Origin of the sequence: Mesorhizobium sanjuanii, from assembly GCF_002529485.1 — a bacterium.
Lineage (GTDB): Bacteria > Pseudomonadota > Alphaproteobacteria > Rhizobiales > Rhizobiaceae > Mesorhizobium > Mesorhizobium sanjuanii.
In genome coordinates this window covers 1-46,612 of sequence record NZ_NWQG01000120.1, presented here as the reverse complement: position 1 = coordinate 46,612, position 46,612 = coordinate 1, and the positions used below count along the sequence as shown (strand labels likewise).

45 protein-coding genes, 1 tRNA gene and 1 pseudogene are annotated in these 46,612 nt (G+C 63.7%); 28 read left to right on the top strand and 19 right to left on the bottom strand.

What is annotated here, in order from left to right; all coding sequences use genetic code 11:
- Both CN311_RS19065 and CN311_RS19060 read left to right on the top strand, forming a co-directional pair.
- Positions 1-293, top strand: a pseudogene (locus tag CN311_RS19065) (16S rRNA (cytidine(1402)-2'-O)-methyltransferase); the annotation flags it as partial.
- A complete protein-coding gene (locus CN311_RS19060) occupies positions 286-663 on the top strand; it encodes a YraN family protein (RefSeq protein ID WP_097575279.1) in 378 nt (125 codons plus the stop codon). The pseudogene CN311_RS19065 and the gene CN311_RS19060, both read left to right, overlap by 8 nt.
- Before the next feature lie 33 nt (positions 664-696).
- Here the strand turns inward: CN311_RS19060 and CN311_RS19055 are convergent, their stop codons facing one another.
- The gene (locus tag CN311_RS19055) at positions 697-1,503 is read right to left on the bottom strand and encodes an undecaprenyl-diphosphate phosphatase (RefSeq protein ID WP_097575278.1); all 807 of its coding nucleotides are present in this window, start codon (positions 1,501-1,503) and stop codon (positions 697-699) included.
- A gap of 174 nt (positions 1,504-1,677) precedes the next feature.
- Between CN311_RS19055 and CN311_RS19050 the strand changes: the two genes are divergently transcribed.
- The 10 genes from CN311_RS19050 to CN311_RS19005 all read left to right on the top strand — a co-directional run bounded on the left by CN311_RS19050 (position 1,678) and on the right by CN311_RS19005 (position 11,373).
- Positions 1,678-2,370: a glutathione S-transferase family protein gene (locus CN311_RS19050; RefSeq protein ID WP_097575277.1), complete on the top strand. Its 693-nt coding sequence runs from the start codon at positions 1,678-1,680 to the stop codon at positions 2,368-2,370.
- Complete coding sequence (gene queG / locus CN311_RS19045) at positions 2,351-3,505, top strand: tRNA epoxyqueuosine(34) reductase QueG (protein ID WP_097575276.1); 1,155 nt, start codon at positions 2,351-2,353, stop codon at positions 3,503-3,505. The genes CN311_RS19050 and queG overlap by 20 nt, the downstream gene beginning before the upstream one ends.
- A complete protein-coding gene (locus CN311_RS19040) occupies positions 3,502-4,398 on the top strand; it encodes an SDR family oxidoreductase (protein ID WP_097575275.1) in 897 nt (298 codons plus the stop codon). The genes queG and CN311_RS19040 overlap by 4 nt, the downstream gene beginning before the upstream one ends.
- Before the next feature lie 54 nt (positions 4,399-4,452).
- Positions 4,453-5,532, top strand: a complete 1,080-nt coding sequence (gene mepA, locus CN311_RS19035; RefSeq protein WP_245440877.1) for a penicillin-insensitive murein endopeptidase — start codon at positions 4,453-4,455, stop codon at positions 5,530-5,532.
- 85 nt (positions 5,533-5,617) lie between these two features.
- Positions 5,618-6,637: a glucokinase gene (locus CN311_RS19030; RefSeq protein WP_097575273.1), complete on the top strand. Its 1,020-nt coding sequence runs from the start codon at positions 5,618-5,620 to the stop codon at positions 6,635-6,637.
- Positions 6,638-6,805: 168 nt separating this feature from the next.
- A complete protein-coding gene (locus tag CN311_RS19025; RefSeq protein ID WP_097575287.1) occupies positions 6,806-8,692 on the top strand; it encodes an ABC transporter ATP-binding protein in 1,887 nt (628 codons plus the stop codon).
- Entirely contained in the window at positions 8,689-9,525 is an 837-nt protein-coding gene (gene dapB / locus CN311_RS19020; protein WP_097575272.1) for a 4-hydroxy-tetrahydrodipicolinate reductase, read from the top strand. The genes CN311_RS19025 and dapB overlap by 4 nt, the downstream gene beginning before the upstream one ends.
- Positions 9,526-9,615: 90 nt before the next feature.
- Positions 9,616-10,236 carry a 2,3-bisphosphoglycerate-dependent phosphoglycerate mutase gene (locus CN311_RS19015; RefSeq protein WP_097575286.1) on the top strand — a complete coding sequence of 207 codons (621 nt, stop codon included), beginning with the start codon at positions 9,616-9,618 and terminating at the stop codon, positions 10,234-10,236.
- A 129-nt stretch (positions 10,237-10,365) separates the two neighbouring features.
- A tRNA-Leu gene (locus CN311_RS19010) sits at positions 10,366-10,450 on the top strand.
- A gap of 629 nt (positions 10,451-11,079) precedes the next feature.
- Positions 11,080-11,373 carry a hypothetical protein gene (locus tag CN311_RS19005; RefSeq protein ID WP_245440876.1) on the top strand — a complete coding sequence of 98 codons (294 nt, stop codon included), beginning with the start codon at positions 11,080-11,082 and terminating at the stop codon, positions 11,371-11,373.
- A gap of 77 nt (positions 11,374-11,450) precedes the next feature.
- On the opposite strand, the gene CN311_RS19000 is transcribed toward CN311_RS19005, so the two are convergent.
- The gene (locus CN311_RS19000; RefSeq protein ID WP_097575271.1) at positions 11,451-11,702 is read right to left on the bottom strand and encodes a DUF6074 family protein; all 252 of its coding nucleotides are present in this window, start codon (positions 11,700-11,702) and stop codon (positions 11,451-11,453) included.
- Positions 11,703-12,759: 1,057 nt separating this feature from the next.
- Here CN311_RS19000 and CN311_RS18995 point away from each other — a divergent pair.
- The 4 genes from CN311_RS18995 (at position 12,760) to CN311_RS18980 (ending at position 15,562) form a co-directional block, all read left to right on the top strand.
- Positions 12,760-13,059: a DUF1236 domain-containing protein gene (locus tag CN311_RS18995; RefSeq protein ID WP_097575270.1), complete on the top strand. Its 300-nt coding sequence runs from the start codon at positions 12,760-12,762 to the stop codon at positions 13,057-13,059.
- A gap of 74 nt (positions 13,060-13,133) precedes the next feature.
- Positions 13,134-13,406 (top strand): hypothetical protein, encoded by a 273-nt coding sequence (locus tag CN311_RS18990; protein ID WP_133117218.1) that lies wholly within the window; start codon positions 13,134-13,136, stop codon positions 13,404-13,406.
- A 192-nt stretch (positions 13,407-13,598) separates the two neighbouring features.
- A complete protein-coding gene (locus CN311_RS18985; protein WP_245440878.1) occupies positions 13,599-14,894 on the top strand; it encodes a sensor histidine kinase in 1,296 nt (431 codons plus the stop codon).
- On the top strand, positions 14,891-15,562 hold the full coding sequence (locus CN311_RS18980; RefSeq protein WP_097575268.1) for a response regulator: 672 nt from the start codon (positions 14,891-14,893) through the stop codon (positions 15,560-15,562). Before CN311_RS18985 ends, CN311_RS18980 begins: the two co-directional genes overlap by 4 nt.
- A gap of 40 nt (positions 15,563-15,602) precedes the next feature.
- On the opposite strand, the gene CN311_RS18975 is transcribed toward CN311_RS18980, so the two are convergent.
- Entirely contained in the window at positions 15,603-16,094 is a 492-nt protein-coding gene (locus tag CN311_RS18975) for a hypothetical protein (RefSeq protein WP_097575267.1), read from the bottom strand.
- Between the two features lie 336 nt (positions 16,095-16,430).
- On the opposite strand from CN311_RS18975, the gene CN311_RS18970 reads away from it, so the two are divergent.
- Complete coding sequence (locus CN311_RS18970; RefSeq protein ID WP_245440875.1) at positions 16,431-16,643, top strand: hypothetical protein; 213 nt, start codon at positions 16,431-16,433, stop codon at positions 16,641-16,643.
- Between the two features lie 98 nt (positions 16,644-16,741).
- The gene (locus CN311_RS18965) at positions 16,742-17,200 is read left to right on the top strand and encodes a hypothetical protein (protein ID WP_208866533.1); all 459 of its coding nucleotides are present in this window, start codon (positions 16,742-16,744) and stop codon (positions 17,198-17,200) included.
- A 406-nt stretch (positions 17,201-17,606) separates the two neighbouring features.
- Here CN311_RS18965 and CN311_RS18960 read toward each other — a convergent pair whose 3' ends face one another.
- Positions 17,607-19,622, bottom strand: coding sequence for a transcriptional regulator (locus CN311_RS18960; RefSeq protein WP_165779761.1), 2,016 nt, complete (start codon positions 19,620-19,622; stop codon positions 17,607-17,609).
- Positions 19,623-19,845: 223 nt separating this feature from the next.
- Between CN311_RS18960 and CN311_RS18955 the strand changes: the two genes are divergently transcribed.
- Positions 19,846-20,931, top strand: a complete 1,086-nt coding sequence (locus tag CN311_RS18955; protein ID WP_097575282.1) for a PLP-dependent cysteine synthase family protein — start codon at positions 19,846-19,848, stop codon at positions 20,929-20,931.
- A 25-nt stretch (positions 20,932-20,956) separates the two neighbouring features.
- Entirely contained in the window at positions 20,957-22,450 is a 1,494-nt protein-coding gene (locus tag CN311_RS18950) for a pyridoxal phosphate-dependent decarboxylase family protein (RefSeq protein ID WP_097575265.1), read from the top strand.
- A 36-nt stretch (positions 22,451-22,486) separates the two neighbouring features.
- Here CN311_RS18950 and CN311_RS18945 read toward each other — a convergent pair whose 3' ends face one another.
- The gene (locus CN311_RS18945; RefSeq protein ID WP_097575281.1) at positions 22,487-23,386 is read right to left on the bottom strand and encodes a hypothetical protein; all 900 of its coding nucleotides are present in this window, start codon (positions 23,384-23,386) and stop codon (positions 22,487-22,489) included.
- Between the two features lie 159 nt (positions 23,387-23,545).
- Between CN311_RS18945 and CN311_RS18940 the strand changes: the two genes are divergently transcribed.
- Together CN311_RS18940 and CN311_RS18935 are read left to right on the top strand one after the other, a co-directional pair.
- A complete protein-coding gene (locus tag CN311_RS18940) occupies positions 23,546-24,538 on the top strand; it encodes a Bug family tripartite tricarboxylate transporter substrate binding protein (protein ID WP_097575264.1) in 993 nt (330 codons plus the stop codon).
- Positions 24,539-24,559: 21 nt separating this feature from the next.
- Positions 24,560-26,530, top strand: a complete 1,971-nt coding sequence (locus CN311_RS18935) for a tripartite tricarboxylate transporter permease (protein WP_097575263.1) — start codon at positions 24,560-24,562, stop codon at positions 26,528-26,530.
- Here CN311_RS18935 and CN311_RS18930 read toward each other — a convergent pair whose 3' ends face one another.
- The 10 genes from CN311_RS18930 to CN311_RS32635 form a co-directional block, all read right to left on the bottom strand.
- Complete coding sequence (locus CN311_RS18930; RefSeq protein WP_097575262.1) at positions 26,531-28,006, bottom strand: class I adenylate-forming enzyme family protein; 1,476 nt, start codon at positions 28,004-28,006, stop codon at positions 26,531-26,533.
- A complete protein-coding gene (locus CN311_RS18925) occupies positions 28,006-29,055 on the bottom strand; it encodes a thioesterase domain-containing protein (RefSeq protein ID WP_097575261.1) in 1,050 nt (349 codons plus the stop codon). The genes CN311_RS18930 and CN311_RS18925 overlap by 1 nt, the downstream gene beginning before the upstream one ends.
- Before the next feature lie 174 nt (positions 29,056-29,229).
- On the bottom strand, positions 29,230-30,870 hold the full coding sequence (locus CN311_RS18920; RefSeq protein ID WP_097575260.1) for an ABC transporter substrate-binding protein: 1,641 nt from the start codon (positions 30,868-30,870) through the stop codon (positions 29,230-29,232).
- 266 nt (positions 30,871-31,136) lie between these two features.
- Positions 31,137-32,114, bottom strand: coding sequence for an alpha/beta hydrolase (locus CN311_RS18915; RefSeq protein WP_097575259.1), 978 nt, complete (start codon positions 32,112-32,114; stop codon positions 31,137-31,139).
- A 17-nt stretch (positions 32,115-32,131) separates the two neighbouring features.
- Positions 32,132-32,812 (bottom strand): isochorismatase family protein, encoded by a 681-nt coding sequence (locus tag CN311_RS18910; protein ID WP_097575258.1) that lies wholly within the window; start codon positions 32,810-32,812, stop codon positions 32,132-32,134.
- A gap of 313 nt (positions 32,813-33,125) precedes the next feature.
- Positions 33,126-34,430 carry a M24 family metallopeptidase gene (locus CN311_RS18905; protein ID WP_097575257.1) on the bottom strand — a complete coding sequence of 435 codons (1,305 nt, stop codon included), beginning with the start codon at positions 34,428-34,430 and terminating at the stop codon, positions 33,126-33,128.
- Positions 34,431-34,560: 130 nt separating this feature from the next.
- On the bottom strand, positions 34,561-35,538 hold the full coding sequence (locus CN311_RS18900; RefSeq protein ID WP_097575256.1) for a GlxA family transcriptional regulator: 978 nt from the start codon (positions 35,536-35,538) through the stop codon (positions 34,561-34,563).
- Between the two features lie 346 nt (positions 35,539-35,884).
- Positions 35,885-37,066, bottom strand: coding sequence for a trans-sulfuration enzyme family protein (locus CN311_RS18895; RefSeq protein WP_097575255.1), 1,182 nt, complete (start codon positions 37,064-37,066; stop codon positions 35,885-35,887).
- Complete coding sequence (locus CN311_RS18890; protein WP_097575254.1) at positions 37,063-38,487, bottom strand: pyridoxal-phosphate dependent enzyme; 1,425 nt, start codon at positions 38,485-38,487, stop codon at positions 37,063-37,065. The genes CN311_RS18895 and CN311_RS18890 overlap by 4 nt, the downstream gene beginning before the upstream one ends.
- Positions 38,488-38,677: 190 nt before the next feature.
- Entirely contained in the window at positions 38,678-38,857 is a 180-nt protein-coding gene (locus CN311_RS32635) for a hypothetical protein (RefSeq protein WP_097575253.1), read from the bottom strand.
- Positions 38,858-39,166: 309 nt separating this feature from the next.
- Here CN311_RS32635 and CN311_RS18880 point away from each other — a divergent pair, with 309 nt between their 5' ends.
- From CN311_RS18880 to CN311_RS18865, 4 genes are all read left to right on the top strand, one after another.
- On the top strand, positions 39,167-39,526 hold the full coding sequence (locus tag CN311_RS18880; protein ID WP_097575252.1) for a septal ring lytic transglycosylase RlpA family protein: 360 nt from the start codon (positions 39,167-39,169) through the stop codon (positions 39,524-39,526).
- A 246-nt stretch (positions 39,527-39,772) separates the two neighbouring features.
- A complete protein-coding gene (locus tag CN311_RS18875; protein WP_097575251.1) occupies positions 39,773-41,050 on the top strand; it encodes a polyhydroxyalkanoate depolymerase in 1,278 nt (425 codons plus the stop codon).
- Between the two features lie 144 nt (positions 41,051-41,194).
- Positions 41,195-41,812, top strand: a complete 618-nt coding sequence (locus CN311_RS18870; RefSeq protein WP_097575250.1) for a transglutaminase-like cysteine peptidase — start codon at positions 41,195-41,197, stop codon at positions 41,810-41,812.
- Between the two features lie 151 nt (positions 41,813-41,963).
- Positions 41,964-42,191 (top strand): hypothetical protein, encoded by a 228-nt coding sequence (locus tag CN311_RS18865; protein ID WP_097575249.1) that lies wholly within the window; start codon positions 41,964-41,966, stop codon positions 42,189-42,191.
- A gap of 190 nt (positions 42,192-42,381) precedes the next feature.
- Here CN311_RS18865 and CN311_RS18860 read toward each other — a convergent pair whose 3' ends face one another.
- From CN311_RS18860 to CN311_RS18845, 4 genes are all read right to left on the bottom strand, one after another.
- Positions 42,382-42,750, bottom strand: coding sequence for a helix-turn-helix domain-containing protein (locus CN311_RS18860; protein ID WP_097575248.1), 369 nt, complete (start codon positions 42,748-42,750; stop codon positions 42,382-42,384).
- A complete protein-coding gene (locus tag CN311_RS18855; RefSeq protein ID WP_097575247.1) occupies positions 42,750-43,277 on the bottom strand; it encodes a Smr/MutS family protein in 528 nt (175 codons plus the stop codon). The genes CN311_RS18860 and CN311_RS18855 overlap by 1 nt, the downstream gene beginning before the upstream one ends.
- Positions 43,274-44,440, bottom strand: a complete 1,167-nt coding sequence (mltA, locus tag CN311_RS18850) for a murein transglycosylase A (RefSeq protein WP_425351085.1) — start codon at positions 44,438-44,440, stop codon at positions 43,274-43,276. The genes CN311_RS18855 and mltA overlap by 4 nt, the downstream gene beginning before the upstream one ends.
- Positions 44,441-44,575: 135 nt before the next feature.
- Positions 44,576-45,283, bottom strand: a complete 708-nt coding sequence (locus tag CN311_RS18845; protein WP_097575245.1) for a Tim44/TimA family putative adaptor protein — start codon at positions 45,281-45,283, stop codon at positions 44,576-44,578.
- A gap of 198 nt (positions 45,284-45,481) precedes the next feature.
- On the opposite strand from CN311_RS18845, the gene CN311_RS18840 reads away from it, so the two are divergent.
- Together CN311_RS18840 and secB are read left to right on the top strand one after the other, a co-directional pair.
- A complete protein-coding gene (locus CN311_RS18840) occupies positions 45,482-45,982 on the top strand; it encodes an FxsA family protein (protein WP_097575280.1) in 501 nt (166 codons plus the stop codon).
- Positions 45,983-46,076: 94 nt separating this feature from the next.
- A complete protein-coding gene (secB, locus tag CN311_RS18835) occupies positions 46,077-46,577 on the top strand; it encodes a protein-export chaperone SecB (protein WP_097575244.1) in 501 nt (166 codons plus the stop codon).
- Positions 46,578-46,612 lie beyond the last annotated feature (35 nt).

The window sequence follows — 46,612 nt, the reverse complement described above, 5'->3', positions numbered from 1 at the left end:
TCGAGGAAATGCGGACAGGGACGTTGCAGTCGCTCGCCGAGCACTACGCGGCGGCCGACACGCCGAAGGGTGAAATCGTCATCTGCGTCGGCCCCACTGAGGCCAAGGCCGACGAACCGGCCGATATCGACCGGCTGCTGCTTTCGCTCGCCGCCGAGATGCCGGCTTCCAAGGCAGCTGCCGAGGCGGCAAAGATGACCGGCGGCCAGAAGCAGGCGCTTTACCGCCGGCTGCTCGAACTGAAGGACAGCAAAAAGGAAGGGGACGCCCCCGGGAAGGACGGCGATGGCTGAACGCCCGCTCGCCAGCCGCCGACAAGCCTATCGGCGCGGCCATCGCGGCGAGTGGCTGGCGTCAGCGGCGCTGATGCTGAAAGGCTACCGGATCCTGGCGCGCCGCCACCGCACGCGGTTCGGCGAGATCGACCTGATCGCGCGGCGTGGCGACCTTGTGCTGTTCGTCGAGGTCAAGGCGCGCCGCACGCTGATGGAGGCAATGGAGGCTCTTCGCTACGATTCGGAGCGCCGCATCGAAAGTGCGGCCGACCTCTGGCTGTCGCGCCAGCCCGACTATGGCAGGCTGTCGATGCGCTTCGACATGGTGGCGGTGCTGCCGTGGCGCTGGCCGGTGCATGTCGAGAACGCGTTTTATGGAAGGAATTGAGCGCTCCACCTTCCCCTTGTGGGGAGGGTAAGCTCACCCCCAGATCATTAGGGCCACCAGCCCGACGCCGCCGACGACCAGCCGCCACCAGCCGAACAGCGAATAGCCGTGGCGCGAGACGTATTCGAGCAGGAAGCGCACGACGAGCAGCGCGGTGACGAAGGCGGCGATGAAGCCGACGGCGATGATCGGCAGGTCGGCGCTGCTCAGCACGTTGCGGTTCTTGTAAAGGTCGAAGGCGAAGGCGCCGACCATGGTCGGCATGGCGAGGAAGAAGGAGAATTCCGCCGCCGCCCGCTTGTCGACGCCCAGAAGCAGCGCGCCGACGATCGTCGAGCCGGAGCGCGACGTGCCGGGGATCATCGACAGGCACTGGAACAGCCCGATCTGCAGATAAAGCCTGGTCGGAAACCGTTCGACGTCGCGATAGACCGGCTTCAGCTTCATGCGGTCCACCAGGAGCAGGACCACGCCGCCGATGATCAGCATGACGCAGATCAGCCGCGGCGATTCGAACAGCACGGTCTTGATGAAATCATGCGCCAGCGCGCCGATGATGGCCGCCGGCAGGAAGGCGATGAGGATGCCAAGGACGAAATGGCGCGTCAGCCGGTCATGTGGCAAATCGAGCAGCATCTTCCACAGGCGGCGGAAATAGACGCTGAGGATCGCCAGTATGGCGCCGAGCTGGATCAGGATCTCGAAGGCCTTGCCGGTCGAGTGAAAGCCAAGAAAATGGCCGGCAAGCAGGATATGGCCGGTGGAGGAGACAGGTATGAACTCGGTCAGCCCCTCCAGCAGGCCGAGCAGCAGCGCTTCGACGATGGTCTGGCTTTCCATGGCAACCTCGGCGTTGGTGAGAGAGCTTGAAGGAACGGCTTGCGAAAGGGCTTGCTTGTCACGGCGCGGAACTCCCCCTATAGGTCGCAGCACCCTGACAGCCCGCTGAATCGGGCGGTCAAGACTTACCGGCGCAGCCGGCGATTTGCCAGTGCGCTCTATTATCGCGGGACCATGCTGACGCTTTTTCACCACCCGATGTTCGCCGCCTGCCGGTTCGTGCGCCTCGCTTTCGGCGAGTATGGCGAGGAGCTGGCGCTGATCGAGGAAAAGCCGTGGACGCGGCGCAAGGAGTTTTTGGCGCTGAATCCGGCCGGAACCTTGCCGATCCTGCTGGCCGAAGGCGACGTGCCGATCGTCGGCGCCATGGTCATCGCCGAATATCTCGACGAGACGCGCGGCGTCTTGAAGCGCGACAAGCGGCTGTTCGCCGAGGACCCGATGGAGCGCGCCGAAATCCGCCGGCTGACCGACTGGTACCTCAGCAAGGCCGAGAGCGAGGTGACGAGGCATCTGGTGCGCGAACGCGTGCTGAAGCCGGTCATGCCTGAGACGGCGGGCGGCGGCTCGCCCGATTCGGGAGCGATCCGCGCCGCGCGCGCCAATATCCGCCAGCACATGAAATACACCAACTGGCTGGCCGGCACCCGCCCCTGGCTGGCCGGTAACAAGGTGACCTATGCCGACCTCGCGGCAGCGGCGGCCCTTTCGGTGCTCGACTATCTCGGCGAGATCGACTGGCGCGAACACAGCGCCGCGCGCGAATGGTACACGCGGGTGAAATCGCGGCCATCGTTCCGGCCGCTTCTGTCCGACAGGGTGCGCGGCCTGTCGCCGGTGTCGCATTATGCGGACCTCGATTTCTAAGAATGAACCCCTGCGCGCGCTAATCGATCGCGAGGCGAAGCGCGCCGGTTTCGACGCCATTGCCGTGACCACGCCCGATGCCATCCCGCTCGCTCCGGCCCGGTTGGCCGCATTCGTCGCCGACGGTTTTCACGGCTCGATGGGCTGGATCGCCGAGACGCTCAAGCGCCGGGGCGAGCCGGCGGCGCTGTGGCCAGAGGTCCGCTCGATCGTCGTGCTGGCGATGAATTACGGCCCCGACGGCGATCCGCGCGCGGTGCTCAACAAGCGCGGCCGCGGCGCGATCTCGGTCTATGCGCAAAACCGCGACTATCACGAGGTGATGAAGGGCCGGCTGAAGGAGATCGCCGGCAAGATCGTGGCGCGTGCCGGCGGTGACGTCAAAGTGTTCGTCGATACGGCCCCGGTGATGGAAAAGCCGCTGGCCGAAGCCGCTGGCCTCGGCTGGCAAGGCAAGCATACCAATCTGGTCAGCCGCGAACACGGTTCCTGGCTGTTCCTCGGCACCATCTTCACCACGGCGGCGCTTGCCCCGGATACAGCGGAGGAAGACCATTGCGGCTCCTGCCGCGCCTGTCTCGACGCCTGTCCGACCGACGCCTTTCCGGCGCCCTACCGGCTCGATGCGCGGCGCTGCATCTCCTATCTCACCATCGAGAACAAGGGACCGATTCCGCATGAATTCCGCGAAAGGATCGGCAACCGCATCTATGGCTGCGACGACTGCCTGGCCGCCTGCCCGTGGAACAAGTTCGCCCGCGCCGCCTCGGAAGCGAAGCTCGTCGCCCGCGCGGATTTGCGCGAGCCGCCGCTCGCCGAGCTGCTCAGCCTTGACGATGCCGCCTTCCGCGCCTTCTTCAGCGGCTCGCCGATCAAGCGCATCGGCCGCGACCGCTTTGTCCGCAATGTGCTGATCGCGGCAGGCAATTCCGGCGATTCCTCGCTCGGCAACGCCGTGCGCGCCTTGCTTGACGCCCCCTCGCCGCTGGTGCGCGGTGCTGCGGTATGGGCGCTGTCACGGCTTGTGCCGGATCGTGAATTGGCAAAATGCGCGGCCGCCGGCTTGAAGACGGAAGCCGACGAAACGGTGCGGAACGAATGGCGACTGGCGCTGGCAATCGAGGCACATGCATGAGCGGCAAGCAATTCTTCATTTTCGGCGCTGGTTATTCAGGCAAGGCATTTGCCCGCGCCAGCAAGGATGCCGGCACGATCTTCGGCACGACCCGTTCGGCGGAAAAATTCGCGGCACTGCGGCAGGCCGGCATCGAGCCACTGCTGTTCGACGGCGCGCCGACGCCGGAAATCGGCGGTGCGTTGAAGGAGACGACCCATCTCATCGTCTCGGTGGCGCCGGACGAGGCCGGCGACCCGGTGCTCAATGCCATGCGCCGGACGATTGCGGATATGCCGGCGCTCGAATGGATCGCCTATCTCTCGACCGTCGGCGTCTATGGCGATTACGGCGGCGCCTGGGTTGACGAAACAGCCGAATGCCGGCCGGTGTCGAAGCGCTCGATCATGCGTGTCGCCGCCGAACGGGACTGGCTGCAACTGGGCCGGGAGATCGGCCGGCCGCTCGCTATCCTGCGGCTTTCCGGCATTTACGGGCCGGGCCGCAATGCGCTGGTCAATCTGGAAAACGGCACGGCACGGCGGCTGGTCAAGCCGGGCCAGGTGTTCAACCGCATCCATTGCGACGACATTGCCGGCGCGCTCCGGCACCTCGCCGGAAGCAATATTGGCGGCATCTTCAACGTCACCGACGATCTGCCGGCGCCGCCGCAGGACGTCGTCGCCTATGCGGCCTCCCTGATGGGCATCGAACCGCCGCCCGAAATTCCGTTCGAGACCGCCCAACTTTCGCCCATGGCGCGGTCTTTCTATGGCGAGAACAAGCGCGTCGCCAATATAGCGGTCAAGGCGGCCGGCTATCGCTTCCGCTTTCCCGATTATCGTGCCGCCTTCGACCGGATGTGGGCCGATGGCGACTGGCGCGACGGCGAAGCGCGTAGCCCGATGAGGTGATCGAAGCGTGGCGCGCGGCGTGCTATGATTCGACTTGAATTCGCGGAGGAGCTCATGAAGATGTTGCAACGCGCATGGACGCCGCTCATGGCGGCAGCGTTCGCCGTCCTGACGGGACTTGCAGCGCAGTCCGCAGCAGCAGAGGAATTGGCGAAAGACCTGTTCGGCGCCAAGCAGCTGCCGGCCGTGGCGGCACCCCAATCCTTCGGCTTCTACTCCAAGGGCTGCTTTGCCGGCGGCGTCGCCATCCCCATGGACGGCCCGCATTGGGAGGTGATGCGGCCTTCGCGCAACCGACGCTGGGGCCATCCGGTGATGATCGGGCTGATCGAGAAATTGTCGCGCGACGCCGCCGCCGATGGCTGGCCAGGCCTTTTGGTCGGCGACATTTCGCAGCCGCGCGGCGGCCCGATGCTGACCGGCCATGCCTCGCACCAGATCGGCCTCGACGCCGACATCTGGCTGACGCCGATGCCCGACAACAGGCTTTCGACCAACCAGCGCGAGAAGATGAGCGCCACCTTGCTGGTCGACGAAAAGACCCATCTGGTAAAGGAGGCGCTGTGGACGCCGCAGCATGCGCGGCTCCTGAAGCGGGCGGCTAGCTATCCGGAGGTCGAGCGCATCCTGGTCAATCCCGGCATCAAGAAGAAGCTCTGCGATACGGTGAAGGGCGACCGCGCCTGGCTGCGCAAGATCAGGCCATTTTGGGGGCACGACTATCATTTCCACATCCGCATCGGCTGCCAGCCCGGCTCGCCAGGCTGCAAACGGCAGGAGGCGACAGTGCGGGGCGACGGCTGCGACCAGTCGCTGGCCTGGTGGTTCACCGACGAACCGTGGCGTCCTGCCAAGAACCCCGACAAGCCGAAGGCGCGCGAACTGATGACCATGGCAAGCCTGCCCCGGGAATGCCGGGCCGTGCTCGACGCGCCTGCTCCGTCCTCGGCCGAAGCTGCAACCTATTATGGCGACGGCAGGTCGATCGCGGCCGCTGCTCCTGAACCCGCAGTCGCGGCGGCTCCGGAACCAGCAATTACAAGTGGAGCTGGCGCACTCCCGGCTTCGGCGAATGCTTTCGCGGCAACGCCCGAGATCGGCATCCCGCTGCCGCGGGCGCGGCCGGGCAACTGACTCTGAAGCGGCTTTCCCTTTCCGAGGTCATGCGCTAGTCAACGAAGAACAGCGGCAGACTGCCGGAACGGGGACAGACAAGAGCATGGCAGGCGACGACGACACCGTGTTGCGGTTTCCGATCCTGATCGGCGACATCGGCGGCACCAATGCGCGCTTCTCGATCGTGCTCGACGCGAATTCCGAGGCGGGCGAACCGACCATCGTCCAGACCGCCAGTTTCAGCACGATCGACGAGGCGATCCAGGCGGCGGTGCTCGACCGCTCGTCGGTGCGGCCCAACTCCGCCGTGCTGGCAGTGGCGGGCCCGGTCGACAGCGACGAGATCCCGCTCACCAACTGCCCGTGGATCGTCAAGCCGAGGCAGATGTTTGCCAATCTCGGCATCGGCGACGTCGTGGTGCTCAATGATTTCGAGGCGCAGGCGCTGGCCGTCGTGGCGCTTGGCGAAGAGCATATGGAGAAGATCGGCGGCGATGCGCCGGAGCCCAATGCCGGACGGGTGGTGCTCGGTCCCGGAACCGGGCTTGGTGTTGCCGGCCTGGTCTATGCGCTGAACCATTGGATACCGGTGCCCGGCGAGGGCGGACACATGGACATCGGCCCGCGTACGCCGCGCGATTTCGAGGTGTTTCCGCATATCGAGAAGCTGGATGGCCGCATCTCCGGCGAACAGATCCTGTCCGGACGCGGTCTCGTCAACGCCTACCGGGCGGTGGCCAAGGCCGACGGCAAGCCGGCGCCTTTCACCAAGCCGGCCGAGGTCACCGCCGCTGCACTGGCGAAGTCGGATCCGGTGTCGGAAGAAGCGCTCGAGATGTTCGTCACCTGCCTCGGGCGCACCGCCGGCGACCTGGCGATGGTGTTCATGAGCCGCGGTGGCGTCTTTCTTACAGGCGGCATCGCGCAGAAGATCCTGCCGGCGCTGAAAGCCGGCAATTTCCGCGCCGCCTTCGAGGACAAGGCGCCGCACAGCGAGCTGATGCGCACCATGCCGGTCTATGTCATCACCCATCCGCTGGCAGCACTTTCCGGCCTTGCCGCCTATGCCAGGAACCCCTCGCTGTTCGGCGTCCAGACGGCGGGGCGGCGCTGGCGGGTATAGTCTTTTGTTAAGCATGATCTTTTCCAATAACCGGTTCCCGCTTTTGGGATCATGCTCTGACGCGCGACGAAGTTAGTCATCCCAAGGCATAGGCAAGCCGCCGCCGGGGCGCTAAGAGAAGTGCCTGATATCAGCCCGGCCGCCAAGCCGAACGGATCACGGAACGACTTGAACCAATCGCCCAAACACCATGCGAAGGCCCAGCCCGGCGAGATCGTGGCGGTGGTGCGCCGTATCCTTACCGAGAACGGCCGCGACTACCGGTGGTCGTATGTCTTCACCATACTCTGCCTGTTGACCGTGTCGGGAACGACAGCGGTGACCGCCTTGATCATGAGTCCCGTGGTCAACCAGATCTTCTACGAACGGCGTGGCGACCTGATCGCCTGGATCTGTGCTGCGATCCTGGGCGCCTTCATCCTGCGCGGCCTGGCCGGCTACGGCCAGGCGGTGACGCTCGCCAAGATCGGCAACAATCTGGTGGCGCGCTACCAGAAGCGCATCTTCGACCATCTGATGAAGCTTGGCGTCGGTTTCTTCAACGACACGCGCTCGGGCCGTCTGGCCGCGCAGATCAACGAGAATGTCAACGGCATCCGCGACCTTCTGTCGATGACGCTGACGTCGATCGCGCGCGACGGCGTGACGCTGATCGGGCTTGTCTGCGTCATGATCTACCAGGATCCGGTCCTGTCCCTGAGCTCGCTGCTGATCGGGCCGCCGCTGATCTACACCGTCACCTATCTGATGCGGCGGGTGCGGCGCATCACGCGTGAATCGGTGCAGATCAACGCGCGGCTGATCGGCGCCATGCAGGAAGCCACGCAAGGCATCGCCATCGTCAAGGCCTTCACCATGGAAGACGAGCTGTCGCGCCGTATCGGCAAGCTCGCCGACGATGCGGAGCAACGGTCAAACAAGATCGCCCGCGTTTCGGAACGGCTGACGCCGATCTCCGAGATACTGGCCGGTTTCACCGTTGCCGGCGTCATCGCCTATTCCGGCTACCGGGCGACCGTGCTCGGGCAGCCGCCGGGCGCGGTCTTTTCCTTCATCACGGCGCTGCTGCTCGCCTACGACCCGGCGCGGCGGCTGGCGCGCATGCAGGTCGGCATGGAGCGGGCGCTGGTCAATGCGCGCATGATCTACGAGTTGCTCGACCTCGAGCCGCAGCAGGGCGACGCGCCGGGAGCGGTCGCGGCGAAATTCACCAAGGGCGAGGTGCGCTTCAACAATGTGTCGTTCGGCTATGTCGCGGAGACGCCGGTGCTCCAGGATTTGAGCTTCGTCGCCGCCGCCGGCAAGACGACGGCGATCGTCGGGGCCTCCGGCGCCGGCAAGTCGACGCTGGTGGCGCTGCTGCAGCGCTTCCATGATGTCGACAGGGGCAGCATCGAGATCGACGGCGAGGACATTTCGCGGGTGACCAAGCAGTCGCTGCGCGGCTCTATCGCCTATGTCTCGCAGGCGCCCTATCTGTTCGAGGGCACCATCCGCGACAATATCCGCTACGGCCGGCCGAGCGCCACCGACGCCGAGATCGAACGCGCCGCGCAACAGGCCGCGGCCGACGATTTCATCCGCCAGCAGCCGGATGGCTACGACACCCCGGTCGGCGAAAACGGCGTGACGCTGTCGGGCGGCCAGCGCCAGCGCGTATCGATCGCCCGCGCCATCGTGCGCAATGCACCGATCCTGCTGCTCGACGAAGCGACCTCGGCACTCGACAACGAGGCGGAAGCGCGCGTCCAGCAGGCACTGACCCAGGTCATGGAAGGGCGCACCACCATCGTGATCGCGCACCGGCTGTCGACCGTGGTCAATGCCGACCAGATCATCGTGCTGGAAGAGGGCCGGCTGGTCGAACAGGGCACGCATGCCGCGCTGATGGCCGACCCGCACAGCGTCTATGCCCGCTTCCACCGGGTGCAGGGCAACAAGGGGCTGGGGCTTGTCGACGACGCCAAGTCTATCCAGAATGCCAAGTCCATCCAAACTCCGGCGCCACAACCACCGGTGCGACGCGCGAAGAAGGCGGTCGGGAGAATCTTATGAGCGGCATGTCTCCTAATGACACAAGCGATATGGGCCTGGTGGTGGTGGGTGCCGCCGGCCGCATGGGCCAGGCGCTGATCCGCGCCATCCACACGATACCGGGCGCGCGCGTCGCCGGCGCTGTCGAACGGTCCGGTTCGGCCTATCTCGGCAAGGATGCCGGCGAGCTTGCCGGCATCGGCATCATCAATGTGGCGATCGGCGACGATCCGCTGCCGGCCTTCGCCAAGGCCGACGGCGTGCTGGATTTCACGACGCCGGCGGCAACAGTCGAATTCGCCGGCTACGCGGCGCAGGCGCGTATCATCCATGTCATCGGCACGACAGGCTGCTCGGATGACGACAATGCCAGGATTGCGGCGTCGGCGCGCCACGCGACGATCGTCAAATCGGGCAATATGAGCCTTGGCGTCAATCTTCTGGCGGTGCTGGTCGAGCAGGCGGCGCGTGCGCTCGACGCCGACGATTTCGACATCGAGATCCTGGAAATGCACCACCGACACAAGGTCGACGCGCCGTCAGGAACGGCGTTGCTGCTCGGCGAAGCCGCGGCCGCCGGGCGCGGCATTGCGCTCGCTGGCAACGATGTGCGGTCACGCGACGGTCACACCGGCGTGCGAAAAGCCGGCTCGATCGGCTTTGCCACGCTGCGCGGCGGCTCGGTGGTCGGCGACCATTCGGTCATACTGGCCGGCACCGGCGAGCGCATCACGCTTGCCCATCATGCCGAGGACCGGGCAATCTTCGCCCGCGGCGCGGTCAAGGCGGCGCTTTGGGCGCGTGGCAAGAAGCCCGGGCTGTATTCGATGCGGGACGTGCTCGGGCTCGGCTGAGAAATCCAGAACTATTTTGTCGTTATGCAATTCCGGACGGAAAGCCGCTACACACTTTCCCCGGAATTGCTCAAACCTGAAGGAGCGGAAATGTCGAGAACCCTCGTGCTCGTGCGGCATGGCCAGAGCGAATGGAACCTGAAGAACCTGTTCACCGGCTGGCGCGACGTCGACCTGACCGAGCAGGGCCACAAGGAGGCCAGGGAGGCGGGCGCCAAGCTGAAGGCGCGCGGCCTGAAATTCGACATCGCCTTTACCTCGGCGCTGATCCGGGCGCAGAAGACTTGCCAGCACATTCTCGACGCGGTCGGCCAGAGCGGGCTCGAGACCATCCGCGACCAGGCGCTGAACGAACGCGACTATGGCGATCTCTCCGGCCTCAACAAGGACGACGCGCGCAAGAAGTGGGGCGAGGAGCAGGTGCATGTCTGGCGCCGCTCCTACGACGTGCCGCCGCCCGGCGGTGAAAGCCTGAAGGACACCGGCGCGCGCGTCTGGCCCTATTATCTGCACGACCTGCAGCCGCATGTGCTGCGCGGCGAGACCGTGCTGGTGGCGGCGCATGGCAACTCGCTGCGCGCGCTGATCATGGCGCTGGACGGCAAAACGGGTGAGGAGATCGTCAAGCTGGAACTCGGCACCGGCGTGCCGATCGTCTACACGCTCAACGCCGATTCGACGGTGGCGTCGAAAGAAGTGCTGGAGGGGTGAGCCGGCAGCAGGCATGTTTTCTTGATTGAGCATGATCTTTTCCGAAAACCGGTTCCCACTTTTCGGGATCATGCTCAGAAAAAAGCGCGTTGACACCCATCGTCTGCCCGCTTACATGAGCCCGCACCAGCCCAGATGGCGGAATTGGTAGACGCGCACGGTTCAGGTCCGTGTGCCGCAAGGCGTGGAGGTTCGAGTCCTCTTCTGGGCACCAAATTCCCGTTTCGGACCGTCCGAAATGATCCAGACACCCAGCAAAAAGCCCGGTTTTCCCGGGCTTTTTTGTTGCCTGATTCCAGGGTCGTCCGCACCAGGCTTTGATGCCGCCGGTTGCAACCTTCCCTTACGGCATATTTGTCACAGGTCTTTTTTGATCGGTTTATCCACAACCTCCGATATTGATCCGGTGTTTTCGCTGCCGCTAATGTGCCGCCCATTGCGTGATTTGGCGGGGAAACAGGGCAAGGCACGCAATGTCGCCGACTGCTTTCAGCGGTCAGCGCGGCGGACCTCCGCTTGGCCCTGCGACTGGTGGACTACACGCTACAGCCGCAGGGCCTTGACCGGCGAACTTGGCGGGGGGCGCCGGCCGGCGACCATGCACTGAGAGAAATCGGAGCCGAAACATCTGAATGAAGTACGCCGGCTGAACACTGCTTACGCAGAAGGTTGAATACTGCTTACGCAGGGGAATGACCCGAAATGGGTCAACAAGCTGGCACGGCAATTGCACCGCTGGGCTCGGGGCCTGGGGTGGAGGGCTCGTCGCTTCGCGAATGACCGGCGGGCCCTCGCACCGATTGTCGGCACTGCGGCATCCGCCGCCTTGGTTGGAGACTGACAGTGCCGAGATACGTTGTCGAAGAAATACACGGCAGTACGATTACGGCGTCCCAAAGCATTGTTGCGCCCTCGGCGTTCAAAGCTGCCGCCAATGCGACTGGCCGCTCAGTGACGCTATGGTCCGGCGAGCCGGCTTGTGTGCGCGTCACTGAATTCGGGATGAGCCGCTCGTTCACCTACGCTTATTGCGGCTCTTTTGCTGACAGCCACCAGCACGCCAGCACCGGCGCGCTCGCGAATCCAGGTGCCTTGCCGGAGCCGGATGATTTCAGGTCAAGTCGAATCCGGCTCTAAATCAAAGAGCGTGATGTCGTCGAGCGTGATGTCGTCCGAAAACCGCTTCACACTTTTTCGGCATCATGCTCCAGTGCTCAGAATTTCTCCTGGTCCGCGAACCCTGGCAGCGATTTGTGCAACGTGAGCTGAACCGCGTTAAAGAACTGCCGGACTTCATGACGCGCGGCTTCGGTTTCCGAGCCTCGCTCGATTGCAACCGAGAGCAGGTGGCTGGCTGTTTCGCGCCAGAATGTGGCTGCGTCCTCGCCATGAAGCCGGCCAATGGTGTCGGCAATGAGCCGCACAGTGGAAACCTCTCGACTGATCGGGAACGCGACAACTGACATTGACGGAATAACCCTGGCGCCATGAATCGATAATTGGTCTTTGACACAAGGCGTACCGCCAAAATCGGAAATGGATCGTTAAGGCCGCGCATGGCGATGCCCGGACAGGGCGCTGTGAGCGGTGGGCTTTCTTGCTTCATGTTCTGATTGAGTATTGGCTGCGCGAAAGCCGCCCGCCGCCTGCAAGCGGCGGGCTTCTCCTCCTCCCCACGCTATTCAGGTCAATCCATGATCTTGGCGATCTTGCGTACGCCTGGATCAAAGAGGACGACACCAACCCTACCCCAAACCTGAGACGGCTTTGAACGTTCCTTGGGTCAGCCTTCAGTCCATCCCGAACCTGTCTTTCATGGGACTTAAGCCCAGCGTGTCGCGCGCAAAGGGCGGGAGGATGGGTGCCACCCGGAACTGCAACTGCTCATCCTCGTTGCTCATTGCAAGTTACGGGAGGAGCCCAGCCATGGAGAAGAGCGTTTACCAAGCCCGCTGGCTACTGATGCCGATCGTCGCCGTCTCCATGACGTTCCTGGCGATTGGCATGCTCGTTAACTGAGGGTCGATTTCAATGGTATCTGCGCAGCTACGTCCCTTCCTGCGCCGATAGGGTTCGCACCGCCACGCCGCCGCAGTGGTGCGAACCCCCAATTGCCGCGCGCCTTGCGATCAACATGAAGTACGCCGGCTGAATATCCTCAGGAACATTAGCGGTCTCTAAAAGTTCGAGTTATGGCCGGTAGTGCCCCACACTTCCTGCCAAGATCGGGCCACGGACCTGATCGGGCCCGCGCTTCTCCGCCAGAAGCGCGGGCTCACTGTCTTCGAACGGACCTGCAGAACGCACCTTCCGACACAAAGACCTTCGGCCCGTATGTGCCATGTCGGACCTAAGGCCCAATCAAACCCGGCAAAGGTCCTACCGCGCCAGGACCAAAAGCCCAAGTTGGGAACATCGTCAGGAAAGGCACGTTCGCCTCCAGGTGTCCGCATCAACGCCACCGTTCAGAAAGCGAGCCACGAGTGATGCAAACAGCGGTTGGCTCGCATCAAGGAGAGAACCATGAGAATCCCCCTTTCGACTTCACTTGCAGGAATTTTGCTTTTGGCCGGCGTCGGAGCCGTTGCAGCACAGGACGTGATCATCGCGCCTGAGCAGGAGACGGTTGTACGTGAATACGTAAAGAAAAAGCCGCTCGCCTCGGTCAAGATACCCGGCGTCGAACTGAACATAGGGTCCGCCCTTCCGGACACGGTCGAGCTGCATGAAGTGCCGGATGTGCAATATCGTTATGTCGTTGTTGATGACCGGACTGTCCTGGTCGATCCCGGCACGCGCAAGATTGTGAAGATCTTGAACTGAAATAATTAAGCGGTGAAATAATTCCACCGCCGCTCTTCCTCGATCGGCGGTGGGATTAATTTCGGGAGATAGAGATGCCTTATGATTCGATGGAGGCTATGTTTGAACGGAGGAATGAGGGTGCCCAGATTTCAGGCGTATACGACGTCCGCCGCAAGCAGAAGGCCAACCTTGCGCCTCGCAGGCTGGGCGAGGCGATCCAGTTTGTGGCGTTAGCCGCACCCGAGCGCTACGTCGTGCGATCGGCCACCGTGGCCTTCGGCGAGACGGCGGACGACCGCCTGCGCGCAAATGAATGCGCAAGGATCTGGGCCAAATACGGAATGTCGCTTTTGGATAGAATCTGAAGCCCACTTGCTGGCAGCACCAACTGTTCTAAATGTCGAGACGCCCCAAGCTGGGGACGCTAGGATACGGCCCGGTGAAGCTCGGACATCAATTGAACCGTGCGGTACGTTGAGAATTTCTATCAGCGGTGGAGCAGGCTTTCGCTGGCCCTGCAGTTCCTCATTGCCGGCGGCATCGCTCTCTTGGCTGCAATGCTGATGGTAGGCTTGTGGGTCACATCGCAGATCAGGGAAGCCGTTATTCGCAATTCCGCCGGCACCACCGCCCTTTACGTCGACAGCGTGATTGCGCCGCTTCTGCCGGACATGCGCAAGAACGAGGCGCTTAGCGACAGCGTCAAACGAGCGCTTGACGAGACGTTGGACCAGGGTGCGCTTGGAAAAAAGCTGGTCTCGTTCAACCTCTGGGATCGTGGCGGCAAGATACTGTACTCCAAAGACCCACGGTTGATCGGCCAGGTGTTCGAGCCGAGTGCGAACCTGTTACGCGCTTTCGGGGGAGATGTGTTTGCCGAATTCGACAGACTGGATGACAACGAGCGGCAGCAGAAGGGAACGACTTCGCGTCTGCTTGAGATTTACAATCCGGTGCGCGAGCCATGGTCGGGCGATGTGGTAGCCGTCTCGGAATTCTATGAAGTCGCCGACGACTTCCAGAAAACCCTGAACGCGGCCTTGTGGTCGAGCTGGCTTGTCGTGGGAGGAGCGACGGCGGCGGCGCTGGCAATGTTGTCGGGCATCGTGCTTCGCGGCAGCCGCACAATTCACAGGCAGCGCCTGGCGCTTGAAGCAAAAATAGCTGAACTTCAAGAGCTGCTGTCGCAAAACTCGAAATTGCGCCATCGCGTGCAGCGCGCCTCGCGGCGTGCCACGGCGATCAACGAGCGCTACTTGCGTCGCATTGGCGCCGATCTTCACGACGGCCCAGCTCAGCTTGTCGCACTGGCGGCGCTTCGCGTGGACAGCCTTCACCTGGTCGATCCTGCCGCGCCGTCGAAAGATCGCAAAGCAGAAATCGCAGACATTCATCACACGCTGGACGAAGCAATGCGCGAGATACGCGCCATCTGCAACGGCCTCGTGCTTCCACAGATCGAAACCGCGGCAGTTGGGGACATACTGCGACTTGCCGTTACCGAGCACCAGCGCCGGACAGCGTCCTCGGTATCGCTTACCCTTCCTGCCAGGCTCCCTGAACTGGGAACATCCGAAAAGATCAGCATCTATCGTCTCGCCCAGGAGGGTCTGAACAACGCATGGCGCCACGCAAACGGCAAGGACCAGGCGGTCAACGCTTCTATGACGGGCGGCAAGCTCCAGATTGAAGTCTCCGATGGCGGCCCCGGCTTCGATCCGGCATCAAGCGAAGGACTCGGACTTGCCGGCCTGAGGGAGCGAATAGAAAGCATCGGGGGCCGTTTCGAAGCCTCTTCCAGCAGCAAGGGTACGCGGTTGACCGTCACCCTGTCGATCGAGGAACAACAATGAGCGCTGTCGTTCGCATCACTATTGTTGATGACCATCCGCTTTTTCGCGAAGGCGTCGCACGCAGCCTCCGTGAAATCGGTGGCTTCGAAATCGCCGGTGAAGGAGCCACCGCTGCGGATGCTGAAAGGCTCGCCCGGATCGAGCAGCCGGACGTTATGCTGCTCGACATAAGCATGCCTGGCGGGGGACTGCAGGCCGCCGCGAACATTTTGGCAAAGTCCCCGAACCAGAAGATCGTCATTCTTACCGTATCGGAGGCAAATGCCGATTTGGCACTCGCGCTCAAGACAGGTGTTCGTGGTTATGTTCTGAAAGGGGTCCGCTCGAGTTCACTGGCTGAGATATTGAAAAGCATCGCTGCCGGAGAAAAATACATCCCGCCTACGCTTTCGGCTCGATTGTTGAATGAGCTGATCCAGCCCGAAACCCGGAAGGTCGATCTCATTGGGCAACTCTCGGACCGTGAGTTTGGAATACTCTCCCTGGTAGCGGAGGGATTGAGCAACAAAGAAGCCGCAAAGAGGCTCGCGCTCCAGGAAAAGACGATCAAACATCACATGACGCGTATTCTCGCAAAACTCAAAGTTCGCAATCGCACAGAGGCCGCGCTTTTAATGCATGAGTCCAAGACCAGGCCGGTTGACATCATGCACCAGCCTGCCCCGTGAATTGCGGTTGGTGTCCCGACAGGCTCCCGAACGGCAGACATCAAAGGGCTTTTAACCGCCTCACGTCGGAAGCTTTTACGGCGCGATCGATAATGGTTCGGCCGAGCGCGTCCTTCATTCTGAACCGCCCAGCCTCGACTCTCTCGCTGATACCGTCTGGATGGACAACCTCGATAACGTTGCCCTGAACCGTCACCTTGTCGCCGGTCGCCGGATTTACCTTGGTTTCCCCGCCGCTTTTGCCGGCGCTGCTTCCATCGTCGCCGCCATCGTCGCTGTCGCCGCTGCCATTGCCGTTAGAGTTGCCATTGCCGGTATTCCCGTTCCCGTTGTTGCCGTTTCCGCTATTGCCGTTTCCGTTATTGCCTTTGCCATTGCCGCCCGCGCCGTTCTTTGCGTAAGCAGCAGCGGGCCCAAGCTCGGGAAACATTGAGTGGTCGAGTTCAACAATGCAGGGCACGAATGTCAGCATCGCTCCCAGCGAAGCAGGAGCGATGAGCCGGCAAAGCCAACGCAATGAGGGAACGGGCATTTTGCTTCTCCCTGTGATGAGGACGGAAGCACAATCGGGCCGCCGGTTCCATGCCACATAGTAATTGGCTAATCCAGCACTGGACCTTTGTCACTTGGCCCTATTCACCATCTGGACGCCTGTATAGGAAATCCTTCAAAATTTCAAATCAACTTGAACGTCATTTATTCCGGCTTTGTTCCTCGCCGGAGATCCTTCCGTCATTTCCAACCGGGAATAATCAGACCTTGGTCGTAACCCGATATGCCCAGAGGTCCGAGACTGTCGGTCTAAAGGCCCGGCGCGGGAACGCCCCCCTGAGACTGGCGTTACGGGCTCTGTTTAAGCGAGGACCTTATGGACGAGAAAATGTGGCAGTCCCCCTATGTCAACACTGGCAATGGCCTGGGCACCGCGCTTGCCGTGCTCGTGGTCGGCCTCATGGCGATCGGCGTTGTGTTCCTCATTCTAGGTGGTGCGCTCTACCTGGATCAAGGGACCGACGAGCGCTCGCTCTCGACCATCCCTGCCCGAGCCGTCGTTACCCAAGGCAGCAGCCCGGCAAGGTGAGTCTGTATGAATTGCGGATGCAGCCTTCGGCAGGGCCTGAAACGATCACTGCGGGCAGATTGCTTGCATCATGGAGGAACCAGAGGGGTGGATGACCAGTGACGCAAACAGTGAGCAGGGTCTATGATTCTCGTTTCGACGCCGCCAGCGCCGTCAGAGCCCTGCTGTCAGCAGGGGTGCCTCGAGAAAACATCACCGTGTTCTGGCCTCCGGATGATGAAGCAGCAATCGTTTCAGCCATCTCCGTCGTAGGCGCGGCCTTTGGCGCCTCGATTGGTCTGCTTGCAGCCATGTCGCTGGCGGTGTATGGCGCGATCCCGTTCGAAGGAGGGTGGCTGGCAATGGCGGTCGTCGGTGGCGTGGTCTGCGGCGGCTTTGCGGGTGGGATTCTCGGTACGTTCGCCGATGTACCAGAGGAACTCGTCGAAAAGAGCTCCCCTCAAGGCATCGTCCTGGTTGTTGCAGAAGTCGAGGAACAAATCGCGACGGAGTGCGGCGTCTGCCTTGGCGCCGCGAACACCCGTGCGGAATATGCGCGACAGTCGGCATTTTCGTAAAATCGGGCAGCGCCGCTGCGGCGGCCACGGGCGATGACAGGAATATGCGGCGACGCCAAAGGCCCGCCAGATTTGTCATGGTGTGCCGCCGCGCTTGCGGGCCTGCATGATTTTCGCCACTCGCAGCATTGCTCGTCGATGAGGTCCCACCAGCTCGATTGGCGCCAGCGCCTCGTTCATGGTGACCCCGGTCTCTCGGGCGAGCGCGTCGGCGTGAAGTTCCTTCTGGCGATCAAGATCGCCTCATGATGCCGGTCGTTACGCCCGCGATGCGGTGAAATCGGTATCTGCGGACCAAGTATTTTTAGAGCGCTCCACTGAGGAAGGGACGCCTCCGCGCAAGAGTGGCTTGGGATCGCTGAGTGACTTACCGACCGGGACACGGGTCAAGCACCCCGCCGCAGCCTCAGCCCAGCCCGATCCTTCTCGCCCCCTGCCGGAACAGCGCCTCGGCGTCGGGTTCGAAGCGGAAGGTGCCGATGAAATCGTCGGCGCAGTAGCTTGGGTGCGTCTTGCGCAGCGTGGCGGCGAAATTTCGGGCCTCGTCCTGCCGCCCCGCCAGCGCCAGGCAGTGCGCGGCGATGGCCAGGATGATGGCATGGGCGTTGGGGCGGGCGGCGGCCTTCAGCGCCCACTCGGCCGCCTCATCGAACTGGCCGAGCCGGGCAAGCGCCATGGCGCGGGAGCCGAGCATGCCGAACAGCAGCGGATCGAACGGGCTGAGATGCCTGGAATGATCGGACGAGCCGATCGCGGATTTCGGGTCGCCCGATTGCGAATGCACGAAGGAGAGCGCGTAGTGGCCGAGCGCGAAGTTGGGGCTCAAGTCGACGGCCCGTTCGAGCTCCACGAGCGAGCCATCCTGCTCGCCGCGCAGCCATAGTGCCCGGCCCATGGCCCAGTGCGCGGCCGGATTTTGATCGTCGACCAGAAGGCTTTGCCCGGCACTCTCGAAGGCAAGCGCGGTTTCCTGCTCGCGATCGCCCCAGCGCTGGAAAGCATTCTGCCAATGGGTGAAGGAGAGGCCTGCATAGGCGCGGGCGAAGGTCGGATCGAGCTTCAAGGCCATGTCGAAGAAATGCCTGGCCTGCTCGTTCTCCGTGCGGGTGAAGCGATACATATGCCAGAGGCCGCGATGATAGGCCTCCCACGCATTGAGCGAGTTCGGCGCCTTCAGCATGGCGCGGTTGCGCTCGACTGTCCCGATCTCGGTCGAGATCGACGAGACGATGGCATTGCCGATCTCGTCCAGCACGGCAAAGATGTCGTCGGGCCGACGCTCGAACGTTTCGGTCCAGACGATCCTGGCGGTGCGCACCTCGACCAGTTCGGCGCTGACGACGACGCGGCCTGGCAGGCTGCGCACCGCGCCGGTGGCGACATAGTCGACATTCAGCCGCCGTCCGGCATCCTCCGGGGCGATGTCCTTTTCCGCCAGCGCAAAGACCGAGCCGCGTGCGATGACGAAGAAATCCCTGAGCTTGGCCAGGCGGGTGATGATGTCGTGGGTGAGGCCGTCGGCCAATCCACCACGGGGAAGGCCGATGCCGGCTTCCTCGACAAATGGCATCACCGCCAGTGAAGCCCGGCGCAACGGAACGGCGTCGGGTTCGGCGAGCGCGACCGGGGGCGTCAAGGTGACCATCGAGCGCGCGCAGGGCGTGGCTACCGATGGCCGTTCCTTGATCGCCCGCCAGGCGTCGCGGACCGGAGCGAAATCCAGATCCTCGGACTGGAAGAGCAGTGCGGCGGCGGCAAGATGATCCTCGCAGGCGCCGATCTGGCCGCGCCTGGCCAGATTTTCCAGCAATGCGACATGCGCGCGCCCGTCGAAAGGCGCCAGCGCAAGCCATTTCTCGATATGGGCGGACACGCTTCCCGAGCCCGCCGGGAGATTGTTGACGAGATGCTCCAGAATGGCGGCATGGCATGAGGAGAAGCGGCGGCGCTGCGCGGTCAGCCAGCTCATGAAATGCGGGCTGCGGTCGATCTCCAGGCCTTCGAGGAAATCGCCGGCGAACTGTTCGGACAAGGCCTGCAGCCGCTCCAGGTCGAGCGTCTCGATGCCCCTGGCGGCGGCCGAGGCAATATCGATCGCGTCGACGAAACTGCCGCTGAGATCAAGCGCGACCGTATCGCCCGAGGTCTCGACCCTGGCGGGGTCGTCGAGACCGCTTCTGAGTTTGCTCAGGCACCAGCGGAGCTCGCCCCTCGGGTCGTTCGGCACATCCCACAGAAGTTCGCACAGGCGGCTGCGGCTCACGGGATGCGGGGCCAGCGCCAGATAGGCGAAGAGAGCGCGCAGCTTACGCGACGCCGGCAGTTGCACCGTGGCGCCGTCGCGCACGACGGTCAGCGGACCGAACAGGCGCACGCAAAGCCCTGCCGTGCCGCCGTTCAGGCTCGATCGAGTGGATTCCACGTGCGTTTCCACGCCTGCTCCCACGCTGGCCAATCGGCCACTGTTCTATCACCAAACCCGACAAGGCGCACCGACGGCGAATTTCCACGCCGGACGCGCCCGTTGCGGCATATGCCGTGAAGTCACCTTAGCGCGGCAAGGTCTCGAAACCTCGCCGCCCAATCCGCCGGTTTGTAACCGGCGCGTGACCACAAACAATGATGACAAGATCGAGGAGATCGACATGTTGCATAAACAGAAAATCAGAACCACGGCCGGCCGCGGCCGCCGCTTCGACAGCATTCTCGACACGGTTGGCGATACGCCGGTGATCCGGATCAACAATCTCGGCCCGGCCCATGCGACCATCTATGTGAAGGCGGAATTCTTCAATCCCGCGGCCTCGGTGAAGGACCGGCTGGCGCTCAACATCATCGAGGAGGGCGAGCGCAGCGGCGCGCTGAAGCCGGGACAGACCGTCGTCGAGGCGACCAGCGGCAACACCGGCATCGGGCTGGCCATGGTCTGCGCGCAGAAGGGTTATCCGCTGGTGGTGACGATGGCCGACAGTTTCTCCATCGAACGGCGCAAGCTTATGCGCATGCTGGGCGCCAAGGTGGTGCTGACGCCGCGCGCCCAGAAAGGCTTCGGCATGTACAAGAAGGCGGTGGAGCTGGCGGAAGCCAATGGCTGGTTCCTGGCCCGTCAGTTCGAGACCAAGGCCAATGCCGCCATCCACGAGGCGACGACAGCGCGCGAGATCATGAACGACTTCGCCGGCGCGCGGCTCGACTGCTTCGTCACCGGCTATGGCACCGGCGGCACGGTCGTCGGCGTTGGGCGCGTGCTGCGGCGCGAGCGGCCGGAGACGCGGATCGTGCTGGCCGAGCCGGCCAATGCCCAGCTCATCGGCAGCGGCACGGCGCAGGAGCGCGGCGCCGGTGGCGCGCCCGCCGCCAGCCACCCGGCCTTCGAGCCGCACCCGATCCAGGGCTGGACCCCGGATTTCATCCCTGACGTGCTGCAAGAGGCGATCGACAAGAGCCTCTATGACGAGGTGATGCCCATTCCCGGGCCGGAAGGCATCAAATGGGCCAAGGCGCTGGCGCAGAAGGAAGGCATCTTCACCGGCATTTCCGGCGGCGCCACCTTCGCAGTGGCGCACCGGGTGGCGGAAATGGCAGCACCCGGTTCGGTGATCCTGTGCATGCTGCCCGACACCGGCGAGCGTTACATGACGACGCCGCTGTTCGACGGCATCGAGGCCGAGATGGACGCCGAGGAGATCGCGCTCTCGCAGTCGACGCCCGGCTGCCAGTTTCCGGCGTGACAGCGACATATCGGGAGCGACCTGCATGGACACGCCGTCTGGATTCACCGCCACGACCACCGAGGAAACGCTTGACCCCCCGGACTGGGCCGATGTGCAGGTCCTGTCGCATCGGATCGTCGACGATGCCGTCGCTTACCTGCGTGATGTCAGAGAGCGGCCGGTGTGGCGGGAGATGCCTGGAGATGTGAGGGACTTCTTCACCGCGTCCCTGCCGCAATCGCCATCGCCGCTGGCCGATGTCTATGGCGACGTCGTCGAGAGACTGATGGCCTATCCGATGGGCAATATCCATCCGCGCTTCTGGGCCTGGTACATGGGGTCGAGCAATTTCACCGGTGCGCTCGGCGATTTCCTGGCGGCGATCCAGGGCTCCAATCTCGGCGGCGGCAACCATGCCGCCGCCCTTATGGACAGCCAGGTGGTGGATTGGATGAAGCAGATGCTGGGCTTTCCCCAATCCGCCAGCGGCACGCTGGTCAGCGGCGGCTCGATGGCCAATATCATCGGGCTGACCGTGGCGCGCAATGCCAAGGCCGGCGTAGACGTGCGCGAATATGGCGTCGCCGCCATGACCAAGCCGTTGCGCTTCTACGGCTCGGACCAGATCCATTCCTGCCATCGCAAGGCAATGGAAGCGCTCGGCCTCGGCAACCGGGCGCTGCGGCGCATCCCGACCGATGCCGGATTGCGAATCGACATCGACGCGTTGCGCAAGGCGATCGCCGAGGACCGCAAGGCAGGCTTCAAGCCGGCCTGCGTCATCGGCACGGCAGGCACGGTGAACACCGGCGCGATCGACGATCTGCAGGCGCTGGCAAGGGTGGCCGCTGAGGAGGACCTCTGGTTCCATGTCGACGGCTGCATCGGCGCCCTGATGGCTATTGCACCGGAAAATGCCCATCGTGTCGCCGGTATCGAACGCGCCCACTCGATCGCGCTCGACCCGCACAAATGGCTGCACGCGCCGTTCGAGGTCGGCTGCGCGCTGGTCAGGGACGGCGCCTCGCATCGCGATACGTTTGCGGTCACGCCGGAATATCTGGAATCGACGCCACGCGGGCTCGCCTCCGGACAATGGCTGCATGATTACGGCCTGCAGACGTCGCGCGGTTTTCGCGCGCTGAAGGTGTGGATGGCGTTGAAGGAGCATGGCGTCGAGAAATTCGGCCGGCTGATCGATCAGAACATCGCCCAGGGCCACACGCTCGCCGGGCTGATCGAGGCCGAGCCGACGCTCGAGTTGACGGCGCCGACCAGCATCAACATCGTCTGCTTTCGCTATCGCGGCGATGGACAGGCGGGCGAGGAGTTGACGGGCGAGGCGCTGAAGGCGCTCAACACCGAGATCATGCTGAGGCTGCAGGAAGAAGGCATCGCCGTCCTCTCGGACACGACGGTGCATGGCCAGCATTGCCTCAGGGTGGCGATCAACAATCACCGCACCCGGCGCGAGGATCTGGACCTGCTGGTGCGCGAAACAGTGCGCCTTGGGAAGGAGATCTTGAGGTCGCGCTAGTACCCTCACAGAAGGGCATGGAGGATGTTCCTGTCATCAGACATCATCGACGAACCTACCTTCCCCGCCACCGAGATAGGTTTCCCACAGATGGTCCGACATCAGCCGGCGATAGCGTTTCGTGTCGATCGACTTCCGGTGCGAGGCGCCGCGCACGTGGAAAAAGATGTCGCCCAGCATGCGGTAGTCCGCCTGGACGCCGTCGAGTTGCAGGCTGACCGCCTTCCTGTCCACGGTGGCGACGTCGCCCGGGTCGAGTTGGCGATATAATAGCGGCCAATTTCCCCCGCCCGTATCCATTCCGCGTTCGAAGCGGGGGGTGAAATCCATGTCGAGGCCTTCCACGGAAGAGAAGCGGAAAAAGCACAGGCCCGCCCAGAGGAACCATCCCTCGAGGCCGCGCTTGGCCAGCCACCTTGAGCCATAGGCGACCTTTGCTTCCATCGCCTTCGTAATATCGACAGCGGCGACGGGAAAGCAATCGTGGTCGAGAAAGCCGAACAGTTCGGGCTTGAGGTGCCGCACGATGTTGTGGAAGGTCCAGTTCATGGCGATGCCATGCGACCGGTTGGGATTGGTTTCCCGATTCCGCGGCAGACCGAAATAGGCAACGCCGCGCGCCCGGCAGATGTCCTCGATGATCTTGCGCGCCGGTTGCCTGGACGAATTGTCGATGACGACCAGCGTCATTCCGGAGGCGTGAAGCTGCCAGGCCCGGGTGAGCACATCGATGACCCAGGGCGTGTTGAAGGCGATGCTGAAGCAGAAGTTTCGCGAGCCGGTGGATTGCAAATGCGCGGCAAAACCCCGGCCTTCGGCGACACCCTGTGACCGGAAACTGCCTTCGACCAGCCTGTTGCGGATGGATTTGGCTTTTCGGACGGGCCAATTCTGGTGGAGCAGATCATTGAGCGTTTTGAGCGGCTTCGAGGTCATTTTCGCGCAAGCCACGGATGAACCATCCAATCCATAGGCCGAAGCCGGTGCCGCGACAAGCATCCTGCGCAAGGTTGCTTGCATGGCAGGCGTAACTTGGCGATAACCGCTGTCTGGCGGGTAGCGCCAAAAACCTGATTATGAAGCTGAGGGGTGGGCATGCTTTCAACTAGGCTGCGTGGCGCTTTCTTCGCCGTCGGCATCGCGTTCGCGATGTGCCTGCAGGCACAGGCGGTCGAATTCACGACGGTCACGATCAAGGTCGGCTATGGCGCCGGGGGAAATTACGATCTGACCTCACGCCTGGTCGCGCGGCACCTTGGCCGGTTCCTGCCGGGCAATCCGTCCGTCGTCGTGCAGAACGTGCCGGGTGGCGGCAGCCTGAAACTCACCAAGATGATGCTGGGCAGCGAACCCGCGGACGGCAGCGTCATCGCCTCGGTCAGCGAAGCCATGCCCTTCGCACCGGTGCTTGACCCGGCAAACGCCGATTTCGATCCGCTTTCGATGCAGTGGATCGGTTCCTTGTCGAAGGAACCATCCATCTGCATCACCACAAAAAGCTCCGGCATCGACACGATGGACAAGTTCCTGCAGAGCGAGTTTCTCCTCGGGGCGTCGGGCAAGAGCAGCCTGACCTACATCCTTGCCGCTGTGGTCAAGAACGGCCTGCCTGCCAAGTTCGGCATCGTCACGGGATTTGACGGTATCGCGGAGATCATGGTCGCCAGCGAGCGTGGCGAAGTCGCGGGTCTTTGTGCCCTTGTCTATTACAACGTCGCCGACAAACTCGACGAGTTCAATGTCATTGGAACATTCGGACCTGGTACCGTTTCCGGAGCGCCGGCGCTGCCGCGTTTTTCCGACCAGATCAAGGATCCGGTGAAGCATCAAGCCGCCGTGCTGATCGAATCGTCGCGGAATTTCCACTTGCCGCTGATGGCGCCGCCCGGAACGCCGAAAGAAACGCTCGACAGCTTGCGCAGGGCCTATGTCGACATGAGCAAGGATCCGGAATTCCTTGCGGACGCCGCCAAGCCGGGCGACTTGACCATCAACATCACGACCGGTGAAGAGATCGGCAAGTTCGTCGCCGACCAGCTGAAGGCGGATCCGGCTGTGTTCGAGGCCGCCAGAAATCTCGCGAAGTAAGAGCCTGGCAGGGACTCTAGGGTGGACGTGATCCTCACGGCTGTCGTCGAAATGGCGCAGCCTTTCCGACTGCTGATGCTGATGGCCGGGGTCTTCGCCGGGCTCATCGTCGGCGCGGTTCCCGGCATTGGCGGCCTGTTCGGAATGGCCCTGCTCATTCCGATGACCTACAATATGGACGCCTATGCGGCGTTCGCGCTGCTGCTCGGCATGGGCTCGGTCAACACCACATCCGACACGATACCGGCCATTCTTTTCGGCGTTCCGGGTTCGGTCGGCGCCGCCGCGACCGTGCTCGACGGCCATGCCATGGCCAAGAAGGGCGAAGCCGCGCGCGCCTTCGGCGCCTCCTATTCGGCGTCGCTGATCGGCGGCGTCTTCGGCGCGCTGGTGCTTGCCGCTTCGATCCCGGTGATCAGGCCGATCGTCCTCTATCTGAAGACGCCGGATTTCTTCGCCATCTGCGCTTTCGGCCTGTCGGTCGTGGCGCTGCTTGCCGGCAGCCAGCCGCTGAAGGGTCTCGCCGCCGCTATGCTCGGCATGCTGGCCTGCTTTGTCGGCCTCGACGACATTGCCGGCGCCGACAGATGGACCTTCGGCCAGATCTATCTCTGGGACGGGTTGCCGATCGTCGTGGTGTTTCTCGGGCTGTTCGGGCTGCCCGAACTGGCCTCGCTACTGATGCGCGGTTCGATTCAGGGCAATTCGGAGATCCCGAGCTATTCCGGCATGCGCCAGGGCATGATGGACACGCTGCGGGAGTGGCCGCTGGTCTTGCGCTGCAGCGCCATCGGCTCGCTGCTTGGCGCAGTGCCCGGCGTCGGCATCGCCGTGCTGGACTGGATCGCCTACGGCCACGCGGCGCGGCGGCCGGGACCCGGCCCGAAATTCGGGGAAGGCAATGTGCGCGGCGTCATCGCTCCCGAGAGCGCCAACAACGCCAAGGAGGGCGGCTCGCTCATCCCCACCATCGCCTTCGGCGTGCCCGGATCTGCCTCGATGAGCATCCTGCTCGGTGCCTTTGTCGTCCATGGCCTGGTCCCGGGCCCGGACATGCTGGGCAAGAATGCGGCGGTCACCGTGTCGATGGTGTTCTCGATTGCCCTCGCCAACATCATCGGCGCCATCACCTGCCTGGTTCTGACCAGACCCCTGGCGCGGATTGCCCGCGTCTCGGCCACCGTGCTGGTGCCCCTGGTCATCACCTTCATCGTCGTCGGCGCCTACCAGACCAATATGAGCGCACTCGACTTCGTCCTCCTGATGCTGATCGGCGGCGGCGGCATGGCGATGAAAGAGCTCAACTGGCCGCGTTCGGCTTTTGCACTGGGCTTCGTGCTTGGCCCGAGCCTTGAGAGCTATTTCTTTCTCGCCTACCAGATTTCGGGCTGGGCCTGGCTGACGCAGCCGCTGGTCCTGGTTCTGCTTGGCCTCGCCGGCGCCGGCATGGTCAGGCAGACGGTGTCCTGGATCAAGGCGAGGAACAGCACAGGCGCCCTGCCACAGCCGCTGCCCGACCTGATCGCCAGCAGCGCGTTGACGGTGCTTGCCGTGGCGGCCTTTGTCACGGCGGCCATTTGGTTTCCCTTCGAGGCCGGTATCTTTCCGATGATCACTGCCGGCCTGCTGGCGCTGCTGGCGTTGGCGATATCGGTTCAGACGGCCACAAGACTGCGGCGACAAAGGCAAAGCGGACGGACATCGGTCGCAAATGCTGCGCCCAATGGCGAATGGGCGCCTTCCGGCGAAAAGGCGATGCAAGGCAATCTCGCCATTATCGGCCTGTGCCTGGTGCTTGCCGCGCTGGTCCTGCTGATCGGTCATCTGGCGGCGACCTTTGTCTTCGTGGCGGGAGCGATCCTGGCGTTCGGCTCGGCGTCGCGGCGTGCGCCGCCCCTGATCGCCGGGGTGACGACATTGATCATGTATGCCGTCTTCGATCTCCTGGCTTCGCAACCCTGGCCGACGCCATGGCTGATGCAGATCTTCTGATTACTCGCGCGGCGGCTGCGCCGACAGAGTCTCGACAAGGCGACGTCGCAACAGCTTGCCATTGTCGCTGTAGGGCAGCGACGCCACCAGCCGGACCTCGCGCGGCCGCCGGTCGGGGCTGATGTTGGCGCGCAGGAAAGCCTGGAATTCGTCGACCGTCCCGTGCTCGGTGACGATGAAGACCGCAATCTCCTGGCCCATCGTCTCGTCGGGGAAACCGGTGACCGCGACGTCCAGCACCTTGGGATGAGCGCGGATCAGCTTTTCCAGTTCCTGCGGCGCGACGTTGACGCCGCCGCGCACGATCATATCGGATTCGCGATCGACGATCGTCAGGAAACCGGCGTCGTCGAGAAAGCCGATGTCGCCGGGCATGCCCCAGTTCGGACCCATGATCCTCGGATCGATGAAAGGCCGATTGCCTGGCAGGAGCACCGCCGAGGCCATGGTGGACGTCCAGGCCTTGATCAGCCCGGTTTCGCCATTGGCAAGGACATGCCCCTCGGCATCGACGATGTCGATGCGCACGCCGCCAAACGGGCGGCCGGCGCTTTCGGGCCTGGCCAGCACATCCGGGCCGGACAGCATCGAGATGTTGCCGGTGAGGCTCGACGCATAGGAGATGCGATAGCCCGAAGAGATATAACGGTAGGCGGCAAGCTTGTCCTCGGGGCGCGCCGGCCCGCCAATGCTGTAGAGCACCCGGAGGTCGGGCAACGGGCTGGTCGCGGGTTGACCCACCTCACGCACCAGTCTCGAGATCACCGGCGGCGGCAGCGAGGTTCCGCTGGCGCGGAACGACAGCAATCCCTCGATAAGCTCGGACGGCGTGAACAGCGGTGGAAAGAAATTGACCGTGCCGCCATAGAGCAGATAGCTGAATATCTGATGGCGTGTCGCCGAATAGGACAGGGCCATCGGCGTCAGAAGGCGCTTTTCCGTGCCGTCGAGCGTGCTCTTGCGCGCGGTCACGCGTCCGCTCAGCGCCTCATGGGACTGAATGTAAGCCTTCGGATCGCCGGTTGTGCCGGACGAGAACATGAGGAAGGCCGGATGCGCACCGGTGGCGCCGGCCGGGGCGGCATGGGCGGCCGGCGAGGCGTTCTTCCAGTCGGCCTGAAAAATGGCGCCCGGATAGGGATCGTCGCCGGGTGGGCTGCGGCTTTCGAAAATCATCGCCAGCGCGAAATCCCTGATATTCCTGGCCCGCTGGCTCCTGGGCGCGCGGAAATCGATGACCACCGGCGTGGCGTCGATCTTCCAGCAGGCAAGAATGGCCAGGACAACGTCGATATTGTCGACCATGGCAAGGCCGACACGGTCGCCGGGCCGAAGCCCCGACATTTTGAAGTTGGCGGCGAGATGCCCGACCTGGACGAGGGCTTGCGCATAGGTGATCCGCGAATGGCCGCTGACCATCGCCACGCGGTCGCCATTGGCCGCGAAAGCGTCCAATATCTGTCGGCCGAAATTCATCAATGACGCTCGCGCCCCGCCGCGTCTCTGGCGGCGAGGAAGGCGATGATCTCGTCGTCGATGGCGTCCATATTGGCTTCGCGAAATCTGTCATGCGTGCCGGGCAAGACGACTGTCTTTATCCTGGCCTTCTCGAACACCCAGCCCTTGTACTGGTCCACCGTCCGGGCGCCCCATTCCGAGCTGGCGAGAACCAGGACGTCGCAAGGATATGGGTCGGGAGAGAAGCCAGCCGTGGCGCGGACGAGCATGCTCTTGAAGGCCTTGTGCCTGGTGTGGCGGCCAAGCCGCGTCTGCCCGAGCCCGATCGTCCTCAGACCATCGCGCAGCGTACGCCAGTAGACGACCTTGCGGGTGATCTGGCGCCGCCTGCGGGCCGTCATGCGTTCGTCTTCCATCGGCTTCAGCCAGGCCGAGCCGAGCGGCGGCGGATCGATCAGTAGCAGCGCCGGCCGCTCGCCGGTCGCTTCATAGACCTTGCGGCCGACCTCGATGGCCAGCAGGCCGCCCAGGCAGATGCCGCCGACGACGCCGGGATGGCGGCCCATCGCCGAGGTCAGGCCCTCGAAATAGTTGGAACTGATCTCGGCGACGCTGGAACAGGGCGTCTCGCCGGGCTCGAGCCCCATGCCGCGCACGGCCAGAACCGCGTATCTTTCCTTGAGACGCCTGCCGAAACGGTTGGCGAAGAGCGCCGACCCCGAAATGCCGTGGATCATGGCGAGCGGCTCGCGGCCGGTACTGCCGGCTACCGGCACGATGAGCCGGCGCGCCGGATGGAGCGGCGTCAGGGATGCGATCAGCCTGCCGAACTCACGCGGCGTCTGCGCCTCAAGGAGCACGGAGGTTTGAAGACTCACATCGAACCGCTTCTGCACGGCAAGAACAAAATTCTCCGCCATCAGCGAGTCGCAGCCGAGATCGAAGAAATTGTCATCAAGTTGGACGGACGTTACCTGCAACTCCGCCGCGAACATGGCGGCAATCGCATGCGCCGGCCCGTCGCTTGACATGCCATAGGCAGGCCGGATCGCGGTCTGTACATTCATCGGAGAGCCCCTGACCGATGCAAATGCGCATTCGGCGAAGCTGCGGTTCGCGAACGCTTCTTCGCTTTTACCGGCAGGTCGCGCAACGGACAAGCATTCATTACGCGATCGGTAAAGACCCGTCGTCAACTTCCGGGACGGCGGGGCGGAAGAGGCGCCCGGAACTTCATTCGATCACGCGTCGAGCCAGACCTTCTCGAAATGCTGCTCGAGCGACTGGTGCTGCTCGCAGCCATGCACGCCCTTACGATAGGTGCGATAGACCGAGCGCCAATAGGGCTGGATGATGATGCCGGAATCGCGCAGGTTCTGCTCGATCCTGGCCATGATCTCCTTGCGGGCGGTGGCATCGGGGGTGGCCAGCGCCTTGTCGAGCAAAGTGTCGAACTCGGGATTGGCATAGGCGCTTTCGTTCCAGGCGGCGCCTGATTTATAGGCGAGCGCCAGCACCTGGACGCCGAGCGGCCGGCCGAGCCATTCGGTGCAGGAGAAGGGATATTTGCTCCAGTCGTTCCAGAACGTTGCCGCCGGCAGCACGGTGCGCTTGACCTTGAGCCCGGCCTCGCGCATCTGCGCGGCAATCGCATCGCCGCTGGTCTTCTGCCAGTCGACATCGACCGAGATGAGATCGAATTCATGATCGGTCTTGCCGGCCTCGGCGAGCAGCGCCTTGGCCTCGTCGACCTTGCGCACGGCCGGGCCGATATCGGCATATTCGGCATGCATCGGCCCGACATGGTGGTTTTCGGCCGGCTTGCCCCGGTTGTCTATGCCAAGCTGCAACACTGCGGTGTTGTCGACCGCGAGCTGGGCAGCGCGCCGCACCTTGACGTCGTCATAGGGCGGATTGCCGACATTGAAACGCGCGACCAGGGTCGAGCCGGTGGCGAGTTCCGAATTCCCGAGCTCCATCTGTTCGGTCTGCGACACCGTATCGGCGGCGGTTTCGTGATTGGTGTCGATCTCGCCCGATTCGAAGGCCGACAGCATGGCATTGGGATCGGAGCCGTAGTCGACCCATTTGATGCCGTCGAGATAGAAGTCGCCCTTCCACCACGGCTTGTCCTTGCGGCGGACCTCGGCGCCGGTCTCGGCGTCCCATGACACCAGCTCGCAAGGCCCGGTGGTGATCGCCAGCGCCTTCAGCGGATCGTCGCCACCATCGTAGGAGCGGTGCATGATCAGTCCGGGATAATCGGCCACGCCGGCAATCAGCGAAATATCGGGCTTCGGCAGATTGAGCTTGATGGTGAAGTCGTCGACGCGCTCGATGCCGCCATCGACGGCTTTCTTGGTGTCGGCGTTGACCAGCGCGCCCAGCCGCGCGGCGACCGAATTGCCGGCGATGGAAGCATCGCACCAGCGCGTGAGGTTGTGGACGACATCGTCGGCATTGAAGGTGTCGCCGTTCGACCAGGTTATGCCCTTGCGGACATGCAGCGTCAGCGTCTTGGCGTCGTCGCTGGTCTCCCAGCTCTCGAGCAGCCATGGCTCGAAGGTGAAATCGCGGTTCCAGCGGACCAGGTATTCGTTGCACTGGCGGGCGATGTTGGACATTTCGACACCGTCGAAGGTGCGCGGATCCTTGAAGCCCTTGACGTTCATGGCGACGCGCAGCACGCCGCCGCGCTTCGGCTCCTCGGCCCTGGCCGGGGACGGCGCCAGGCCGCCCAGCGCCAGCGCACCGGCGGCGCTGACGCCGAGTGCCGCCATGGTGGCGAGATATTCGCGCCGGTTCATATGGCCCTTCTTGAACCCGTCGGCGACGGGCTCGGCCTGCGGATGCAATGATCTGCCGGTCAACATGAACTTCATTGTCGTTCCCCTGTTGTTGGTGCATGTCGCCCAAAAGTGCGCAGCGGTTTTGGGACAACGACATGCACGAAAACCAATGCGCGCCCCGGCCGATCGGCAGACGCGGGGGACGGGTGCGATCGCCAGGGCGCCATTGCCTCGGGGGATGATAGGGCGAGCTGCCGCAGGGGAGTGTTCGGACTTCCGCAGTTCTTGTGCGCCGTTCCGCAAACGGAAGGTCCCCCTCACCCGGACGCGAAGCGGCCGGATGAGGGGCCTTGGCGACCTCAGTAGGGCCAGTCGCCTTTGCCTAACGCTGCGACCGCCGCGATGATGCGGGCGAAGGCTTCGCCGGCCCGCGGCACGGTCTTGCGGGCGCGCAGGAAACTGTGCACCAGGCGCGGCTCCTCGCGCCACCAGGCGCGGCCGCCGGCAGCTAGGATGCGGTCGCGATAGGCCTCGCCGTCAGACGACAGCGGATCACACTCGGCGGTGAGGATGAAGGTCGGCGGCAGGCCGGAGAAATTGCTGTCTCGCAACGGCGAAAAGGTCGGGTCGTCGAGAGACTGTGCCTTGCCGGAGCGGACGTCGCGGTAGAACTCGATGTCACTGAGCGTCAGCAGCGGCGCATGCGCATGCTCGACATAGGAGCCGGCGCTCTCGTCGCCGCCGAGGCCGGGATAGATCAGCACCTGGCCGATGGCGGGGCGAGAATGGTTGCCCGAGGCATGCGCCACCCCTGCGGCAAGATTGCCGCCGGCGCTTTCGCCGCAGAGCACGATCGGCAGATCTGACGTCGCAGCGGCCCATTCGAACACGGTGAGTGCGTCGTCGAAGGCGGCCGGATGCAAATGCTCGGGCGCCAGCCGGTAGTCGACTGAGAGCACGTCAAAACCGGTGCCGGCGCAGATCTCGGCGCAGATGTCGTCATGGCTGTCGAGCCCGCCGAGGATGAAGCCCCCGCCGTGATAATAGACGACGATCGCCTGTGGCGTCCCGCCCGCCGTCCGGTAGCGCCGAACCGGAACGGTATGGTCGCCGGCGGCAACCGAGCCGTCGCTGGCCTCGACCCCGGCCGGGTAGGCCTCACGGAACGCCCGGCACATCGCGTCATAGACCGCCCGCTGCCTGTCGATCGGCAGGCCGGCGATTTCGGGCGGGTACCAGCCATTGACCCGGTCAATGTAATCCCACAGCGCGGGATCGAGCCGGGTGGCGTATTTTCCCCGGCCGGTTTCTTCCCGGCTCTCGGCATCGATGGTCATCGAACCCGGCACCGGTGTCAGAGCCCGGCGTAGAGCCGGGCCGCATCGTCGAAGCTGAAGCGCAGAGGCACCGAGCCTTCGACCTGCCAGGCGGTTACGCTTTCGCCGGCAAGCAGCCGGCAGGCGCCGTCGGTGTCGGTGACCGCGCCGCCATAGAGCCGGTTGGCAAGGTTGAGGATGGCGGTCTGGTGCATGGCCGCGCTGCCGCTGCCGCAGGCGTCCTTGACCAGAAGCACGCGAAAGCCCGCTGCGACGGCGTCCTTGACCGACGCGTCGATGCAGGCTTCGGTCCAGACACCGGCGACGACAAGCCATTCGATGCCGCGCGCCTTGAGCTCGCCTGCCGCGGGGCCGGTGCGGAAAGCGCTGGCCTCGGCCTTGATCCGCAAGGCTTCGCCATCCATTGGCGCAACCTCGTGACAGATCGCCGTCAGCGGGTCGTCCTTGTCGGAGAAGGCCGACTTGCCGTTGGCATCGACCGGGTGGAACGGCCGGTCCTGGGCGCCGAGGTCGACGATGTAGGCCCAGTGATGGAGCGGCACGCCATTGGCCCGCGCCGCCGCCTGCAGGCGCTGGACATTGGCGAGGATTTTCTCATAGCCGTCGACGAGATAGCGCTGGTCCTGCCGGTGCTCCTCCTGAAGATCGATGAAGATGGCGGCCACTGTGCCGCGTTTGATGGAGATGGGCGTTTTCATGCGGATGCGCCTGGGTTACGGGCCAACGCTGTTCCTTTCAGCGAGCCGGCGCAAGCAGTGGAGGCTGGCCGGCGCCTCCCCAACTTCGTCATCCCAGGGCGAAGCAGGAGCGAAGCTCCGTCGCGGAGACCCTGGGATCCATGCCGTGGCCTTGGCCGTGGAGTGCAGGGGAGCAAAACCTGCATCGAGGCAGCGCGTTGAAGTCGCGGCATGGATCCTAGGGTCTGCGCCGCGTCGCTGCGCTCCTTGCTTCGCCCTAGGATGACGAAGCGATGGGCGTCCGCGCTCGTCCCCAAGAGATACGCAACGAGCGTCAAACCTGCTTCTCCAAAAACTCATCCTCATAGGGGAAGCGAGACAGAAGTTCGGTGCCGGTCTCGGTGATCAGGATCTCGTCCTCCAGCTTGACGCCCTCGCGCCCGCCCTTCTCGCCGATATAGCTCTCGACGCTGACCACCATGCCGGGAACGATGACGCCGTCGCGGCCATAGGTCTCGTAGTCCATGGCGTGCGCAATGAACGGCGTCTCGCCATGCATGCCGACGCCATGCATGACCGAAGTATAGCGCTGGTCGACGAAGCGATCGGGGATCTTCCAGGCCTTTTCGGCGATCTCGCGAAACGCCATGCCGGGCCTGACGATCGAAATGTTGTGCTGAACCTGGTCATGCGCCATGCGGTAGAGCGCTTTCTGATAATCGGTCGGCTTGCCCGGCCCGCAGCGGAAGGTGCGCGAGAAGTCGGAGTAATAACCGTAGCAGCCGATCGTGTCGGTATCGAGCGCCAGAAGCTCGCCGGGCCGGATCTTGCGGCCGCTCGCCTCGTTGAACCAGGGATTGGTGCGCTGGCCCGAGGTCAGCAGCCGGGTTTCGATGAACTCGCCGCCCTGGCGGATCACCTCGCCATACATGATGGCGAACAGGTCGTTTTCGGACACGCCGGGCTTGATCGCCTCGCGCACCGCCGAGACGGCGGCCTCAGCACCGGCCATCGACACCTGCAGGCATTTTACCTCCTCCGGCGTCTTCACTGCGCGCACCGCCAGTATCTCGCCCTGGCAATCCCTGACCTCGCAGCCGCGCTTTTCCAGGGCGAGGGCCTGCAAATGGCTGCAGCGGTCGAGCCCGAGCTTCATCGAGCCGCCGCCGTGCTGCTTGAGGAGTTCGGCGATCTCGTTGGCGAAGGGGCCGGCGGTCTCGTCGTCGCGGCCTGACACCGAGGACCAGACCAGCTTGGAGGGCCGCGCCTCGTCGATCGTGTCGAGCACCATCGAGACATGGTAGCTCTGCGGATACTCGAACAGCACGATCGGCCCTTCAGTGGGGATAAAGAAGTAGCGCGTCGAGTTGCGCAGGAAATAGCCGAACATGTTGCGCGAGCCGGTGGCGTAGCGCTGGTTGTAGGGGTCGAACAGGACGACACCGCCATAGCCGGCCTCGCGCATCCAGGCGCGCAATTTGGCGAGCCGGCCCTTGCGCAGCGCGTCGGCATCGATGAAGGACGGCTCGGTGTCGGACAGCCACATGCCGCCGGCGGGGTCGGCGGCGGCGGGGTGGCGCATGCGGTCCCTAAAGTCCACATCTTCCGTGCTGTCGGGATCGAAAACGACGATGCTCATGGGTGCCTCCTGGAAGCGAGGAAGATGAGCCATGCCCTGCGCAGAGGCTGTGCGAAATACCGCAGGTGTTGTGCCAGATGCCGCTTGGTCTCGTTACGCAGCGCTCTACGGCTGTCCCGCCAGCGTCTCGCTAATGCCGCCGCATCACCTTCGGCGCGTGCCCATGCTCCTCGCGAAATGCCCGGGCAAAACTCGACATCGAGGCAAAGCCACAGGCCAGCGCCACGTCGCGCACCATCAGCTTGGAGTGCGCCAGGAGATCGGCGGCGCGCTTCAGCCTGAGGCGGCGGTAGTAGCCGTTGGGCGAGATGGCAAGCTCGGCGCGAAAATTCCGCTCGAGCTTGTCGGAGGAGACGCCGAGCCTGGCGGCAAGGTCGGTCATGGCGAGCCGTTCCTCCACCGCGTCCTCCATGATGGCGATGGCCGACAGCACCAGCTCGTTCTGGACGCCGGTGCGCAGGCGCAGCGGCATCAGCTTGCGGTCGACGCTCGAGCGAAGGGGACTGTGCACGAACCATTCGGCGATGCCGGCGGCAAGCTCGGCGCCATAGTCCGACGCAACGATCTCGAGCATCATGTCGAGGCTGCCGACGCCGCCGGCCGAGGTAAAGCGCTTGCGGTCGATGACATAGAGATCGCGCCGGAGCTCGATGTCGGGAAAGGCCTCGGTGAAGGCGGCCTGGCTGGTCCAGTGCAAGGTGCAGGCATGGCCGTCGAGCAGGCCGGCGCGGGCGAGGAAGAACGCCGCATCGGCCACCGCGCCGATATGGGCGCCGCCGCGCAGGCTCTTGCGGATCCAGCTCACCGCGTCCTCGGCGACGAGATGATCGGCGTCGCCACCCGAGCAGACGACGATGCGGTCGACCTTCGGCGCATCGCCGGCGGAAAAGCCGGGCTGGATGACGACGCCGTTCGAAGCCTCAACCGGGCCTTTGGCAGCGCCGACGATGATCCAGCGGTAGCACTCGCGCTTGGCCAGCACGTTGGCGGCGCGTAGCGGCTCGATGACCGAGCTGAACGCCATCATCGGAAAGCCGGGGAAGACGAGCACGGCGAAGGTAAGGGGGGCGTCGTTTGCCGCAGGCTGGGTGCGTTGTCGGTTGTTCATAGCTTCCGGAACCAGGAGGATCAGGACGCTACAATTCAGGCAGATGCGATCTGGGTCAACGAGGGGTAGCAGATCTATATTGAGAAGCGTCTGCGCTGCCCCCTCTCCGGCCGCTGCGCGGCCACCTCTCCCCCATTCCATGGGGGCGAGGAAAACGCCAACCGCCGAAGGTCGCGGCCTTGAAAAGCTTGGGTTCCTCGCCCCCACAAAGTGGGGGAGAGGTGGCTCGGCGAAGCCGAGACGGAGAGGGGGAGCGCCATATGCGATAATCCTGCCCGTGCCGGCGAGAAGTGCCCGGCAGGGCGATGAGGGGCGGCGCAGGCTTCGACAGGCCAATTGGCGCCTTCTAGCCCCTCAGCGCCTGATCCAGATCGGCAACCAGATCGTCCCCATCCTCTATCCCTGCCGACAGCCGCACCAGCGAATCCGAAATGCCGATCTCCGCCCGCTTCCCGGCCGGGATCGAGCCGTGCGTCATCAGCGCCGGGTGTTCGATCAGGCTTTCGACGCCGCCGAGGCTTTCGGCCAGGGTGAAGAGCTGCGTGCGTTCGAGGAAGCGTTTTGTGCCGGCAAGGTCGCGGTCGAGATCGACGGAGATCATGCCGCCGAAGGCGTGCATCTGCTGGACGGCGATGGCGTGCTGCGGGTGGCTGGCGAGGCCGGGATAGATGACGCGGCGCACATCCTTGCGGGTCTCCAGCCACTGCGCGATCTTCAGGCCGTTCGTGGAATGGCGCTCCATCCTGAGCGCCAGCGTCTTGATGCCGCGCAAAGCCAGAAAGCTGTCGAACGGGCCTGATATGGCGCCAACGGCGTTCTGCAGGAATTTCAGGCGGTCGGCGAGATCCTTGTTGTCGCCGACCACGGCGACGCCGCCGACCATGTCGGAATGGCCGTTGAGGTATTTGGTCGTCGAGTGGACGACGATGTCGATGCCGAGCTCCAGCGGCCGCTGCAGATAGGGGCTGCAGAAGGTGTTGTCGGCGACCGAGATCAGGCTTTTGCGTTTCGCCAGTGCCGCAACGCCTTCGAGGTCGACGATGCGCAGCAGCGGATTGGTCGGCGTCTCGACCCAGAGCAGTTTCGTCTCCGGGCGGATCGCCGCCTCGACCGCGGCAAGGTCGGTGAAGTCGACGAAGCTGACCTGCAAATTGGCGGAGCGCTTGCGCACCCGCTCCATCAGGCGGAAGGAGCCGCCATAGATATCGTCGGTGGCGACGACATGGGCGCCGGAATCGAACAGTTCGAGCACAGTGGCGATCGCCGCCAGCCCCGAGGCGAAGGCGAAGGCGGCGGTGCCGCTTTCGAGATCGGCCACCGCGCGCTCGAAGGCGAAGCGCGTCGGGTTCTGGCTGCGGGCATATTCGAAACCCTTGTGCACGCCGGGCGACTGCTGGCCATAGGTGGAGGTGGCGTAGATCGGCACCATCACCGCGCCGGTCAGCGGGTCGTGGCTCTGGCCGCCATGGATGGTGCGCGTCGAAAAGGCCAGGCGGTTCTTGCCCGATACGGTTGCTTTTACAGTCATCGGGCGCGCCTCAGATGGTTGATCAGGTCGATGCGGGTTATCAGGCCGACGAATTCGTCGCCGTCGAAGATGATAGCGACTTCGTTGCGGTCGAAGACCGGCAGCAGCGCGTCCAGCGTCTGGCTCGCCTGCAGCGTGTGCAAATTGGAGGTCATGGCGGTGCGGACCGGGGCCTTGAAGCGGTCCCAGCGGCTGTCATAGGGGCCGTCGACATGGGCGAGGATATCGCTTTCGTCGACGATGCCGACGAGTTTGCCCTCGTCCAGCACCGGCAGTTGCGAAACATCCGAGCGGCGCATGCGGCCATAGGCGTTGAGCAGGCTTTCGTCCGGGCCGACATAAACAATGTCACCGGTGCGAGGCGAGCGCATCACCAGGTCGCGCAGATCGCCGTGCTGCTCATGGTCGGCGAGGCCCTGCTCGGCCAGCCAGATATCGTCGAACACCTTCGACAGATATTTGTTGCCGCTGTCGCAGACGAAGGTGACGACCCGCTTGGGCGTCGTCTGCTCGCGGCAATAGCGCAATGCGGCCGAAAGCAGCGTGCCCGAGGACGAGCCGGCGAGGATGCCTTCTTTCGACAGCAGATCGCGCACCGCCAGCATGCTCTGCTTGTCGGTGATGGAGTACGCCTTTTTCACCAGCGACAGATCGGCATTGGGCGGGACGAAATCCTCGCCGATGCCTTCCACGGTCCAGCTTCCGGCCTCTTCCATCTTGCCGGTCTTGATCAGCGGCGCCAGCACCGAGCCGACAGGGTCGGCCAGCACCATTTCGGTCTTCGGCGACACCTTGGCGAAATAGCGGCCAAGCCCGGTCAGCGTGCCGCCGGAGCCGACGCCGACGACCACCGCGTCGACATCGCCTTCGAGCTGCGTGAATATCTCGGGGCCGGTGGTAGTTTCATGGGCCAGCGGATTGGCCGGATTGGCGAACTGGTTGGCATAGAAGGCGCCGGGCAATTCGGCGGCGATCTTTTCGGCCATGTCCTGATAATATTCGACATGGCCCTTGCCGACATCGGAGCGCGTCATGCGCACCTCGGCGCCGAGCGCGCGCAGATGCTGGATCTTCTCGCGCGACATCTTGTCGGGCACGACCAGGATGATGCGGTAGCCCTTGGGGATGCCGACCTGGGCGAGGCCGAGGCCGGTGTTGCCGGCCGTCGCCTCGACAATGGTGCCGCCGGGACTGAGCTTTCCCTGCTCCTCGGCGGCGGCGATCATCGAAACGGCGATGCGGTCCTTGATCGAGCCGCCGGGATTCTGGCTTTCGAGCTTGATGAACAGCCGGCACCTGCCGGTGTCGAATTTGGTCAGCTCGACGACCGGCGTCTGGCCGATCAGGTCGAGGACCGAGGCATAGGGCGGCCGCAGACGCTGCAGGCCGGTGTCGGGTGCGGCGGTTTTGTGCTCGCTCATATCAGATGCTCCGTGGTAACAGGCGAGCGACCGCCCCTGGCGAGGTGGTCAGCCTATCGTCTTTTCCAGCCGTTTGCAGTCTGAAAGAAGATAGATCGTGCCAATCGCCCGGCGAGATGCGGAATGAAATTCCGGTTGTTGGTCGCGGCACGCGGGTCAGGCAACCGACTTCCTGACCGGTTCACGGGCGTCAACGATTCGCCCAGACCAGCCCCGCCAGACCGACCAGCGCGGTGACGATACCGGCATAAAGCCATTGCGACTGGCCGGTCATGAAGCTGCCCTGGACCACGCCCATGCCTTGCAGCGACCACACCACGCCGATGGCGATCACGAGCAGCGCCAGCAGGTTCTTGATCAATCTGGTCATTATGAATCTCCTCGCCAAGTCGATCCTGGCTCTGCCGATCGCGTTCGCCGTAACCGCGATGATATTACCAAGGAAGCGATCCGAACGCGCTCGTCTACACTTATGTTCCGACGTGCGATCTTGCTGCAGACATCTGCGATATTCGATGGGGTATCAGCCAAGACTCGCGCCCCGATGGCTGAAAATCTCTGACAGACTGTTTCGTACCGACTCCAAACGTGTGCCCTTGCCACGGAACTGCCGGAGGTTTGCCGCATTTCTCGCCTTATTCGCCACCTAACGGCACGGTTCTGTCAACGGAGCCTCCCAATGAAGAAGAACAACAAGACCGCGCTTGTCGCGGTGACGATAGCGGCTGGCCTGATGGCCGGCGCATCCGCCTCCTCCGCCGCCGCCCAGTGCGGCCGTGCCTCCTGGTACGCGCTGCATTCCAAGACCGCTTCCGGCGAGCGCATGAACCCCTCGGCGCTGACTGCGGCGCACCGCAGCCTGCCCTTCGGCACCAGGCTGAAGGTGACCAACCGCAACAATGGCCGCAGCGTCGTCGTGCGCATCAACGATCGCGGCCCGTTCATCAAGGGGCGCATGCTCGACCTGTCGAAGGGCGCCGCCAGCCGGCTCGGCTTCATCAGCTCAGGCCATACGTCCGTGTGCATGGCACGCGTCTGAGCCTGGTTGGAAATTCTGCTCCGGCGGTCGAAACAGAGTCCCGCCGGACACGACTCCATGTTTTCGCAGGCGCACATTGAGCCGGCTCGGGCTGTCGAGCGCTGATTCCCAAGGCCTTGGCAGAAAGAAGTACATAGATCACGGCAGCTGACGTATTGCATTGCAGCAATTTGTTGCTAACCTCCCCGGCAGACATTTAGGGTTCGGCGCTGCCGTCGTCCTCTTGGTGCAGCCGCGGGGTTCCCGATGTTCTACCAGCTCTATGAACTGAACCATGCCGCCCTGCAGCCGGCGCGCCTCTATGCCGATGCGGTGCGCCTGCTCTATACAAATCCGCTCAATCCGTTTTCGCACACGCATTGGGGCCGTTCGGTCGCGGCGACGGCCGAATTGTTCGAACGCACCACGCGCCGCTACTCCAAGCCGCGCTTCGGCCTGGCGACGACGGTGGTCGACTGGAAGAATGTCGAGGTCAGCGAAAAGACCGTCTGGTCGCGGCCTTTCTGCAATCTGGTCCGTTTCGAGCGAGCCGTTCCGGCCGGCCGCAAGCCCGATCCGAAGCTGCTGATCGTGGCGCCGATGTCCGGCCATTACGCGACGCTTCTGCGCGGCACGGTGGAGGCGATGCTGCCACATGCCGACGTGCATATCACCGACTGGGTCGACGCCCGCATGGTGCCGCTCGGCGAGGGCAGCTTCGACCTCGACGACTATATCGATTACATCGTCGACATGCTGCATGCGCTCGGCCCCGACACCCATGTCATGGCGGTGTGCCAGCCTTCCGTGCCGGTGCTGGCGGCGGTGGCGCTGATGGAAACGCGCGGCGACCCGTTCGTTCCCTCGACGATGACGCTGATGGGCGGGCCGATCGACACGCGCCGCAATCCGACCGCGGTCAACCTTCTGGCCGAGGAAAAGGGCATCGACTGGTTCCGCGACAATGTCATCATGCAGGCGCCCTGGCCGGTGCCGGGCTTCGGCCGCGAGGTCTATCCCGGCTTCCTGCAGCTTTCCGGCTTCATGAGCATGAATCTCGACCGCCACATCATCGCCCACAAGGACTTCTTCATGCATCTGGTGAAGCATGATGGCGACAATGCCGAGAAGCACCGCGATTTCTACGACGAGTATCTGGCGGTGATGGACCTGACGGCGGAGTTCTACCTGCAGACCGTCGACACCGTGTTCGTCCGCCATGCCCTACCCAAGGGCGAGATGACGCATCGCGGCGTGGCAATCGATCCGTCGGCGATCCGCAATGTCGCCCTGTTCACGGTCGAGGGCGAGAATGACGATATTTCCGGCCTCGGCCAGACGAAGGCCGCGCACGATCTGTGCGTCAACATCCCCGCGGACAGGCACGCCCACTACATGCAGCCGGCGGTTGGCCATTACGGCGTCTTCAACGGCTCGCGCTTCCGCTCCGAAATCGTGCCGCGCATTGTCGACTTCATCACCAGCTACGGCCGGCAGAACCGCGTTGCGGTGAAACCGAGGCTGGTGCGCGCCGCCAAGCGCTAGGCCGGCAAGCGGGCAGGCTGTTGCACAATAGCCGCTTTTTCGGCCCTGCCGGTAACCATGTCGAAATTCTCGCCGTTTGCATAATTGACACGGAGTGTAAATCGCCCTTAACGTTTCGTTAACAACAAGGGACGAGCGGGGACAATGATTTCCTCAAGGGTGGCAAGAAAGCTGCGCCGGTGCGTTGTGGCCGGGCTGGCGATTTCGGGGGGTTGGGCGACATCGGCCCTTGCGGCCAGTCCGATGGTGACCGGTGGCCCGACATCGCAGCCGATCGGCCACTACGACTTCTGCAAGGCCAATCCGGGCGAGTGTTCGATTCGACCGGCCGATCTCTATCCCGCCGCCATGACCGGCTCGTTCTGGCGCAAGCTGGTCGGCGTCAACGACAGGGTCAACGCCGCCGTCAAGCCGGAAAGCGACTACGATATCTACGGCAAGGACGAGGTCTGGGCCTATCCCGACAAGGGCGTCGGCGACTGCGAGGACTATGTCCTGGAAAAGCGACGCGAGCTGAACCGCCTCGGCGTGTCGTTCGCCGACCTGCTGATAACCGTCGTGCGCAAGGCCGACGGCGAGGGCCACGCGGTGCTGACGGTGCGCACCACCAAGGGCGACTACGTCCTCGACAATCTGACCACCAAGGTTCTGTCCTGGGACCAGACCGGCTACCGCTTCCTCAAGCGGCAGGCGGTCGACAACACCGGCCGCTGGGTCTCGATCCGTGGTGGCCAGCAGGTTCTGGTCGGCTCGGTCCAGTAGACTGGACGCGGTTTCCCAAGCCAAAGCAATCGCAGCGGCCACCCTCGGCCGCGCACCGCATGGCGAAAAAATTTCGCAGTCTCCGTGAACCAAATCCTCTTGGCCAGCGACACATGGCCGTAGATGGAAACACAACCCACGGAGAATTCAGATGACTGCACTTTTGCGCAATACACTTCTCGCCGCCGTCGCGGTATCGTCGCTGGCCGGATCCGCTCTGGCCGACCAGACCATCACCAGCTGTGGCAAGACCTCGACCAACAACCTGTGGAGCGGCCGCTGTTGCGGTGACGGCGACTCGAACTGCCTGGGCGGTGGAAACGGCGGTCACGACCACGGCGGTCGCGGCGGCCGCGGCGGCCAGGCCGGCGCAAAGTAATCTCGCCACATGCCCGCTGGCTCCCCGCCGGCGGGCATCGCTTTAGAGCAGGATGAATTGAAATTGAGTCGGTCATCCTGCTCTAAGTTTTTGTTTTTGCCCATGATCTTGTCCGAAAAGTCTGCAACTTTTCGGGATCAAGCTCCAGTGGAGCGAGCGTCCGCGCCAGTGCCAACGCCCTTGGAGTAACCTACGGACGTCGGCCGAGTGCTGCGCGGATCGATGCGGTGATGCGGCGAAGCTCGGCGTCTTCCAGCTTTTCGATGTTTTCGGCCAGGAGGTTGGCAAGCTCGGTGGCGGCGGGCGTAAGGCCCGACGTGTCGAGCTTCACCCGCGGGTGCGAACTTTCAGCCAGCCGGGCCAATTCCTCGGCATCGTCCCAGATGATGTTGAAATAGCCGATGATCTTCTGGATCAGCGTCCAGGTCGGCGCGCCGCGGCGGCCATGCTCCAATGCCGACAGATAGGCGGCGCTGACGCCGATCGCCTCGGCCATGGCCTTCTGGCTGACGCCGCGTTCGCCGCGCAGTTGGCGCAGCTTCTCGCCGAACGGGGTCATCAGCGCAACCGCCGCAAGCGGACATAGAGCGCGCCGGAGCCGCCATGATTGCGCGCGGCATGGTCGTGGCTGGAGACGAGCGGCCTGAAGGCCGGTGTCGACAGCCAGGCCGGCACGGCGCGCCGCAAGACGCCGTCGCCGCCCGAGGACGACCCCTTGCCGGTGATGACCAGCACATAGCGGACGCCGCCGGCATGCGCCCGGTGCAGGAAGGAAAACAAAAGCGAATAGGCTTCATCCTGGGTCAGGCCATGCAGGTCGACGCGGCCTTCGATGGGCAGCCGGCCCTTGGACAGTTTGTCCAGCGTCGGCTCGTCGAGCGCGTGCGAAACATGCTGCGTTTTCGGCTTTGCGGCACCTGCCGGACTGGCGGCGGCCTGGATCGCTTGCGATGGTGTCGGCCTCGCCTCGGCAGCAATTTCGGGACTATCGACGGCAAGCTTGCCCTTCAGCGGCTTGGCCGTGCGCGCCACCAGGTTCCACAGCACCCGGTCGTCCTCGCTCAGCCTGTCGTTGCGCCTGGTCATCGTGCGGACCCAACAAGCGGGCGCGGGATCAGCGCATAAAAGTCGGCGGCGTTGCGGACGACGCCGGCGATCTCGCCGGCGGCATCGCCCGAGCCGGCGAACAGGTCGCCGCGCGCCGGTCCGGTGATGGCCGAGCCGGTGTCCTGCGCGATCATCAGCCGCCGGAACGGTTTTGCGTCGAAAGCGGTCAGCGACGGTGCGTCGATGTAGAAGGGCGTGCCGAATGTATGGAGCAGGCGGTCGACCGCGACCGAACGCCCCGGCGTCAGCGGCACCTTGGCGGCGGCGATCGGACCGAGATCCGGATCATCGCCGGCTGCTTCATCAAATGGCGCCTCGCGGAAGAAAATATAGGAGCGGTTCTGCCACAGAATCTGGTCGACACGGTCCGGATGCGCCCTGAACCAGGCGCGGATCGACTGCATCGTTACCTTTTCCAGCGGGATTTCGCCAAGCTCGGCCAGGATCTTGCCGGCTCCGGTAAAACGCTGGCCGGATTTGGCGGCATAAGTGACACGGCAAAGCCGTCCGTCGGTCATCATGAGCCGCGCGGATCCCTGCACATGGATGAAGAAAGCATCCACCTTGTCGGCGAGCCAGGCGATTTCCAGGGCCTTGCCATTCAGCGCACCGCGTTCGACCTCGCCGCGGTCGAAATATTCGACCGGTCCGTCCGGCGTGTCACGGCCGAAGGCGAGATAGGGATCCATGCCGGAAGGCCGGTTGGCGTCGTCGATGTCGATGAGATCGGCCGGGCGGGATAGCAGCGGCACGACAAATCGCCCGGTGCGGACCGGCGAGGCTTCGACCACGGGTTCGTAGAAGCCGGTGACGAGGCCGGCGCCGCCATCCTCGGCCCGGATATGCGCGGGCACAAAATGGCGTTCGAAGAAGTTTTTCGCCTGCTTCCGATCCGAAAATGGCAACCGATTCGCCGGCGAAACGGCGCGCGCTTCCGCATAGGCTTGGGCAAAGGCGCCGAAATCGATGCCGAGGGCGCCGGAGCGGTAGGGCCTGGTCAGGACATGGAAGGCAGAACGGCGAAAGGCAGCAAAGGCTTGGAGATGATCGTCTTCGGCCCAGCCGGGCAGCTCATCGAACGTTTTTTCGCTGAAAGCCTGGGATAGCGACACGACAGGCCTCGCAGCTGACCTCTCATGCATGTCGTCATCCCAAAACCGCTACGCACCCTCGGGTCAAGCCCGTGGGCAAGCTTTTTTGGGCGACATGCTTGTTTGCTTGATGCATGTCGTCAACCCCAAAAACCGCTACGCACTTTTGGGCGACATGCATTGGGATCAATCTTCTTCCTCGGTGGCGACCAGCTTCCAGTTCGGGTCGCGCGAGCGCGTGTCGCGGGCGAAGGTCCAGACATCCTTGACCTCGGCGACGGTCTCGGGATCGCCGTCGATAACCGCGCCGGCCTTGTCGCGGGTCGCCGAAATCAGTTCGCTGACGATGCGCAGCGTGATATGCGCCTCGCCGCCCTTCATCTCGGCCGAGACGATGTCGGCCTTGTCGATGCCGACGAAGGAGGACTGTATCTTTTCCGATTTCGCCTCGCGCTCGCCGATGGCCGCGACAAAACCCTCATAGACCTCGCGCGACAACAGGTTCTTCAGCGTCTTGCGGTCGCCGTCGGCATAGGCCATGACGATCATCTCATAGGCCATCTTGGCGCCGTCGACGAAGGTCTTCGGCTCGAACGTCGGATCATTGTCCTTGATCGCGCGCAGGCCCTTGTTGAGATCGGTGTCGGGCTTGGCGAAGGCGTCGATCGCCGCATAGATGTCGTCCGCCGGCTCTCCCGGCGCCCGCTTGCGCGGCAGCGAGACCACGTTCTCAGGCTTCTTGGCACCGTCCTTGTCGCCCGTGCGGCTTGCCGTATAGGGATCGAAAGGCGGGCGCTCGCTGCCGGTGCGGCGGCCGAGCACATTGCGCAGCTGGAAAAAGATCACCACCGCCGCGATCAGAAAGAAAATCGTGCCGAAGTCGAAGAATCCCATATCTTCCGCCAATCAATCCCTACTCCGGCCGGACCGCGCGCCAAGCAAGAGCGGCGGTCGCATAGCGTTCAACATCCAAAGCATATAGAACGCAAGCTGCAATCATTCAAATCAAAGGCAGGCATACCTATCTAAAAGGCCCACTGCCAGCGGCGATTGCCCGCCGGCCGGCAAAACATGGAAACGATCGGTCACGACTTGCGCATTTCGCTGCTTCCCCTCTTCCTGCTGGCGCTCCCTCTGCTGGAGATCGCCGGCTTCGTCGTTGTCGGCCGCCAGGTCGGTGCGCTGGCGACGGTTGGGCTGGTGCTGGCTTCGAGCGTGGCGGGCATGCTGCTGCTCCGACACCAGGGGTTTGGCGTCATGGCGCGCGTGCGCGCCGAAATGGACGCCGGACGCGACCCAAGCCGCCAGCTCGCGCATGGCGCCATGATCGTGCTGGCCGCCATCCTGCTCATCATCCCCGGCTTCATCACCGACATTTTCGCCGTTTTGCTGCTCCTGCCAATGGTTCGCGATCTCGCCTGGCGACTGCTGAAAGGCCGCATCGTGGTGGCCACCGATTTCGGCGCCGGCGGGTTCCGGACCCGGCCCCGCGACAAGGTCATCGATCTGGACGATGGCGATTATTCGCGCGGCGACGATTATAAGCGCGGCCCCGATCACAATTCTCCGTGGCGCCGCCTCAAGGACGAATAGCGCCCGCAAAACTTGTCTTGTCATGCCGGCCATGGTAGCGAACGCCCGATTTCAATCCGGCGGCAATGCTGCCGAGGCAAAAGGACAACGGCTAATGGCCAGCAATGACGACGCGCCGACCGGCGCGGCCAATGGCAACGGCAACACGGCGCAGCCCTCGCTCAACGTGCTCGCCCAGTATGTAAAGGACCTTTCCTTCGAAAGCCCCGGCGCGCCGAACTCGCTGCGCGGCCGCGACAAGGCCCCCGGCATCGCCATCAACGTCAATGTCAACGCCAACCCGCTTTCCGACAAGCAGTTCGACGTCAATCTGACGCTGAACGCCAAGGCGTCCTTCGACCAGGAAGTGCTGTTCAATGTCGAGCTGGTCTATGGCGGCGTGTTCGCCATCAGCGGCTTCCCGCAGGAGCACATGCTGCCGATCCTGTTCATCGAATGCCCGCGGCTACTGTTCCCGTTCGCCAGGCAGATCATCGCCGAGGCGACGCGCAATGGCGGCTTCCCGCCGCTGATGCTCGACCCGATCGATTTCGCGCAGATGTTCCAGCAGAAGCTGGCCGAAGACCAGGCCGCCGGCAAGGTCCAGGTGAGCTGAGGCTGATTGCTCGGTAGCGTTTGGAAAAGCCCGGC

Coding starts and splice junctions, on each gene's coding strand:
- CN311_RS19040 (WP_097575275.1), top strand. CDS start 3,502: ATGAGCGGCAAGCAATTCTTCATTTTCGGCGCTGGTTATTCAGGCAAG.
- CN311_RS19060 (WP_097575279.1), top strand. CDS start 286: ATGGCTGAACGCCCGCTCGCCAGCCGCCGACAAGCCTATCGGCGCGGC.
- CN311_RS18895 (WP_097575255.1), bottom strand. CDS start 37,066: ATGACTGTAAAAGCAACCGTATCGGGCAAGAACCGCCTGGCCTTTTCG.
- CN311_RS18865 (WP_097575249.1), top strand. CDS start 41,964: ATGACTGCACTTTTGCGCAATACACTTCTCGCCGCCGTCGCGGTATCG.
- CN311_RS18955 (WP_097575282.1), top strand. CDS start 19,846: ATGTTGCATAAACAGAAAATCAGAACCACGGCCGGCCGCGGCCGCCGC.
- CN311_RS18910 (WP_097575258.1), bottom strand. CDS start 32,812: ATGAAAACGCCCATCTCCATCAAACGCGGCACAGTGGCCGCCATCTTC.
- CN311_RS18920 (WP_097575260.1), bottom strand. CDS start 30,870: ATGAAGTTCATGTTGACCGGCAGATCATTGCATCCGCAGGCCGAGCCC.
- CN311_RS18880 (WP_097575252.1), top strand. CDS start 39,167: ATGAAGAAGAACAACAAGACCGCGCTTGTCGCGGTGACGATAGCGGCT.
- mltA (WP_425351085.1), bottom strand. CDS start 44,440: ATGCATGAGAGGTCAGCTGCGAGGCCTGTCGTGTCGCTATCCCAGGCT.
- CN311_RS18860 (WP_097575248.1), bottom strand. CDS start 42,750: ATGACCCCGTTCGGCGAGAAGCTGCGCCAACTGCGCGGCGAACGCGGC.
- CN311_RS18985 (WP_245440878.1), top strand. CDS start 13,599: ATGCTGATGGTAGGCTTGTGGGTCACATCGCAGATCAGGGAAGCCGTT.
- CN311_RS18990 (WP_133117218.1), top strand. CDS start 13,134: ATGCCTTATGATTCGATGGAGGCTATGTTTGAACGGAGGAATGAGGGT.
- CN311_RS19050 (WP_097575277.1), top strand. CDS start 1,678: ATGCTGACGCTTTTTCACCACCCGATGTTCGCCGCCTGCCGGTTCGTG.
- CN311_RS18940 (WP_097575264.1), top strand. CDS start 23,546: ATGCTTTCAACTAGGCTGCGTGGCGCTTTCTTCGCCGTCGGCATCGCG.
- mepA (WP_245440877.1), top strand. CDS start 4,453: ATGAAGATGTTGCAACGCGCATGGACGCCGCTCATGGCGGCAGCGTTC.
- queG (WP_097575276.1), top strand. CDS start 2,351: ATGCGGACCTCGATTTCTAAGAATGAACCCCTGCGCGCGCTAATCGAT.
- CN311_RS18980 (WP_097575268.1), top strand. CDS start 14,891: ATGAGCGCTGTCGTTCGCATCACTATTGTTGATGACCATCCGCTTTTT.
- CN311_RS18900 (WP_097575256.1), bottom strand. CDS start 35,538: ATGAACAACCGACAACGCACCCAGCCTGCGGCAAACGACGCCCCCCTT.
- CN311_RS32635 (WP_097575253.1), bottom strand. CDS start 38,857: ATGACCAGATTGATCAAGAACCTGCTGGCGCTGCTCGTGATCGCCATC.
- CN311_RS18970 (WP_245440875.1), top strand. CDS start 16,431: ATGGACGAGAAAATGTGGCAGTCCCCCTATGTCAACACTGGCAATGGC.
- CN311_RS19015 (WP_097575286.1), top strand. CDS start 9,616: ATGTCGAGAACCCTCGTGCTCGTGCGGCATGGCCAGAGCGAATGGAAC.
- CN311_RS19000 (WP_097575271.1), bottom strand. CDS start 11,702: ATGTCAGTTGTCGCGTTCCCGATCAGTCGAGAGGTTTCCACTGTGCGG.
- CN311_RS19030 (WP_097575273.1), top strand. CDS start 5,618: ATGGCAGGCGACGACGACACCGTGTTGCGGTTTCCGATCCTGATCGGC.
- CN311_RS18950 (WP_097575265.1), top strand. CDS start 20,957: ATGGACACGCCGTCTGGATTCACCGCCACGACCACCGAGGAAACGCTT.
- CN311_RS18975 (WP_097575267.1), bottom strand. CDS start 16,094: ATGCCCGTTCCCTCATTGCGTTGGCTTTGCCGGCTCATCGCTCCTGCT.
- CN311_RS18930 (WP_097575262.1), bottom strand. CDS start 28,006: ATGAATTTCGGCCGACAGATATTGGACGCTTTCGCGGCCAATGGCGAC.
- CN311_RS18905 (WP_097575257.1), bottom strand. CDS start 34,430: ATGAGCATCGTCGTTTTCGATCCCGACAGCACGGAAGATGTGGACTTT.
- secB (WP_097575244.1), top strand. CDS start 46,077: ATGGCCAGCAATGACGACGCGCCGACCGGCGCGGCCAATGGCAACGGC.
- CN311_RS18915 (WP_097575259.1), bottom strand. CDS start 32,114: ATGACCATCGATGCCGAGAGCCGGGAAGAAACCGGCCGGGGAAAATAC.
- CN311_RS18925 (WP_097575261.1), bottom strand. CDS start 29,055: ATGAATGTACAGACCGCGATCCGGCCTGCCTATGGCATGTCAAGCGAC.
- CN311_RS18945 (WP_097575281.1), bottom strand. CDS start 23,386: ATGACCTCGAAGCCGCTCAAAACGCTCAATGATCTGCTCCACCAGAAT.
- CN311_RS18995 (WP_097575270.1), top strand. CDS start 12,760: ATGAGAATCCCCCTTTCGACTTCACTTGCAGGAATTTTGCTTTTGGCC.
- dapB (WP_097575272.1), top strand. CDS start 8,689: ATGAGCGGCATGTCTCCTAATGACACAAGCGATATGGGCCTGGTGGTG.
- CN311_RS18890 (WP_097575254.1), bottom strand. CDS start 38,487: ATGAGCGAGCACAAAACCGCCGCACCCGACACCGGCCTGCAGCGTCTG.
- CN311_RS19055 (WP_097575278.1), bottom strand. CDS start 1,503: ATGGAAAGCCAGACCATCGTCGAAGCGCTGCTGCTCGGCCTGCTGGAG.
- CN311_RS18870 (WP_097575250.1), top strand. CDS start 41,195: ATGATTTCCTCAAGGGTGGCAAGAAAGCTGCGCCGGTGCGTTGTGGCC.
- CN311_RS18845 (WP_097575245.1), bottom strand. CDS start 45,283: ATGGGATTCTTCGACTTCGGCACGATTTTCTTTCTGATCGCGGCGGTG.
- CN311_RS18875 (WP_097575251.1), top strand. CDS start 39,773: ATGTTCTACCAGCTCTATGAACTGAACCATGCCGCCCTGCAGCCGGCG.
- CN311_RS18855 (WP_097575247.1), bottom strand. CDS start 43,277: ATGACCAGGCGCAACGACAGGCTGAGCGAGGACGACCGGGTGCTGTGG.